We start from the raw sequence: 57671 nt of genomic DNA, 5'->3' as shown, positions 1-57671 counted from the left end.
CAATAATTCGACTTGCTCCAGCCATTTTTGCGCCAATAATTGCAGAGAGTCCAATTCCCCCTAAACCAAAAATAGCCACGGTATCGCCTTGTTCGACTTTTGCGGTATTAAGAACGGCGCCCATTCCTGTTGTAACACCGCAGCCAAGTAAGCAGACTTCTTCTAGCGGGGCTTCTTTATTCACTTTTGCCAATGAAATTTCAGGCAATACGGTGTATTCAGAGAAAGTCGAACACCCCATATAATGATAAATAGGCTGACCATCTTTATAAAAACGGGTGGTACCATCAGGCATCAATCCTTTACCTTGTGTTTCTCGCACTGCTTGACATAGGTTCGTTTTCCCTGAAAGGCAGAACTTACATTTGCCACATTCTGCCGTGTATAAAGGAATGACATGATCACCGACGGCAACACTTGTTACCCCTTCACCTACCATTTCAACAACACCGCCACCCTCATGACCCAAAATTGAAGGAAATATTCCCTCTGGATCTTCACCTGATAGTGTAAATGCATCGGTGTGGCAGACTCCTGTTGCAATGATTTTAACTAAAACTTCGCCCTGGCGTGGCAGCATAACATCGACTTCTTCCAGGCTGAGAGGTTGATTTGGTCCCCAAGCTATCGCGGCTTTTGATTTAATAAATTGATCAGTCATGAGCGTTCCTCTGCTTTTATCATAAAAATGAGGTGTAATTGAGATAAGCTTAGTATGATTTTTTCAGTTAGATGATGAATCGTGCAGATCTGAAACTGGTTGTAGTCGGTATCGCGTCAATTAGGTACTTACTTATATTGATTGATATACTATGTCGAGTGATGCCGTTTTATTTAAGAGATTTTTATGCACAACCAACCAACTGCTACCGAGAGCAATGAATTTTCATTATTACCCGATACTTTTTCTGAGCAAGATCATCAATTCATGCGTCGAGCGATAGAGTTAGCTCATCAAGCTGAGTTAAATGGTGAAGTGCCTGTTGGGGCAGTTTTAGTCAAAGGTGGCGTTATTATTGCTGAAGGTTGGAATGCGGCGATTGGCGATCATGATGCAACAGCTCATGCTGAAATTAGTATTATTCGTAAAGCTGGACAGGTACTGGAAAACTATCGATTACTCGATACAACGTTATATGTGACTTTAGAGCCATGTCCTATGTGCGCAGGTGCTTTATTGCATAGCCGAGTTCAAAGGGTTGTGTATGGTGCATCTGATCTCAAGGCTGGGGCTGCAGGTTCGGTGCTAAATCTATTTGATAGCCAAGCGTCCTACCATTATGCACAAGTGCAGGGAGGGCTATTAGCCGATGAGTGTCGTGAACAGTTACAAGCTTTTTTTAAACGTAGAAGAAAAGAGAAGAAAGCATTAAGGCAAGCAGAGAAGCTCGCTCAAAAAGGGCAATAAGCAAACATCATTAATAATACGATGACAGATGTTCGCTATGTTTGTTGTCATCTTTTAGCTATTCATACCATAAATATAAATAGTGCTTTTGTGGTCTTTACGTGGTGTAGCAAGTTTACTCTACGGCTTATGCATCAAGAAGCTGCATGAAAGCACGGTTTCTCCAGATGATCTTTTTCTTATTGTTTGCCAGCATACGCTTACGGCGAGTGGCAATTCCTGATTTTTGTATATTGTGCTTGATACGTTTTTTTTGTGCTCGCATGGTGCCTCCTAGTTAGCAGTGGGTGCGATGACCTAGTTATAGGCTGGGATTGTTACCGTAAGATGAAGCTTAGTTTACGGTAACAATATAGGAGGGTTTATTTAACGAGTTGCTTCTTGTGTCTTGGTTTCTTGTTCGCTTGTTTCTTGCGTAGCCTCTTCATCGTCAGAAGGTGTTGCTGATGAAATGGTGCTTTCTGCTGCTGATACTGGCTCTGGAGCTGGGATCACCGTTAAGTTATCAATATCATCTTCTTGTTGCTGCAAGGTTTGCTTATCAATATGACCGATAATACTTTGGTAATAGCGGCGTATGTTCTCTACATAGTTTCTTGCTTCATCACCACGAGCGTAGCCATAGCGTGTTGTACTGTAGTATTGTTTTTGACGCAGTAATGGCAAACGGTCTTTAACTTCAGCCCAAGCATTATCATCACCTCCTTGTTTTTTAGTAAGGCGGCGAGCGTCCATTACGTGACCATAGCCAACATTATAAGAAGCTAGGGCAAACCAAATTTTTTCATGTTCAGAAATAGAATCTGGAATTCGTTTCACAATTTGGCGCAAGTATTTAACGCCACCTTCTACTGATTGCTGAGGATCGAGACGGTTAGTCACTCCAACCATTTTTGCCGTTGGTAGGGTTAGCATCATCATCCCCCTTACACCAGTTGGAGATTTTGCCACTGGGTTCCAGTGAGACTCTTGATAAGCTAGAGCGGCAATTAAGCGCCAATCAAATTCTTTAGAGTACTCTTGAAATAGGGGAGACCACTTAGGGAGTTTACTATCGAGAGCACGGATGAAAGCTCGCGTATCAACATAATCGAAGCTACCGACGTGACCAATATACTTTTCTTCAAGGTTGGCTAATTGATCTGACTGCTTTAAGTTGCCAAAAAACTCAATGATGAGTCCATATAAGCTTTCATCATCGCTTTGGCGTACGTACCATGAAATAGGCTGATCTTCCGTTACCTCAAAAGCCAGAGCAAGATCGGGATATAAACGTTGAGTTAATGACAGCTCTACAGAATCGGCAAGCGTAAACTGTAGCGTTCCTTCTGATACTTGACGTAGTAGGTCATTAACATCCGCATCATCTCTTAGCTGAAACGCTAAGTTAGGCTCAACACTTTTAATTGTGTTCAACGTCGTTTCAAAGTGAGAACCTTTTATCGTCGCTAAAGATGCTACGTTTGCGCTGTCATCCCCTTTGGAGAATTTCAACTTTTCTTGCTCTTGGAACTCAACCAATTGCTCTAAGCTTCTTGGACGCCACGTTCCCGTTTTATAGACCACCTGCTGGCTGACATAGTAATAAGCGGGACCTGGTCTAAATTTCTGTACTCGTTCGCTGGTTTGGCTAAGGCCTGCTGCCACGAGATCAATTTCGCCATTTTCAAGTGCAGGGAAAAGGCTAGAAGTGCGATAAGCGGGTTTGATTTCTAACTGTACCCCTAATTGATCGGCAAATATTCTCGCTAATTCATAATCAAGCCCAGCTGGACCGTCGGGACCGATATAGTATGAGAGTTGGTTATTTAAAGTGCCCACGCGTAATACGCCACGTTCGCGAATTTTTTCTAGTTCACTTTTGGGAGTGGATTCAATTTGACACCCTGCGATCCCAAGAAGGCTAAGAGAAAGGAGTATGTATTTTAAAACGCTTGGAAAAAAGTTCTTGGTCATTTATAGCGGTTCTCGTTCGACAATTAGTGCCTTTATATCAAACGCAGCGGTGAGTACAAAGCTCGATCTTATAAGCAAGTGTAAAATTGAGGAATTAAGCATCAATTAGGCTAAAAAAGCAAGATAATGGAAAAAGTTGCGCAAACGGTTGCTTTTTTTGTTACTTCGGGAAAAAAATCCTTTATAATATGCTCGCAAAGCAGAGATGAGATTGGCATGAACACACATCGTTCTATATAAGTTGTTGAATTTATACCAATATTATCTTAATCAATTGCATAAGAGACCTAAGCACATGAGAATTTTGCGTGGCTCCCCAGCTCTATCTGAGTTTCGTGTTAACAAGCTTCTAGAGCTTTGTCGTGAATTAAGCTTACCTGTTACAGGTATTTACGCTGAGTTTGCTCACTTCGCTGACTTAACAGCTGATTTAAATGCGTCTGACGTTGATAAATTAGAGAAGTTATTAACTTATGGTCCAACGATTGAAGAGCATGAACCTCAAGGTTTGCTGCTTCTTACTACACCTCGCCCTGGCACAATCTCGCCTTGGTCATCAAAATCAACCGATATTGCTCATAACTGTGGTTTAAGTAACGTTGCGCGTCTTGAGCGTGGTACGGCTTATTACGTTGAGACATCCGCTGATCTTTCCGAGCTTCAATTAGTTGAACTTAAAGCCATCTTGCATGATCGTATGATGGAAGTGGTTTTTACTGATTTTGATTCTGCTCAAGCACTTTTTAATGTTGCAGAGCCAGCTCCTTACGCTGAAGTTGATCTTCTTACTGGTGGTCGTAAAGCACTTGAAGAAGCAAATATTACTTTAGGTCTTGCGCTTGCAGAAGATGAAATTGATTACCTGCTAGAAAGTTTTACAGAGAAATTAGGTCGCAACCCGACTGACATCGAACTGATGATGTTTGCCCAAGCGAACTCTGAGCACTGTCGTCATAAGATCTTTAACGCTGATTGGACAATCGATGGCGTTAAACAAGAAAAATCATTATTTAAGATGATTAAAAATACTTATGAGACAACCCCTGAGCACGTTCTATCTGCTTATAAAGATAATGCTGCGGTCATGACTGGTTCAACGGTTGGTCGTTTCTTCCCAGATCCTGAAACACGTGAATACAACTACCATCAAGAGAAGACACACATCTTGATGAAAGTGGAAACGCATAACCACCCAACGGCAATCTCTCCATGGCCGGGCGCATCAACAGGTTCTGGCGGTGAAATCCGTGATGAAGGCGCAACCGGTATTGGTGGTAAGCCAAAAGCAGGTCTTGTCGCGTTCTCTGTATCTAACCTTAAGATCCCTAACTTTGTTCAACCTTGGGAAACGGATTTTGGTAAACCAAGCCGTATCGTTACTGCGTTGGATATCATGCTTGAAGGTCCTCTTGGCGGCGCTGCATTCAACAACGAATTTGGTCGTCCAAACCTATTAGGCTACTTCCGTACTTACGAAGAAAAAGTGAACTCTCACGCTGGTGAAGAAGTTCGTGGTTACCACAAACCAATCATGCTAGCGGGTGGTTTAGGCAACATCCGTGATGATCATGTTCAAAAGAAAGAGATCCCAGTAGGAGCAAGCTTAATTGTTCTTGGTGGTCCAGCGATGAACATCGGTCTTGGTGGTGGTGCAGCTTCTTCAATGGCATCGGGTCAATCGGCTGAAGATCTTGATTTTGCTTCGGTACAACGTGAAAACCCAGAAATGGAACGTCGTTGTCAGGAAGTTATCGACCGTTGTTGGCAACTAGGTGATGCAAACCCAATCGCCTTTATTCATGATGTGGGTGCTGGTGGTATTTCGAATGCCTTGCCTGAACTTGTCGATGATGGTGAGCGTGGCGGTATCTTTAATCTGCGTGACGTACCAAATGATGAGCCTGGAATGAGCCCACTTGAGATCTGGTGTAATGAATCTCAAGAGCGTTACGTGATGGCCGTTGCTGATAAAGATATGGCAGCATTTGATGCAATTTGTAAGCGTGAACGAGCACCATACGCCGTGGTTGGTAAAGCAACGGAAGAGCGTGATCTTAAATTAGAAGATTCACATTTCGACAATACGCCAATCGATATGCCAATGGACATCCTATTAGGTAAAACACCTAAGATGCACCGTGATGCAGAAACATTAAAAGTGAATAACCCAGCGATTGATCGCAGTGGTATTGAGTTAAACGAAGCTGTGGATCGTGTTCTTCGTCTACCAACAGTGGCAGAGAAAACATTCCTTATCACTATCGGTGACCGCTCGGTAACTGGTCTTGTAGCTCGTGATCAAATGGTTGGTCCTTGGCAAGTACCGGTTGCAAACTGTGCTGTAACAGCGGCGAGCTACGATACTTACCATGGTGAGGCAATGTCGCTTGGTGAGCGTACTCCGGTTGCACTTCTAGACTTTGGCGCATCGGCTCGTTTAGCCGTAGGTGAAGCGATCACCAACATTGCAGCGACAAATATCGGCGATATTAAACACATTAAACTGTCGGCTAACTGGATGTCTCCAGCAGGTCATCCAGGTGAAGATGCCGGTCTTTATGAAGCGGTTAAAGCGGTGGGTGAAGAGCTTTGTCCAGCATTGGGTCTAACGATTCCTGTTGGTAAAGATTCCATGTCGATGAAAACCAAATGGGAAGAGAATGGCGAGCAGAAAGAAGTAACGTCTCCGCTATCTCTTGTTATTACTGCGTTTGCTCGTGTTGAAGATGTACGTAAGACGATTACTCCTCAGCTTCGCACGGCTGAAAACCTTGCCGGGCTAGGGGACACATCGTTAGTTCTTATTGACCTTGGTAATGGTAAGAACCGTTTAGGTGCTACCGCACTGGCGCAAGTGTATAAGCAGCTAGGTGACAAACCCGCTGATGTCGATAATGCAGCGCAGTTAAAAGGTTTCTATGAAGCAGTACAAACACTGGTTGCTAATGACCATATTGTGGCTTACCACGATAAAGGTGATGGTGGTTTGTTTGTTACGCTGGCTGAAATGGCGTTTGCAGGTCACTGTGGTATTGATGCTAATATTACCGAACTAGGTGACGATGTCTTGGCTGCATTGTTTAATGAGGAACTTGGTGCGGTTATTCAAGTACGTAATAGCGACTTAGATGTGGTTCTTTCTACTTTAGCTGCCAACCTACTTGGTGAATCTTCGCATGTCATTGGCTCTGTAGTGAGCAATGGTGAAGCGGCAAACCAAATTGTCATCACTTCTGAAGATTCCGTTGTGATTCAGCGTAACCGTACAGAGCTACGTACTATTTGGGCTGAGACAACGCATAAGATGCAAGGTTTACGTGATAACCCAGCATGTGCAGACCAAGAGCACGCCGCAAAGCAAGATAACTTAGATCCAGGTTTAAACGTTAAATTAAGCTTTGATGTGAATGAAGATATTGCGGCACCGTACATCAATAAGGGTGCTAAACCTAAGATGGCGATTCTGCGTGAGCAGGGTGTTAACTCTCATGTGGAAATGGCAGCAGCATTTGACCGTGCAGGCTTTGAAGCGACTGATATCCATATGAGTGACATTTTGACAGGTTCTGCTGTGCTTGAAGAGTACAACGGTCTAGTTGCTTGTGGTGGTTTCTCTTACGGTGATGTATTAGGCGCAGGTGAAGGTTGGGCTAAGTCAGTGTTATTTAACGAGCAGACTCGCACTCAATTTGAAAGCTTCTTTAAACGTGACGATACTTTCTCTCTTGGCGTATGTAACGGCTGTCAAATGCTGTCTAACCTACGTGAGTTGATTCCTGGTGCTGAATACTGGCCTCGCTTCGTACGTAATGAATCAGAGCGTTTTGAAGCACGCTTTAGCTTAGTTGAAGTACAGAAATCAGATTCTGTATTCTTTAACGGCATGGAAGGGTCTCGTATGCCAATCGCAGTCTCTCACGGTGAAGGTCGTGTAGAAGTACGTGATAACGAGCACCTAAATGCGATTGAAAACTCAGGAACCGTTGCACTTCGTTATGTTGATAACCAAGGTAATGCGACGCAGCAATACCCGAATAACCCGAATGGTTCGCCAAATGCTATCACAGGTCTAACAACGACAGATGGCCGCGTGACGATCATGATGCCTCACCCTGAGCGTGTATTCCGTACGGTTGCAAACTCATGGGCTCCAGAAGGTTGGGGTGAAAATGGTGCTTGGATGCGTATGTTCCAAAATGCACGTAAAAACATTGGTTAATCTTAACTAATAGTTATAAAAAAAGAGCTCATTTGAGCTCTTTTTTTGTCCGCAATATAATCATAAAGATAAGCGGTATTATTTTGCTAGGTAAGCGACAATTGAAGCCTCAATACCTTGTGCATCTAAACCAAGTTCATGATGCAACTCTTCCTGTGTGCCTTGAGCTATAAACTTATCTGGCAGGCCTAGAGTTAATACTGGCTTTAGAATTTTTTCTTGCATTAAGAACTCAATAACACCGGCACCCGCACCGCCAGCAATAGCATTCTCTTCTAACGTCACCAGCACATCGTGGCTAGCAGCTAACGTTTTAATGAGTGTTTCATCCAGTGGCTTAACAAAACGCATATCAGCAACGGTTGCGTCAAGTTTGTCAGCAACGTCTAATGCTTCAGCTAGGAAAGTACCAAAGCTCAAAATCGCCACTTTTTGACCATCTTGATCTGCTGAGCTTTGCTTCAATAGGCGACCTTTACCAATTTCTAGTGCAGTAAACTCAGATTCAATTGCTGTACCCATACCTTGCCCACGAGGGTAGCGAACGGCACTTGGTCCAGTGTGCTGATGACCAGTATAAAGCATTTGGCGACACTCATTTTCATCGCTTGGTGCCATTATCACCATGTTTGGAATACAACGCATGAAGCTTAGATCAAAAGCGCCTTGGTGAGTTTGCCCGTCAGCCCCAACAAGACCAGCTCGATCAATGGCGAACATCACAGGTAAATCCATAATAGCAACATCATGAATTAATTGGTCATAGCCACGTTGCAAGAAGGTAGAGTAGATAGCCACAATGGGTTTATCACCGCCAATCGCCATACCTGTTGCTAGCGTTACTGCGTGCTGCTCTGCAATCGCAACATCAAAATATTGTCCAGGATACTCTTTAGAGAAACGTACCATACCAGAGCCTTCACGCATCGCTGGTGTAATCGCCATTAGCTTAGGGTCTTGAGCGGCCATATCACACAAAAAGTCGCCAAAAATCTTGGAATAGGTAGGCTGAGTGTTAGTACTTTTTGGCAGCTTAGTATTGTTCGGGTCGAACTTAGGCACGCCATGGTAACCAATTGGATCTTTTTCAGCGGGCTCGTAACCTTTGCCTTTTTTGGTCATGATATGCAGAAATTGAGGACCTTTAAGCTCACGCATATTTTTTAGCGTTTTCGCCAACTCATTAACATCATGACCATCAACAGGACCGATATAATTAAAGCCCAGCTCTTCAAACATAGTGCCAGGAATAACCATACCTTTAAGATGCTCTTCAGCGCGACGTGCTAATTCCTTAATTGGCGGGACGCCAGATAGAACCTTTTTACCACTTTCACGAATGGAAGTGTAAAGGCGACCAGAGAGGATTTGAGCAAGATGGTTATTGAGAGCGCCAACATTTTCAGAGATCGACATTTCATTATCGTTAAGGATAACGAGCATATCTTGATGAATACCACCGGCATGGTTCATCGCCTCAAATGCCATACCTGCAGTAATGGCACCATCACCAATAATACTGACGACCTTTCTGTTTTTCCCTTCTTTTTCAGCACTGATAGACATGCCCAATGCAGCACTGATAGAGGTTGAGGAGTGACCAACTGATAATGTGTCATACTCACTCTCATCGCGCCACGGGAATGGGTGTAATCCACCTTTTTGACGGATGGTAGCGAGTTTGTCACGACGACCCGTCAGAATTTTATGCGGATATGCTTGATGACCAACATCCCACACCACTTGATCAAACGGCGTATTATAAACACGGTGCAACGCTACCGTGAGTTCAACCGTACCAAGCCCTGAAGCAAGGTGACCACTTGATTGACTAACCGAGTTTAATAAATAGGTGCGTAATTCATCACACAGCGTCGGAAGCGCCTCTTTTGGGAGAAGGCGCAACTCATCAGGTGTGTTTGCTAAAGCCAATGTTGGGTACTTGGATATATCAAGAGTCATAAAAAATAGGCGCTTATAATGTTAGTTCTTGCGTTCGATGACGTATCGAGCGAACTCTTCGAGTAATTGAGTATTGTATGGTATTGCGTCGAGAGCATGAAGCGCTTCGGTAAGCAGCATCTGAGCCTTTTGCATCGCACCCTCTAATCCAAGCAGTGATGGATAGGTGCTTTTATTCAATGCCTGATCGGAACCTTGAGGTTTACCTAAGGTTTCAGTATCACAGATAACATCAAGGATATCATCTTGAACCTGAAACGCGAGACCAATCGCATCTGCGTAACGATCAAGCTGAGGTAGAATAGCAACGCCTTTCTCACCTGCCGCTAATGCACCTAAACGAATGGCACATTTAATTAGAGCACCCGTTTTATTACGATGAATTCGCTTTAATTGATCAATAGATACAGATTGATTCTCAGCCTCTAAGTCGAGTGCTTGACCCATGCACATACCTTGCGCACCAGAAGCTTGAGCAAGATTTTGAATCATCTTCACTCGATTACACTCACCTTCTAAAGATAGCGAACCTTCAGCCAAAATGCTAAAAGCTAGAGTTTGCAATGCATCTCCAGTTAGGATTGCTGTCGCTTCATCAAACTCGATATGGCAAGTCGGCTTTCCACGGCGTAATGCATCGTCGTCCATTGCAGGTAGATCATCGTGGATCAACGAGTAGGCGTGAATACATTCAATCGCTGATGCCGGTGTATCTAGCTTATTAAGCGGTACGTTGAGCATTTCACCTGTCGCATAAACCAAAAATGGTCGAGCGCGTTTACCGCCAAGTAATAAACCATAGCGCATTGCTTGAATTAATGCCTGCTCTTGGTACGGAAGCTCGTCTAGCCACAGATTCAACTGAGAAATATTTCGTTGTTGATAAGACATTAACGTCTCAAGCATAAGAGATCTCATCTAATATTCGTTATTCGGACGGATGGTCAAATGGGCTAAGCTCGGCATCATCATCGTTGTGCAGTAGTATGCTTACACGTTGTTCAGCATCATTTAATTTACTCTGTCCAGAACGCGCTAGCGCAATGCCACGCTCAAATTTCTTCAGCGCTTCGTCGAGTGCTAAATCGCCATTTTCTAGTTGATCGACCACACTATCGAGCTCTTCGATTGCAGCTTCGAAGGACATATTTTCAGGTTTTTTCGTCGCCATAATTATTCTGCCTTATAAAGGATGCACGAAAGTTACCTTAGGGTACTAAAATGGTCAAATTTAACGAAGAAAAAAGCGCAGAAAAAGAGAAGTTATATGAAAAAATCGCTAAGACATCATTTTTAATTAAAGATCGACTTAATTGGTCGATAACAAGATAATCGATATTATTTATACATAGACTTTAATAGCATGAGGAGTGCTTTGTGGATTTAGCTACGCTCATAGGGATCATAGGTGCCTTTGCTTTCGTTATCATGGCGATGGTGATTAGTGGCAGTATTGCCATGTATATCGATACGATTTCTATTTTAATTGTTATCGGTGGTTCAACATTTGTTGTTTTAATGAAATTCACCGTCGGGCAGTTTTTTGGCGCTGCCAAAATTGCCGGTAAAGCCTTCATGTTTAAAGCTGACGATCCTGAAGAGTTGATTGCTAAAATTGTTGAAATGGCCGATGCTGCTCGTAAAGGGGGATTCCTTGCTCTAGAAGAGATGGAGATCACCAATAGCTTTATGCAAAAAGGTATCGATCTTTTAGTGGATGGTCACGATGCTGAAGTGGTTCGTGCCGCATTAAGAAAAGATATCACTCTTACAGAAGAGCGTCATGAGCAGGGAGCTAGGGTTTTTAGTGCTTATGCCGATGTGGCACCCGCAATGGGGATGATTGGTACTCTCGTTGGCCTTGTTGCTATGTTATCCAACATGGATGACCCTAAATCTATCGGCCCTGCAATGGCGGTTGCATTATTAACGACTCTCTATGGCGCAATTTTATCTAATATGGTTTTCTTCCCAATTGCTGATAAATTAGCGCTACGTCGTGATCAAGAAACGCTGAACCGCCGCCTAATTATGGATGGTGTACTTGCTATTCAAGATGGTCAGAATCCACGTGTCATCGATAGTTATTTGAAGAACTACATCAATGAAAGTAAGCGAGCATTGGATATTGATGGCTAACCTTTGGCCTCTTAACAAAGAGTAGGAACGGATAATGATGGATGATGAAAGTAAGTGTAAATGTCCGCCTCCAGGTCTACCTGCATGGATGGGAACCTTTGCCGATTTAATGTCACTGCTGATGTGCTTTTTTGTTCTTCTGCTCTCTTTTTCAGAAATGGATGTTTTGAAATTTAAGCAGATAGCAGGCTCCATGAAGTTTGCTTTTGGGGTGCAAAATCAATTAGAAGTCAGTGATATACCGAAAGGAACGAGTATTATTGCTCAAGAGTTTCGACCTGGACGCCCTGAACCAACGCCGATAGATGTCATTATGCAGCAGACAATCGATATTACTCAGCAAACCTTAGAGTTTCATGACGGTGAATCTGACCGAGCTGGTGGTGCCAAGCGTGAGGAGGGGAAGCTAAATGGTGGCGAATCAATTGAAACATCAAAACAGAGTAACCCTCATTCAGATGATCACAGTCAGTCATCTCAATCTTCTCAAGATATGTCACAAGAGATGGAGATGTTAGCAGAAGTCATTAAGCAGGCTTTAGAGCGAGAGATTGATCAAAATGCCCTAGAGGTTGATAACTTAGGTCAGCAGCTTGTCATTCGAATTCGTGAGCGTGGTGCCTTTCCTTCAGGCTCGGCATTTTTACAGCCAAAGTTTCGCCCATTAGTACGTCAAATTGCTGAGTTAGTAAAAGATGTGCCAGGTATTGTTCGCATTTCTGGTCACACTGATAACCGACCTCTTGAGTCAGAGCTGTATCGTTCTAATTGGGACATATCCTCTCAGCGAGCGGTTTCAGTTGCTCAGGAGATGGAGAAGGTCGAAGGATTTTCGCATCAAAGGCTACAGGTACGAGGAATGGCAGATACTCGACCGATAGGCTCTAATATGACCGAAGCGGGTCGCAGTTTGAATCGACGTGTTGAAATTAGCATCATGCAAGGTGAGCCAATATACAGCGAAGAAGTCCCTTTTGCAGAGTGATTCAGCCTACTGATTAAAAAGCGAACATAAAGTGTTCGCTTTTTGTTTTTCTCTCGCTCTAAAACTCGTGTATAATCTTGCGCCCTTAGGGTCTTAGAGTCTTATGTACTAAGATTAAGGTAGCTGTTTCTAGCGAATAAGAGTTATTTGGCCTTTATTTGCACCGAAATTCGAACTACATAACGTTGATGCCCCCCTTATTATTGTGAAGATATTATGAAATTTATTGTTAAACCTCATCCGGAAATTTATGTTAAAAGCGATTCGGTGCGTAAGCGCTTCATTAAGATTTTAGAATCGAACATTCGTATCATTATTAAACGTCGCACTGAATCAGTTGCGGTATTTAACCGTCGTGATCATATTGAAGTGACGAGTGAGAGTGATAAATATTACAACGAAGTTCTAGAAATCCTGACTCACACTTCTGGTATTCATCATTCACTAGAAGTTCAGCAATCTAGCTTTAAAGATCTTCATGACATCTACGAGCAAGTACTTGAGCGTAGTGGTAGCTTGATCGTTGATAAGACCTTCGTTGTTCGCGCTAAGCGCCGTGGTAAGCACGACTTTAGCTCAATTGAACTTGAGCGTTATGTCGGTGGTGGCTTAAACCAAGCGGTTGAAAGTGCGAAAGTTAAGCTGAAAAAACCAGATGTGACCATTAATGTTGAAGTGGCGAATGAGCACTTAAACCAAGTGATTGCACGTCATAAAGGTTTAGGTGGCTTCCCTCTAGGTACACAAGAAGATGTGCTTAGTTTGATTTCTGGTGGCTTTGATTCAGGTGTATCAAGTTACTTACACATCAAACGTGGTTCTAAGACGCATTTCTGCTTCTTTAACCTAGGTGGTCCAGCTCATGAGATTGGTGTGAAGCAAGTTTCTCACTTCTTATGGAACAAATATGGTTCATCAGCGAAAGTAAAATTCATTGCGATTGACTTCGAACCCGTGGTTGCAGAAATTTTAGAAAAAGTTGATGACGGCCAAATGGGCGTGATCCTAAAACGTATGTTTATGCGTGCTGGTGGTATGGTCGCTGAGCGCTTTGGTATTGAAGCACTAGTGACGGGTGAAGCATTAGGTCAAGTATCGAGTCAGACACTGACGAACTTACGTCATATTGATAACGTAACGGATACTTTGATCCTACGTCCTCTTATCAACTGGGACAAAGAAGACATCATCGATCTATCACGTAAAATCGGTACGGAAGATTTTGCGAAAGTGATGCCTGAGTATTGTGGTGTTATCTCTAAGAAGCCAACAGTTAAAGCGATTAAAGCAAAACTAGAAGCAGAAGAAGAGCACTTTGATTTTTCTATTCTTGATCAAGTTGTTTCCAATGCACGCGTGATGGATATCCGTGATATTGAGAAGCAAAGCCAAGAGCAAGTTCCTGATGTTGAACAGGTGACGGCTATTGAAGAACATGCCGTTGTACTGGATATTCGTAGCCCAGATGAAGAAGATGAGAGCCCACTAGAGCTAGATGGTGTTGAGGTTAAACATTTACCTTTCTACCGTTTAGCAACACAGTTTGGTGATTTAGATCAGTCTAAAACTTACCTATTATACTGTGATCGTGGTGTGATGAGTCGTCTTCAAGCACTTTACTTGCAAGATCAAGGCTTCAATAACGTTAAGGTTTATCGCCCTTAGGCATAAAGTCATTAAGACGACAGTGCCAATTTAACGATAACAAGAAGTGGAGTGCCGATAAGGTGCTCCACTTTTTTTATAGGCATGTTTATATAAGTATGAGCTTTATTGGTACAGCGCAATTGAATTGAATTGAAGTGATGGGGTAGACATCCATGGATATCGATAGCGTTTTCTAAGCGACAGATAAAAAAATACCGCCTAAAGTAGACGGTATAAAAAAATTGACAGACAGGTCAACTATCAGAATTTGATGCCTCGTCATTAAAATTAATAAACGAAACAGGTGGTAGAATCTACCGAACTCGAATTGCGAGTTTGCAAACACAACATCGCAACTACCAAGCCTATTGATTCTACAGAGAATCAATCCGTTCAGGCTTGCGCTGCGGGACGAAATATAGAATTTATCTGGCTGCGAAGCAATGGACAATTTATAATGTTTCGGATAAAAAAAACTAATGCTTAATTTTGAGTGAATGTATGTCTAGAAGATTGCCCCCATTAAACTCGCTGAAAGTGTTTGAAGCTGCGGCTCGACACCTAAGTTTTACTCGTGCTGCTGAAGAGCTATTTGTAACCCAAGCTGCTGTTAGTCATCAAATAAAAGCACTAGAAGAGTTTTTAGCGCTAAAATTATTTCGTCGCCGTAATCGTTCTTTATTGCTCACCGAAGAAGGGCAAAGTTACTTTCTCGATATCAAAGATATTTTTTCTTCACTGGCTGAGGCGACCGATAAAGTTTTAGAGCGCAGTGAAAAAGGGGCATTAACGATTAGTTTGCCGCCGAGTTTTGCCATTCAGTGGTTGGTGCCTCGCTTAGCTGACTTTAATCAGCAGCAGCCCGATATTGATGTGCGTATTAAAGCGGTTGATATGGATGAGGGGTCACTGACCGATGATGTCGATGTGGCTATCTATTATGGGCGCGGTAATTGGTCGGGTTTACGCGCTGATAAATTATACCAAGAGTACTTAATTCCACTTTGTTCACCATCGCTACTGCTAGGAATAAAACCGCTGGAGTCATTAGGTGATCTTTCTCAGCATACTTTATTGCATGATACGTCGAGAAAAGATTGGAAGCAGTTTGTTAAGCAAAATGAGATAGAGAGCGTTAATGTTAACCATGGTCCTATTTTTAGCCACTCTACCATGGTGCTACAGGCGGCTACGCACGGACAAGGCATCGCACTGGGAAATAATGTCCTCGCACAGCCAGAGCTTGAAGCCGGACGCTTAATTGCTCCTTTTGATGAAGTATTGGTAAGTAAAAATGCCTTTTATGTGGTTTGTTACGATAAACAAGCGGATATGGGTAGAATTGCAACCTTCAGAGATTGGATGTTAGCGAAAGCACGGAGTGAGCAAGAGGATATTCGCTGTGAGTAGGTGGTTACTAACATTTTCAGGCTTGTCTGCTATGGCTAGTGTCGTGCTGGGCGCTTTTGCCGCGCATGGTTTAAAAGGGCAGTTATCCGCAGAATTATTCGCCGCTTTTGAAACGGGTATTTTTTATCAGTTTATCCATACGCTCGCTATAATGGTGTGTGGACTATTGTTATTCATGAATCTGTCAGTTAAATCGCAAAAATATTTTTTGATCGCGGCAATTTGCTTTATCATCGGCATCCTTTGTTTTAGTGGTAGTCTTTATGCACTAGCGCTGACAGGAATAAAATGGTTTGGACCGATCACTCCGTTGGGGGGTCTGCTATTTATTATCGGCTGGGGGCTTTTTTCCTTCGCCGCATTCAATATTAATGAGGTAACTAAGTGAAGCACGTATTACTCTACTGTCGTTCTGGTTTTGAAAAAGAATGTGCAGGTGAAATTCAGGATAAAGCAACGCAACTTGAGGTGTTTGGTTTTCCTCGTGTAAAAAATAATACTGGTTATGTTCTATTTGAATGTTATCAAAATGGTGATGCAGAAAAATTCATTCAGAGCGTTGATTTCCAGTCATTGATTTTTGCTCGTCAAATGTTTGCTGTTGCTGCTGAATTTAAAGACTTACCATCAGAAGATCGTATCTCACCAATTTTGTCAGAATTAGCGGAAATTGAAGCGTTCCCTCGTTGTGGTGATCTGCGCATTGAAACACCAGATACCAATGAAGCAAAAGAGCTACTAAAGTTCTGTCGTAAGTTTACGGTACCACTACGCCAAGCACTGCGTGGCAAAGGACTACTGTACAATAAAGACAATGCAAAGAAGCCCGTTCTACATGTCTGCTTTGTTGCTCCAGGTCACTGTTTTGTGGGTTACTCAATCACATCGAATAACTCACAATTTTTTATGGGTATTCCTCGTCTTAAGTTCCCATCAGATGCGCCAAGTCGTTCAACCTTGAAACTAGAGGAAGCGTTCCACGTATTTATTCCTCGTGATGAGTGGGATACACGTTTAGCATCTGGTATGTGGGGTGTTGATTTAGGCGCTTGTCCAGGTGGTTGGACTTACCAATTAGTAAAACGCTCTATGTTCGTTCATGCAATTGATAATGGCATGATGGCTGACAGTCTAATGAACACTGGTCAAGTTAAGCATCACATGGTCGATGGTTTTAAATTTGAACCTGATCGTAAGAACGTGACTTGGATTGTTTGTGACATGATTGAAAAGCCAGCACGAGTAGCGCACCTAATGGGCGAGTGGCTGATCAAAGGTTGGGCAAAAGAAGCTATCTTCAACTTAAAGCTGCCAATGAAAGGTCGCTATGATGAAGTATTGCAAGATATTGAGAACTTAAAAGTATTCTTGATTGATAACAAAGTGAAATTTAACCTACAGGCTAAACACTTATACCATGATCGCGAAGAGATCACGGTGCACATTCAAGTGCTATCTAACATTTCACCATACTAATTCTAATCAGACGACTCTGTTCGTTATATGATTAAAAAGAGAAAAGGCTATCGATAATGTCGATAGCCTTTTTATTTTCTTATTCTAGGACGAGCTATCCCAACACTTACTTTATTGATATTACTGGTTTGATGAGGGTTTATCATACCTAAGATCTTGTAAGTTAAAACCAAGTTCTATATCGGTTTTTAACGCTGAAATTTGTTTGCACGTCACTGCTGATTCAAAATGGGCATCAAACTTCTTGCGATACTTAGTTGCAAGTTCATCACTGCTATTGGCTTCTTCAATATTATCAAACTGAGTTAAAATTTCTTTGGCGGCTTTTGGTCCAACCCCAGGAATGCCAGGGACTTGACTTGAGCTGACGCCTGTTAGCCCCCAATAATCGGCTAATTGATGAGGTTTGACCCCAAACTCTTTTTCAATGAAAGGGGCATCTAACCAACGGTGCTGAAAGTAGTCGCGAATTTGCAAGGTCGGAGAAAGTAACTGACAATAACCTTTATCAGTTGAGACAATCGTGACTGTCGCACCATGATTGGCGACCTTAGTTGCCAGTGTTGCGATTAAATCATCCGCCTCATCACCATCGGATAGCAGAGAATCGATACCTTTCTCCCACCACGCCTGTTGAATGCGATCTAATCCAGCCATAAGCGCTTCAGGCATAGGTTTACGCTTTTCTTTATAGCTAGGCAGCAACTCTGCTCTCCACCCCCTATTTTGCTCATGGTGGTCAAATACCGCTATTATATGGCTAGGCTGGGATTCGGTGAGAATACGATTTAAGGTTTGATTTGCCGTAGCAATGGTTCTTGTTATATCTGCCGCATCAGGTTGAGCAGAATGAACACGGCGAATCAAATTTAAAGCATCGATAATCACAAGGTGGATAGACATAAAATTCCAAAAAACTAATAAATGACGCAAACAGCGAATAAAGTAAGGGCATATCTCAGCCCTTAGTTTAGCGAATTAATGATGGATATTCATTACTTTGCAATTTTATAGCATGGAGTGTATTTGGAACCGGGTAATTTCATTCTTTGCTGTTTCACAAAATCAGTTAATAGGGTGTCCATTTTTTTCATTAACTGTGCGTCACCATCAATAATGAAGGGACCATTTTTTTCTATTTCACCGATCCCTTCAGCTTTGACATTGCCAGCGACAATACCTGAAAAAGCTTTGCGTAAGTTAGCGGCTAATTTTTCTGGTGGTTGCTCTAAATGTAGGTCCAATGCAGCCATGCTTTTATGGGTTGGCTCAAATGGCATTTGAAAATCAGGGTCGATAGTTAACGACCAATTATAGCTGTAAGCATCGTCTTTTTTTCTGCGGTGATCGCGCACCTTTGGCATACTTTGTTTCATTATTCTAGCGACTTGCGCAGGGTCATCGATGATAATTTGATAATGCTTTTGTGCCACACGACCCAGAGTCGCACCAATAAACTCATCAATTGATCGGAAGTAGTCTTCACTCTCTTGAGGTCCTGTTAATACGATAGGGATAGGTTGATCAGCGTTATCGGGATGCATCATGATACCGAGAATATAGAGTAACTCTTCAGCCGTTCCTGGACCGCCAGGGAAAATGATAATACCGTGACCAATACGCACAAAGGCTTCTAAGCGTTTTTCGATATCTGGCATGATAACCAGTTCATTAACAATGGGGTTTGGTGGCTCTGCTGCAATAATAGAAGGTTCGGTTAAACCCAGATAGCGAGAATGAGCATAACGCTGCTTAGCATGACCAATTGTTGCGCCTTTCATTGGTCCTTCCATCGCCCCAGGACCACACCCTGTACAGATATTCAACTCCCTTAGACCTAACTCATTGCCCACTTCACGCGTGTATTGGTATTCAGCGGCATTGATTGAGTGACCACCCCAGCAAATAATAAGATCTGGCTCTAAACCAACAGTAAGTGTGCCGGTATTACGCAGTAAGCGAAAAACAAGGTTGGTAATATGAGTTGGATCGGTGAGGTTGAGTTGCTGGCTGTCAGCAAGGTGCATGTTGACATAAACAATATCGCGTAATACTGCGAATAAGTGTTCTTGGATACCTTTAATGATTTCACCATCGACAAAGGCATGTTCAGGTGGGTTGATAAGTTCCAACTTAATGCCGCGCTCACGGCGGATCACTTCAACATCAAAAGATTGATATTTATCCAGTAGCTCTTTCGAATTGTCGGTGTGGCTGCCTGAGTTTAATACAGCGAGCGTGCAGTTTCTGTAGAGTTGGTATAAGTCACTTGATGCGGTTTTCTTTAAGCGCTCAACTTCAAGCTGAGAGAGTAAATCCATGCTTCCTGCTGGGCTTATCGTATGAACATTCATAAAGCCTCCTTACTTTGGGCTAGATAAATAAGCCTAGCAAAGTAAGGAAAATTATTCTGTGAAATAAGAGGCTAACTGACGTTTATTTCCAGGTCAGTTGGTTAGGTCCGAATGATCGTGCTTCTCTGAGGTCTTTATAAAGTCGCTCTAATACAATCTCGGTGGTATCAGCATTGTTAAAAACGGTACTGGCTGCACTGACGGAGATCGACAGCAGTTGTTCTCGAAACTTGAAAGGTAATGAATAAATTTGCTCTTGTATACGTGAGATAAGTTGATAGCAATAGTCATCATTGTGCTCAGGTAAGATAATAATAAACTCTTCACCTGAAAAACGAGCGAGCATATCAGTATCGGCAACTTCTTTGCTTAACATACGAGCAATAATTTTAAGTGCTTTATCACCAGCAACATAGCCAAAGCTATCGTTAATCATTTTAAAGTTATCAATGTCTAATAAAATAACACGCAGTGAGTGTTGCGAGCGAACCCAGCGGCGATATTCCAGTTCAAGCCTATCCATTAAAGCGGTGCGATTATAGATCTTAGTTAAAGGATCTTGCAGTGCTCTTTTCGCTTGGTCATCGATGTTTTTAGAGTAGTCCTGTGTGGTTTCAAAGGTAGATTGAAGCTGGTTAAGGCTATGTTGCATGCGATCTTGCAACGTGGCTTCGCGCTTTTCTGCATGGACAAGACGCTCAGAAAGGGCTGCGATCTGAGCTAATAGTGGTGAAACCGTCTGTTTGATTTGTTCTACATCATCACAGTGTCGAATAGCTGTCTGGCTTTTTAAGGTCAGTTGCTCTAGTTGTGCATTTAGCTCACGACGATGTTGAAAGTAATTCATATTTTGATCTAAATGCAACTCAGAAGACTCTAACGAAGAAGAGATCGACTGGCTTAAGTGCTCTAGAAAGTGCTGAGAGGCTTTCCTTTCACACTGCATACCTTCAATCACGAGCCTTAGTGTTTGTAAGGTCAGGTCATATAAAGCACTAGAAGAGACGCCCATTAATAACTTGGAACGAATATCAAGGAGCTGTTCCCCATACTCTGCTTGAAAGTCGAGAGTATTGATCAGGCTCTGTAGCTCTTCACTTAAGTCTGATAATAGATCTTTATCGGGAAATTGAGCGCTAGAGAATGCTTTGTTTGTGCTGTTGGATGCCAATATTTTAACACAACGTTCGTAAATACTAAGTAGCTTACTCGCATGCTCAATTTGTAAAGGAGACTGTGCATTTGATGAAGAGAGTAAATGTCTTAACTCACGCTTTAATTGGGCAGGTAAGCCAGCCAAGCGTTGTAATGCTTGACCACTATATTGAATCCGCTCATTTAATTCAGAATGTTTTTTTTGTGCTTTTAAAGTGTGATTTTTGAGTTTTCTTTCTAGAACGGCAAGTTTAGGAACTAATTTACTGATGTCTTTTTGTTGTTCTAAATCTTGACTTAGTGCAACCAGGTGTTCACTTAAAGGGTCGTTTTCGCATGCCTTAGATTCGCATAAAGAGTGGATCAGCCGGATAAGCGTTTTCTTTTCCCGTTGACTACGCAATGAGTTATCGCGTTGACTCAAGCGATACTGCTCTAGTTGCGTTGTCAGTAGCTCTATTTGAGAGTGAAAGTCGTTATTGAGAATACCCATTTGGTTATTAATACATCACTATCTAGTTAGAGGGAAAGATTAATCGATGATAGCAAAAAAAAAGGGTAAGTCATCGAAAGATATAGGCATTTACTCATCTTTTAGCATTTTTTTGACACTCTCCTCATTAAATGTTGAAGATTGTATTTTTATTAGCCCTTGAGTGATGGCTTGCTTGCAGGCTTCGCGAATATTTTCCTTCGCTAGGCTTGCCGCCGGTGCATTGTCGATGGCTCTAAAGTAGACCCATTGGCTATTTTTGTCTTTCATGCTGACATCACGAGCAAGGTGAGTTGCCATTAATAGTATATCGAGCAGTTCTTTATCATTAATTGCAGTATAAGCTCTTGGCAGGAATGGGTAATCAGCCATGCCCATTCTGATTGTTTTATTGAGCTGCTTGGTCGGTTCAAAATCATTGATCCAACCTTGGACTTTATTAAACATCACTTCCGGCGACTCATCACGATCAGCGTTTCTTTCGATATAGAGCAAGTTGGTATCAGAAAAATGATATAGACGATCAGGCTCATCAATCTTATTGGCAAGGTGAGAACCAAACGCTTCTTCTAATTCTAGCCCTGCTTTATAGCCATAACGCATGTACATATTACGTAGGAAAGGCAGATCAATCATAACAAAACGCAGTCTGTCATTGAGCGGCTCGTGAATTAAGTCTCCCGTTTGCCACTGCTCAAAGGTATGGTTTGTTTTTTGTAATGAGTTAGATAATTTCGCATTAAGCATGCGTAAGTTGCGCATTTTAGAGCGAGAATGAGTATACAGGTCATCAGTTAGCTTTTGGATAAAGCTCGCTTGATTTTGTAAAATATGCCCACGTCTTAAAAGGATAAAAAAGGTGATGGTAAAAATTAAAAATAATGCAAAAAAGACCTTTCTCACTTTATTATATTCAAGCGTTATTTTTTGCAGCTGCTCTTCTTGTCCAAGATAGTGCAGGGTTTGTTCGGCAAACTCTTTTTGCTGACGAAAAGCATCCTCACTAATTTGGTTCAGCTCTTTTTGCTCTAAACTAATTAACTGATCGTATTGCTTCATGCTCTCCAGAGCTCGTGGGAAGTTATCATCTTGCTCGTAACCAGAAGAGAGTAATCTATAGGCGTCAATTTTCATTGCACGATCATTTAGATCCTCAGCAATCGTAAGCGCAGAATGTGCGTAGTTTATAACGTTGTGGCTATCTGCGGTGTGATAAGCTAAGCCGGCACTAAGTAGGTCAGCTTTTCCCTTTAAGCGTGGAATATAGCTATATTGGAGTAACTCTAAGGAATACTTGAGGTACTGCTCTGCCAGTTTGTAGTTATAAAGGTGCAAGTAAGTCGCTGCGAGATTAAGACGAATATTAATAATGCTCGCCGTATTGTGATTAGTGCTGTCATTGTCGAGCGCATTAAAGTAGTGCACTAAGGCTAAGTTATATTTATGCTGGGCAAAGTAGGTATCCCCCATACTTTTCAACACGAGAGCAGAGAGCGGTGAGTTTTCATATTGGTCATAAAAATCGGCAGCTTGCGACCAGTGCTCAAGCGCTTTATCAAACACGCGGCGCTCAAAAAAGAGTTGAGCAAGCAGGCGGTTAGCTTTAGCAAGACGAGATCCTAAATTGTGTTCGATGGACTGCCAATAACCAAAGAGTAAATCTGTTAATGCATGATGATACTGTTGATGAGTAAGGTAAAATTCACCCACTTCCAGGTGATAGTCAATCATCATATTTTGCGAGAAAAGAGTATTAATGTAGTCCTTTGCTTGAGCGTAATACTCGTTCGCTTGCTCTATGTTGTTTTGGCTAGACGCTATTTCACCTTGCAGCATAATCAGCTCGTAGGTGATATCACGGGTAAGTTGTGGCTTAGTTTCAATATTGGCTAGCTCGACCGAAAGGGCTTCTAACTTGCGCTTTGCAGCCTCGGCATCTTTATTTTTACGCCAAGTTAATTCAGCACGGAGTATTTTAATTTGTATATGCTCATGAGGCAGTTGATAAGTATTTGCCAACGTTGAAGCGATATTTAATTGGTTAATCGCAGTATGGGTATTACCTAAGAAAAATTCAGCCTGCGCAAGGGTCATGTAAGCATCAATACTCGCACTTGGCGTACGAATATTACTGACTGAATCATCACGAGCAGTGGCTGATGGGTTCTTTTCATTATAAGAAGATAACTTTCTTTGCCTAATGAAATTTTGCGCTAGGTCACGTGCTTGGGTAGGGTTTATTTCGACTAAATTATTTGCGTCATTAAGCAGCGTTGATGAGTAAGTCGCTGCATTAATAGCAAATGCCATACACCATAGACATAAAACAGTCAGGATTTTATCCCAGCGCATTATTAAATTCCCTTGAGTACCTAAACGGTAATTATTGGCGAGCCATACGTTGATTATGAGCAGGCTTGGTAGTGTGAGTAGAGCGGAATGGGTTGATATCAAGTCCACCACGACGAGTATAACGAGCATAAACCGTCAGTTCAGTCGGTTTACAGTATTGCATGATATCAGTAAATATACGTTCAACACACTGTTCGTGGAACTCATTGTGCTCACGGAATGAAACGATGTAACGCAATAATACTTCACGATTAATTTGCGCACCGTTGTAAATAATTTCTACACTTCCCCAGTCAGGCTGGTTGGTGATTAAACAGTTCGATTTTAGCAGGTGGCTATGCAGAGATTCACTCACAATAGGCGAGCCTGTCGGAACGGCTTGCTCCAGAATGGTCGCATCGAAATCATAGTTGCTGATTTCAATATCTTGATGGTCAATACATTCACCTTGCATTGTCACGATAGGTTGCTCTGTGTAGCTGGTTACTGGATGAATACGAACCGTAACCGTCTCACCAGCGCAAGCCGATAAATCATGCATCAAGCGGTTTTCTACACTGCTCCAGTCATTGAATCGAGTTTGATTGTAGCTATTTAAGTACAACTTGAAAGATTTTGATTCAATCAAGTTAGCGCTGGTTGCAGGAATAAAAACATCACCGATGGCAACTTGAGGTAAGCCCTTGTCATTAAGCCAAGATAACTCATACATTGTCCAGATATCGGTACCTTTAAAAGGCAACGCTTCGCCAAGTTGTAAATCATCACGATTTAAACTGCGGGGTACAGGCTGAAGGAGGCTTGGATCATATTGATTTGAATACTCAGTCGTTTGACCAAGCGTAAGTCCTGCTAGTTCTTTCGCGTTAGAATATTTACTCATACTTTCATTTCAAATTCGATTAGAATAGTGCCAATTTTACTTAATCCCCCTTTCGCTGTCATTAGATGCGGGCAGATAAGTGTTCGAAAGATGGGGTATTCATGATTATCTGTATCATTAGGAGCTGTACATGGCGAATTTTGCCGAAAAGTCCAACCTCACAACCAACGCTTTGCTTGCTTTTAGTCAGAAATATTTACAGGCTTGGCAAGATAAGTACAACTCTTTGCCGATAAGTGAAGAATTGATGGACTTTGTTTCTCCATGCGTTGAGAAAAAAAGTGATGAAGGCGTGTTTTGGCAGCCTTATCACCTAGATAAAGAGGCGGACTTTTCGAATGTTGAGCAGGGTATTGAACTGACTCTGCATGATGATATTAAAGCATTCTACGGCTCACAATACAGCGCTGATATGGAAGCTAAATGGCAAGGCAATGCGTTGACGTTACTGCAGGTATGGAGTGAGGAAGATTTTGTACGCTTACAAGAAAACATCTTAGGTCACCTTGTTACGCAACGTCGTTTAAAGCTTAAGCCAACCGTCTTTATTGGCGCAACGGATGCCGATTTGGACGTTATTTCAATCTGTAATCTAAGCGGTAATGTTATTTTAGAGCGCTTAGGTACGTCAAAGCGCGATGTGTTAGCGGATAATGTGGCAGACTTTCTTAACCGTTTAGAGGCAGAGGTATAACATGTATATTGTTGAACTTCAGTTTGAATGTTTTGATAACACCACTATTTCCGCGGTAGATAAAGCCATCAATGGTTTAATGGATGCTTGGCGTCTTAATGGTCAAGTACTCGGGCGAGAGTTCCCTATCGCAATGGGCGAAGGTGAGTTCTTTGTGCGCGTGGTATGCCCAGAAGAGGATAGTTTACACCCAAGGTATCATTCTGATTTTGTTAAGGTATGTTTAGACCATTTATCGCAAGCGAGCTTATTAGCGCCGAAAATGCGTTTATTAGGTCGTGACTTAAATTCAGAACAAGTTGCAGAAGAAGAAGTACCAAGCTGGCAAGTTCTTTACACAACATACGTACATACTTGTTCGCCATTACGCAGTGGTGAGTCACTTCTACCAATCCCACTTTATCGCTACCCTGCGGTTTCCAATGGTGACCATAAAGCCGTTGTAAAATGGCAAACGGAATGGCAAGCGTGTGATGAAGTGCAAATGGCGGGCGGTTGTCGAGCTGAGCATGCAACGTTAGCGGAAATCAGTGATGAGAAAAGTGTTCTATTTCGTCGTGGCTGGGATTTACGCGGTCGCATTGAGTTTCTATCGAAAGTACCAACCTACTACTACCAGTATCGAGTTGGTGGCACTAGCTTAGCGGCGGAGAAGGCGCGTAAGTGTCCTAAGTGTGGTGGTGAGTGGCTATTAGATGAACCTTTGCATGATATCTTTTACTTCAAATGTGATGATTGCCGTTTAGTCTCGAATATCTCTTGGGATCATCTTAAGTAATACTTAAATATAATCCCTCGCATCATTGCTGAAAGGCTAAAACTATTATGACAAAAAAGGCGCGGTTCTTACTCCTCTAAATAATCAAGAGGGAAGAATCCGCGCCTTTTTGTTATCTATGTTTTACCTAAGCTCTATAGTCGCTAAGGTAAGCGCATTGATTACCAACCTTTAATTACACCATCTTTAAAGATATCTAATGCTGCGTTGTACACTTCTTCCGTTTGGTATGATTTAATGAAGTTTTGCACATTTTCGTCATTAACGTTATCTTCACGCGCTACGATTAGGTTTACGTATGGAGACTCTTTATCTTCAACAAAAATACCATCTTTTTGTGGTGTTAAACCTAGGCTACTTGCGTAAGTGGTATTGATGATAGATAGAGCAACATCATCCAGAGAACGCGGCAGTTGAGCTGCGTCTAGTTCAATAATGGCTAGGTTTTTTGGGTTAGCAACAATGTCACGAACGGTTGCTTGTAGACCAGAACCTTCACGCAGTGTAATTAAACCTTGTTGCTCAAGTAGGATCAGTGAACGACCTAGGTTCGTTGGATCGTTTGGTACGGCAATACGATCACGATCTTGTAGTTCATCAACCGATTTTACTTGCTTAGAGTAGCCTGCAATTGGGTAAACAAATGAGTTACCTGCGATAGTTAGCTTATAGCCACGGTCGCTTACTTGCTGATCTAAATATGGTTTATGTTGGAATGCATTGACATCAACAGAGCCATCATCAAGTGCAGCATTTGGCGTTACGTAATCGGTAAAAGTCACCAACTGAACATCAAGGTCGTATTTCTCTTTTGCTACTTTAGCTGCAACTTCAGCCACTTGTGCTTCAGCACCTGCAATTACACCGACTTTGATGGTTGAGTTATCGGTTTCTTTGTCACCACAGCCTGATAATAAAAGGGTAGATGTAGCGACAATAATAGCGACTAAGCTTTTAAATTTCATACGTATTTTCCTTTTCATATTTGAATCTAACTTATTAATATTTTTTATAACATTATTGTTGTTATGGTTATCGATGATCGACGCGAGAGACGATGCGGTCACCAATAGATTGAATGATTTGCACTAAAATAATCAGCATAACCACGGTAACACTCATGATAGTGACATCATAGCGATGGAAGCCGTAACGAATGGCAACATCACCTAGACCGCCGCCGCCAACCGTTCCTGCCATTGCTGAGTAACTCACCAGCGTAACCAGTGTAATTGTCACTGAGTTAATAATCGTTGGTAGCGCTTCTGGCAGCAGTACTTTAGTAATAATTTGCGTTGGAGTCGCACCCATTGATTGAGCGGCTTCAACAAGTCCAGTGGGTACTTCTAGTAGAGCGCTTTCAATTAATCGTGCTACAAAAGGAATCGCACCGATGGTCAGAGGAACGATCGCTGCACTGGTGCCGATAAAGGTGCCAATCAGTAACTTAGTTAGCGGAATAATCGCTACCATAAGCACTAAAAATGGAACAGAACGACCCACATTGACGATAGCGCCTAAAATTTGGTTAAAGCGGATATTTTCAGATAACCCGCCTTTTTTAGTGATATGTAAAATAACACCAAGAGGAATACCAACAGCAAAGCCAACAATACCGGCAACCGCTACCATGTATAAGGTTTCACCAGTAGCGCCAAGTAATAAGCTGCTATTGAAGTTCAACCAGTCAATAATTGCATTGAGTGAGAAAGAATTAAAGGACATAGCCAAGCACCTCTACTTTTACATTGTTGTCGCGTAGGAATTGAATTGCAGCATTATCGTTTGCTTCATCACCAAAGAATTCGGCAACCATCATGCCAAACTTAACGCCGCCAGCGTAATCCAGATCGGAGCTTAAAATACTCACGTCGATAGTGAACTGACGAGCAATTTGAGTAATCAGAGGCGCGTTAACCGTTGCACCAGTAAACTCTAAACGTACTAGTGGATGACTTCCTTCGACACGTGTCGCTTGCAAACGGGCTTGATAATCTTCTGGAATTGATAGATCTAAAGTTGAACGAATAAACTGATGGGCAAGTTCTGTTTTCGGGTGAGCAAAAATGTCACCAACCGTGCCTTTTTCAACCAATTCACCGCCACCAATGATAGCCACTTCATGGCAGATACTTTTTACTACATCCATTTCATGGGTGATCAGCAAAATAGTAATATTTAATTGGCGGTTGATGTCACGTAGTAGCTCTAAAATAGATTGCGTTGTCGCAGGATCAAGCGCACTGGTTGCTTCATCACAAAGCAGTACTTTTGGATCTGAAGCAAGAGCTCGAGCAATTGCCACACGCTGCTTTTGACCGCCACTAAGATTTGCAGGGTAGGTGTCATGCTTATCCGCTAGACCCACAAGTTCAAGTAAAGGCGTCACTTTACCTTCAATGTATGTGCTGCTTTTTCCTGCCAGCTCAAGTGGCAAAGCAACGTTATTAAATACAGTGCGTGAAGAGAGTAAATTGAAATGTTGGAAAATCATACCAATGTTACGACGCGCTTCGCAAAGTTCTGATTGATTTAATGTCGTTAGATCAACACCATCAACAATAACCGATCCATCGGTAGGAGCTTCTAACATATTGACACAACGAATTAGTGTGCTTTTCCCTGCACCCGATGACCCGATAACACCAAAGATGTGGCCTTGAGGAATATGAAGGTTAATATTTTTTAAGGCATGAATTTCTTTTGTGCCTTGATAAAAGACCTTGTTAACTTGATTAATTTCAATCATGTAAAAAACCTGTGCAGGTGAGCGATATAAAATGTTGAGTGTTCTCTCAATTCGTAGGTGATGCTATGGCTTTCCTTGATTTAAGTCAATAGATATTTTGACGTCTAGACGGCTAAAAGGCAATTAGGTCGTGCTGTAGTAAATAAAGCATGCGATAATTAGAGGCATAAGTTAGCTAGATAGAGAACTCAATTTTGGCAAAACCAGCAGTTTTTTTAGATCGTGATGGGGTGATCAATGTTGATCACGGTTATGTACATGATGAACATGACTTTGAGTACATCGATGGTGTGTTTGAAGCCGCTCAAGCATTCAAGAAGATGGGGTATTTATTAGTTCTTGTGACTAACCAATCTGGTATTGCGCGTGGTAAGTTTAGTGAAGATCGCTTCTTATCTTTAACGCAATGGATGGATTGGAATTTTGTTGATAACGGTGTTGAATTAGATGGGATTTATTACTGCCCACATCACCCTGAGCATGGCATCGGCGAATATAAACAAGATTGTGAGTGTCGCAAGCCTAAACCGGGTATGTTTATCTCAGCGCGTGATTTCCTAAAGATTGATATGCAAAACTCAGTCATGATTGGTGATAAAGCAGAAGATATGATGGCTGCCGAGGCTGCTGGTGTTGGTACTCGTATTTTGGTTCGCACAGGTAAACCGGTAACGGAACAAGGTCAGGCGTTAGCAAGTGTTGTTGTTGATAGTATTAAAGATGTGCCTAACTACTTGAGTTCATAGTTTTGTTTGCTACTGTTAAATGGAAGAGTTCATTTAATGGAAGCAAATATGAAAATGAATCTGGCAACATGTAGTCTATCGGTCATCGCACTGGTCGGTTGCTCTCAACCTAAAATGGATGGTGACGGCTCAAATAAAAGTCATCTAGTTCGCTACCTATGTGGTGATGATGGCTTTTCAGTACTTTATTTGCCAGATAAGAAGGCGTTGCTTGAGTTTAGAGATGAAACTTTTCAATTAATTCAAGTACCTTCAGGATCTGGTATTAAATATATCACCGATGATCGTGACTTTACTTTTACTACTGCGGTAACGTTATACAGTAAAGGTGAAGAGGCAATATTTGAGTTTGGTCGTGCAGTTTTTGCGGATTGTCGTATTAAGTTGTAGTTATATTCAATGGGCACCTATGCCCATTGATGTCTGTCCCATCATACCCATATTGCAACATACGTTATATGTTTTCTTATCGGTTAAGAATTAACTAGTTACTCTGGCTGTAATTAACTTGATAACGTGTAGGTTTGTGATTCATGGCTAAAACAATATTGAGTATTAGTGCACCTAAGATAGATACCACAATAGTCCAAACTGGCAAAAAGAATAGCGATGTAAACAGAATGCTGACGTCGATCATCATCTGAGTTTTGCCCACCGAAATACCAAACTTGTCTTGGATAAAGAGGCACAGAACATTAAAGCCCCCCAAACTTGAGCGATGACGAAATAAGATCAGCATACCTAAGCCCATCAACAAGCCGCCAGCCACTGCACAATAGACTTCATTGACACTATCAAGGGTAATAAAAAGATAAAGATGATCCGCCATGATAGAAACTAATGCCCCAGAAATCGCACTGTTGATCGCAAACTGGCGACCAAAACGTTTCCAGGCTAACAAGTAGAAAGGGCTGTTAGCGATAAAATAAAGCGTACCGAATGTTGCAGGTATAAACTGACTTACTAGTAGGGCAAGCCCCGTTGTCCCACCCGTTAATAAGTTGGCAGACTGAAGGAAGAAAACACCCTGAGCAACTAAAAATGTCCCGGTTAAAATAGCGATCCAATCTTCTTTTAATGTATGTTTTTCCATCATTTTATTTTTTAACTGAGTAATAAAGACGTGAATAATAGAGAAAACTTGTTGGTTTCGATAGGTAGAGGTAAAAAATTAATGCAAGCCTCTGTAATCTTCAATTTACGCAGTGTAAAGTAAGATGTTGACAAAGAAGCGTGAATGGATGGTAAGCTATATACCATCATGATATACATCACTTGTCATTATGAATAAACTGCATATGAATTTTTGCAATTAGCCCTTTATGATCGAAATCAAACTATGTAATATATGTCACAAGATACGGTGACGAAAACGTTTGCATTTGGTCGTTGTGTGGTTTTTTTGAAACTTTTAGTACAATCTGAGTCAGGAGATACAGATGCTTAAGCGTGACATGAACATTGCTGATTACGATGCGGATCTATTCGCAGCAATTCAAGAAGAAACTCTTCGTCAAGAAGAACATATTGAACTTATCGCTTCAGAAAACTACACAAGCCCTCGTGTAATGGAAGCGCAAGGCTCGCAACTAACCAATAAGTATGCTGAAGGCTACCCTGGCAAGCGTTACTACGGCGGTTGTGAGTTTGTTGATAAAGTAGAAACATTAGCAATTGAACGTGCTTGTGAGCTTTTCGGTGCAGAGTACGCAAACGTACAGCCTCACTCAGGTTCTCAAGCAAACAATGCCGTTTACATGGCGCTTCTGAATGCGGGTGATACTGTTTTAGGTATGAGCCTAGCACACGGCGGTCACCTTACGCACGGTTCACCAGTGAACTTCTCTGGTAAACTGTACAACATCATTCCTTACGGTATTGATGAGAAAGGTCAAATCGATTACGAAGAGATGGAAGCGCTAGCTGTTGAGCACAAACCAAAAATGATTATTGGTGGCTTCTCTGCTTACTCTCAAATCTGTGATTGGGCTCGCATGCGTGAGATCGCTGACAAAGTAGGTGCTTACTTCTTTGTTGATATGGCGCACGTTGCTGGTCTTATTGCTGCTGGTGTTTACCCTAACCCGGTACCTCATGCGCATGTTGTTACCACAACAACGCACAAAACATTAGCAGGTCCTCGTGGCGGTCTAATTCTTTCTAATGAAGGTGAAGATCTTTACAAGAAACTGAACTCTGCAGTCTTCCCTGGCGGTCAAGGTGGTCCTTTGATGCACGTTATTGCTGGTAAAGCCGTTGCATTTAAAGAAGCATTAGAGCCAGAGTTTAAAGAATACCAAGCTCGCGTAGTCGCTAACGCAAAAGCAATGGTTGCTGAATTCCTAGCTCGTGGCTATAACATCGTTTCAGGTTCAACAGAGAACCACCTGTTCCTAGTTGACCTAATCGATAAAGATATCACAGGTAAAGAAGCCGACGCAGCACTAGGTTCAGCGAACATTACAGTGAATAAGAACTCAGTACCAAATGACCCACGTAGCCCGTTTGTTACGTCTGGTATCCGTATTGGTTCACCTTCTATTACTCGTCGTGGTTTCTCTGAAGCTGATGCGAAAGAGTTAGCAGGTTGGATGTGTGACATTCTAGATAACATGGGCGATGAGTCTGTTATCGAAGCAACAAAAGCGAAAGTATTAGATATCTGTAATCGCTTACCGGTTTACGCTTAATTTTAGCGTTTAACTTTAAAGTGTGAGTCTATCGCATAATGAATACTAAAAACCGCTTCATAATGAAGCGGTTTTTTTATGGCTACTATTTAGGAATACTAAGCAGCGTTCCTGATTTACAGCGGAAAGAGTAGTAGTTACTGCTTTCACTAAATTTACCCAGTCCTTCACCATCGCAGTAATTAATATTAATCTCGCGCATTGTTTCTAAGGTGTCTTCACTCTTTAAAGTAAACTTCGAGTCATCGTCACAAATAATGCGCACTCGCTCATCATCGCTGACGGAATACAGTTTTACTTCGGTATTACAAAGCTCAAATGAAGCTTCCATGTAGTTATCGTGCTTGGTGTTACCACTGCTACAGCCATTTAGTAACATTGCAAAAGTGAATGCTAGCGCTACTGTTTTTAATATCATTATTTATTCCTTTGACTCAATGGTCTTCGATTAATAATACCAATTCCACTTATTAACGGTTTAGAGAAAACACGTTTGGTGTAATGAACCAAAATAGGCGTTGATGGCCTATGTATAAGCGTATTCAACAGTTGCGTTTTGTGCCACTTTGGGTTGTAGCAATATTAATAAAAAAGGCTGATATTGATACCAATCGTAGTAAATAAGGTTCATTTACTTACTTTGATTGGTATTAACCCTTAGCGAGTTATCCTATCAGCCTTTTATGTTGTCGTTTTAGCTGTCTATCAAATAGAGCCGTTTATGGCTTACTTAACTTCGATACCTTGAGCTTGCATGTCAGCGTGGTAAGACGAGCGAACAAAAGGTCCACATGCCGCGTGAGTAAAGCCAAGATCAAGAGCGATCTCTTTTAGCTCATCAAATTCAGCGGGCGGCACGTAACGCTCTACTGGTAAGTGATGACGGCTTGGTGCTAAATATTGTCCAAGAGTCAGCATGGTTACGCCGTGCTCACGTAAGTCTTTTAATACTTGAATGATCTCTTCTTTGGTTTCACCCAGCCCCATCATTACGCCAGACTTGGTGGGAATATCGGGGTGCTGCTGTTTAAATTTCTGTAGCAGTTGTAAAGACCATTTGTAGTTGGCACCAGGGCGCGCTTTACGGTATAAGCGTGGCGCTGTTTCTAGGTTGTGGTTAAAGACATTTGGTGGGTTATCTTTTAATAACTCTAAAGCTTTATCCATACGACCACGAAAATCTGGAACGAGAGTTTCAATTTGAATATTTGGATTCAGAGCTCGAATTTCACGGTTACAGTCAGCAAAATGTTTTGCACCACCATCACGTAGATCATCACGATCAACCGAGGTAATAACCACATATTTTAACTTCATGTCTTTGATAGTTTGTGCCAGCTTCTGTGGCTCATTATCTTCTGGAGCAGTAGGGCGACCATGTGCGACATCGCAAAATGGGCAACGGCGTGTACAAATAGCACCTAAAATCATGAAGGTTGCCGTGCCATGGTTGAAGCATTCTGCCAAGTTAGGGCATGACGCTTCTTCACAAACCGAATGGAGGTTATTTTTACGCATTGCTGATTTGATTTCTTGAATACGATGACTGTCAGATGGCAGTTTAATTCTCATCCATTCAGGCTTACGTAGTATTTCAGCTTTTTCTGCAGGCATATTTTTTACCGGGATCAATGCCATTTTATCAGCGTCGCGATATTTAACGCCTTTTTCCATTTGAATTGGTTTGCTCATGATTGTCTGCTTCTACTATATAGTGTAACTAACTTTAAAGGGGCGAAATCATTATTGTGTCTCTATGACTTTAATTACCTAAATCAGCGTAATAAGTGATGATCTCAAGTTCGAGTTTCTACTTGGTTATAATTAAGTAATTCAATAATTTCTTGTATTAATTTATCTTCTACCAAGGCTAAGTCAGCAGGTCCACCTAACTCATTTACTTGCGTCATTTCCATTCCTTGGTAGCCACATGGGTTAATACGTAAAAAGGGGGTAAGGTCCATATTGACATTTAAAGCGAGCCCATGGAAGGAGCAGCCTTTACGGATCCGTAAACCGAGTGAACAGATTTTTTTGCCATCGACATAAACGCCAGGTGCATCGGGTTTCGCTGCGGAGTTTATATCGTATGAGCTTAGGGTATTGATCACTAGGTTTTCAATATGAGTAACAAGCTCACGTACGCCAAGTTTTTTACGGCGCAGGTTTATTAAGAAATAAGCGACTAACTGTCCGGGACCGTGATAGGTGACTTGCCCACCGCGATCGCTGTGCACAACAGGTATATCTCCAGGGTTGATGATATGCTCAGCTTTTCCAGCTTGTCCTTGAGTAAAGACAGGATTGTGCTCAACTAGCCACACCTCATCAGCACAGTCAGCAGTGCGATTATCGGTGAATTCATGCATGGCTTTCCAGATTGGCTCATAATCTTGACGACCGAGTTTTTTTACAATCAGCTGATTTTGCAAGGCAAACGTCCCTAGTCATTAATAAAGTAAATACATTATAAACTTGTTCGGTTAATGTAACCACCCACAGGTTACAAGGTTTTTTAAAATAATACTAATACCAAGCGTGGCAAATAACAGAGTTACCCAGATAGCAAAACAGCGACCAAATCCATGGTCGCTGTTTTCTATTATTTCGATGAAAGAGTTAACACGTAGCGTGATTAAAGCACCATTCGTACGATGTCAATTTCACCAAGTTCTTTATAAAGTGTTTCCACTTGCTCGATGGATGTTGCCGTAATATTGATCGAAATTGAGTGGTAGTTACCTTTAGCACTCGGCTTGATCGTTGGGCTGTAATCACCTGGAGCGTGGCGTTGAATCACCTCTAGAACTAATTCTGGTAGTTCAGGTTTAGCGTGTCCCATTACTTTGTAAGTGAACGAGCATGGGAACTCTAAAAGGTCTTTTAGTTTTGCATCAGAATTAATATTCATGATTGACTCCAAAATTGGGAAGCGAGTTTCAATATTGATGCAGGATATTACTGCCAATATGGATGGAACTCAAGATAGAAAAAAGCCGCAGCAGGGAAGGTCGCGTTTAAAGTGGCGAACTTCTCTATACGGCTTTGTTTGCTTTGATTAAAAATTAGTACTTAGAACATGCCTTTAATCATTAGAACTAGGTAGTCCCATAAGCGGCTAAATAAGCTACCTTGCTCAACATTTTCCAATGCAAGCAGCGGGTATTCAGCGACGTCTTCACCATCGACTTGGTAGAAGAGTTTACCAACCACATCACCTTTGCTAATTGGTGCTTCTAGCTCTTTTTCTAAAACGAAGCTTGCTTGTAGCTTTTTAGATTGACCACGGGCTAGAGTGACATAAGTATCGCTATCAACACCAAGTGCAACCGTATCTTTGTTACCCATCCAAATTTTTTCTTCGACAAAGGTTTCGTTCGCTTTGTGTGGCGCAACAGTATCAAAGAAGCGGAAGCCGTAGCTCAATAATTTTTTACTTTCTGATTTGCGCGCATTGGCACTTTTGGTGCCCATAACAACAGCCACTAGGCGCATTTTTCCTTCAGTTGCAGAGCTGACTAAGTTGTAGCCAGCATTGCTTGTATGACCGGTTTTAATGCCATCTACATTCATGCTTTTATCCCACAATAAGCCGTTGCGGTTATATTGGGTAATGCCGTTGTAAGTGTATTTTTTCTCAGCGTAAACACGATACTCTTCAGGCACATCACGGATTAGCGCTTTACCAAGCAAGGCTAAATCATAAGGTGTTGAGTAAAGCTCAGCATCATCTAAGCCATGAACATTAGCAAAGTGAGTGTTCGTCATGCCAATTGAATCAGCCCAAGCATTCATGAGATCAACAAAAGCGTCTTCAGAGCCAGCAATATGCTCAGCCATTGCCACACAAGCATCGTTACCTGACTGGATAATAATGCCGCGGTTTAAGTCTGCCACTTTTACGCTAGTGCCAACTTCAATGAACATTTTTGATGAATCAGGGAAGTTTTTAGCCCATGCATTTTCGCTAATAACGACATTATCTTCAGGCGTAATGTTACCTTGCTTTAACTCTTGGCCGATGACATAGCTGGTCATCATTTTGGTTAAACTTGCAGGTGATAGCTTTTCATCCATCGCTTTTTGCGCGAGTATTTTGCCAGAATGATAATCCATTAAGACAAAGCCTTTTGCAGCAATTTGTGGTGAATCAGGTACAACACTAGGTGCCGCGTTTGCTGTAGATGCCCATATTGCTGTTAATGCAATAGAAGAAAGAGCAACAGATTTCAAGGTAGTTTTAATCATTATGAATGCAATTTTGTTAGTGAATTATTAGGATACTAACAGAAAACTTACCGTAGGGTAGAAAGCTAATCTACGGTAAAGTTTCGGTTAATGCTTAGATCTTATTTCCTTCGTTCAACGATGCACTGATCGTTTTAATAAAAGCTGATGGGTAGCCAAGTGCTTTGACTTCTTTAAGAACGGATTGAGTCAATGTATAATCATCAAATGGACCAACCAGCGCTCTATATTGAGAGTCATTTTTATCTAAGTAGGTCTCTTCAGAGAGTGCCTTACTGACTTCTATCGCTACATTTTCAGTACGCTCTTTATGTGCTGATGTTAGAAATTGCACTGCATAGACAGGGTGCAAATTAATTCTATTACCACTGCTGTCTTTTTTAGGCGTATTCAGTACTTCGATTTTAACATTAGCTGTACCGGTTTTGATTACATCAAGTTTATAGGCAGCGGCATAGCTTAAGTCGATAATTCTTTCGTCGTGAAATGGACCGCGATCATTAATACGCACCACTGTACTCGCGTCATTATCGGTATTCGTTACTTTAACATAGCTTGGAATCGGTAATGTCTTATGCGCGGCTGACATGGAATACATGTCATAGACTTCACCATTTGAAGTTAAATGACCATGAAATTTAGCACCATACCAAGAAGCTTTACCGGTTTCAGTGAAATCTGCAGTATCTTGAATAATTTTATAGCGCTGTCCTTTTAAGGTGTAATCACGGTTACCGCTCGTGCTGTAGGGCTCAAATGAAGGGCTTGCTTCCTCAACATGATCAACGGAGATCGGGTTTTCTGGCGCAACATCATCTTCTAGTTTGTAACGCCCTGCATTTGGATCGTTATTTTCAACATCTTCTGCAACGGCAGCTTGTTCATTTTCAGAGGGTTGAGCTTCACTCTCTGTCGGTGGTTTTGTCGAGCATCCTGCTAGAATTAACGTCAATGTCATCAAAAGTGTACGATATTTTATAGTCATTTATTTAAGTAGCCTTTGAGAACGCTTTTCTGTGGGTATGGATGGACATCAACATGCCAAAGCCAGCCATAAGAGTCACCATTGAGGTACCACCATAGCTAATTAATGGTAAAGGAACCCCAACCACAGGTAAGATACCGCTAACCATACCTATGTTAACAAATATGTAAACAAAAAAACTTAACACAATACTGCCTGCCATCATACGACCAAAAGCCGTTTGTGCTTGACTAGCCAGATATAAGCCTCGACCAATAATGAAAAGGTAGAGCGCTAAGAGAAGTAGTACACCGAGCATGCCCCACTCTTCACCAATAACAGCAAAAATAAAATCAGTATGTCTTTCTGGTAAAAACTCCAATTGTGATTGTGTGCCTTGCATCCAGCCTTTGCCCGATAAACCACCAGAACCAATGGCGATTTTACTTTGGATAATATGGTAACCAGCGCCTAATGGATCGGATTCTGGATCAAACAGAGTCCTTACACGTACCTTTTGATACTCACGCATTAAGAAAAACCATAATACGGGAACAAACGCACCTAAACTTAGGGCTGCACCCGCGATGATTTTCCAACTGATGCCAGATAAGAAAATAACAAAGATACCAGAGGCGGCAATCAGTATAGAGGTTCCCAGATCGGGTTGTTTAGCAATAAGGATCGTTGGCACAACCACCATGACTAAAGAGATCATTAATGTTTGAAAGCTTGCTGGAAGGCTATGTTTACCAATAAACCTAGCCACCATTAATGGTACTGCTAGTTTTAGTAGCTCAGAGGGCTGGAATCGAATGAAACCTAGGTTTAACCAGCGCTGAGCACCTTTTGAGGATTCACCAAAAAAAAGTACCCCAAGGAGAAGAATTATACCTACTCCAAATAACGCAGGTGCGAAACTCTCATAAGTTCGCGGTGGAATTTGTGCTAAACCGATCATAACCACGAGAGAGAGTGCCATACGCATAGCTTGGCGATCCATCATCGCTAGGCTTTGACCACTTGCGCTATACATAACCACAAGACCAAAGCCCATTAATACTATAATGCCCAATAATAGTGGCAAATCAATATGCAGACGTTCAAAAAACGCTCGGCTTTGCCCTGTTGATGGATCAAGTTTCATTATTTATCTTCCGGGTTATTACTAGTATCTAAAATGACATGATCAAAAATCTTACGCGCAAGAGGTGCGCCATTTGTTGAACCTCCGCCAGCATTCTCTAATACAAGGGTGACAATTAACTCTGGGTCCTTAACAGGAGCAAAGCCCGTAAATAAAGCGTGATCACGTAAGTGTTCAGCGAGTTCATCGGCATTATATTTTTGGTCTTCTCTTAATCCAAAGACTTGAGCCGTACCTGATTTACCCGCACTGACATAACTACTGTCTTGAAAGTGTCGGCGAGCAGTGCCACGAACACCGTGATTCACTCGACGCATACCATCAATTGCAATATCCCAGTACTTTTCAGGTACGTTTTCTATTGGTGGATAAGTGACGATGTCAGCTTCACTTTGCGTGCTAAACGCTTCACCATTATCGATGGTTGAACGTAATAGGTGAGGTGCAATCACTTGACCATGATTAACTAAAACTGAGGTCGCTTTGGCGATTTGCATTGGTGTTGCTGTCCAATACCCTTGACCAATCCCCACAGGAATCGTGTCACCTTGATACCATGGAGTACGATGTCGAGCACGCTTCCACTCTCGTGTTGGCATATTTGCTTTACTTTCTTCACCAATATCGATGCCAGTGTAGTCACCAAAACCAAACATCATCATCCAACTCGATAAGCGGTCGATGCCTAAGTCATAAGCGATCTGATAAAAGAAAGTATCAACCGACTCTTCAATAGCTTTCGATATATTCACATGACCATGCCCCCAACGTAACCAGTCTCGAAACGGTTTGGTTTTTGAGTTAGGGATTGTCCAGTAACCAGGGTCGTTACGGCTAGTTCTTGGTGTGATAACCCCTTCTTCTAATGCCGCAACCGCAATAAAAGGTTTGACCGTGGAGGCTGGTGGGTAGATGCCTAATGTTGAGCGGTTAACTAAAGGGCGGTCAGGGTTATTGAGTAATTCATTATAGCCCTTAACAGAGATGCCATGAACGAAGGAGTTCGGGTTATAACTCGGGCTGGAAACCATCGCTAAAACACCATTATCCTTCGGATCAAGTACGACACCAGAGCCACGTCGTCCATCGAGCAGCTTATAAACATAAAGTTGCAACTCGATATCAAGGTTTAAGACAATATCTTTACCTGGTACTGGTGGTTGGTATTTTAGGGTACGAATGACACGACCACGACTGTTTACTTCAACTTCTTGATAGCCAGCCGTGCCGTGTAAAAGATCTTCATAATAGCGTTCGATGCCGAGTTTGCCGATATCTCGGGTTGCTTTGTAGTTTGCATCTTTGTCTTCGCGTACTAAGCGTTGAATGTCTCGGTCATTGATGCGCGAGACATAACCAATAACATGCGTAAGAGCACTGCTATAAGGGTAGTAACGCTTTAACGTTGCGGTAATTTCAACGCCAGGGAATTTATGTTGATTAACTGAAAAAAGGGCAACCTGTTGTTCATCTAACTGAGAGAGTAGCGGTACCGATTTGAAACGACGAGTACGACGGCGCTCTTTTTCAAAATGGGCAATCTCTTCAGAGGTAATAAGTAGTATAGATTGAAGGCGTGTAATCGTATCCTCCATATCGGTTACTTTTTCAGGGATGATTTCTAAGTTATAAACAGGGCGGTTTTCAGCCAGTAGAACGCCGTTACGATCGTAAATGAGCCCACGATTTGGTGCGATAGGGACGACTTTAATGCGGTTATCGTTTGAACGGGTTTTATAATCTTGGAATTGATTAACTTGAATATTATAAAGATTAGCGATCAGCAGACCCATCATAAGGATGATGCCGATAAAAGAGGCAATCGCGCGGTTAGTAAATAACCGCGCTTCCGCTTTGTAATCTCGTATTTGGCTACGTTTACGTAACATTAACGTTTATTCTCGATGATACGGATGATTAGTAGTAATGCTCCAGGCGCGATATAGACTTTCAGCCATAATGACGCGAACGAGAGGATGGGGTAGCGTTAGTGCCGATAAGGACCAACTTTGCTCCGCTGCTGCTTTACAAGCTGGCGCTAACCCTTCAGGTCCACCGATCAGGATAGAAACATCACGTGCATCGAGTTTCCAACTTTCTAGCTGTTGGGCTAGCTGCTCGGTATCCCACTTTTTACCAGGGATGTCGAGAGTAACAATTCGATTTCCTTTTGGCACGGCTGCTAACATCGCTTCGCCTTCTTTTTGCAGAATTCTTACAATGTCAGCATTTTTACCGCGTTTTCCTGCTTGGATCTCGATTAACTCCAATGGCATATCATGCGGGAATCGACGACGGTACTCTTGGAAGCCTTCTTCGACCCACTTGGGCATCTTTGTTCCAACAGCAATCAGTTGAATTTTCAAAGCTTAGCCCCAAAGTTTTTCTAGTTGGTATAGCTCACGTTGCTCTTCTTGCATAACGTGTAGCATGCTGGTACCCATATCTAGGATAACCCATTCACCTTGTTCTTCACCGTCCATAGCAAGTGGGTCCATGCCCATTTTCTTTACTTCTTCAGATGCGTGTTCAGCAATAGAAGCAACGTGACGCTTTGATGTACCAGTACAAACGATCATAAAGTCAGTAACGTTTGATTTGCCTTCAACGTTGATGATTTGGATGTTTTCAGCTTTCATATCGTCGGCTTTATCAGCTAAAAAATCTTTCAGTTCTTCGCGTAACACGGCGTGTTCCTCTGGGGTTGAACTCCCACAATTAATAATGATGATGAGAGTGTTCATAAATAAAGGTAATAATCGTTAAACTTAGAAAGGTAGCTCTACGCTGTTAGGCTGGCACATTTCTAGACTTAACTGGCTAAGTAGTGGCCAAGGAGACAGTTCATACTGTGTTTTGGCCAATAATTCAGCTTGTGCTAATAACGACAATAGTCGTTGAATTTTCTTTCTCGGCAAGCGTTGTAGGCTTGCTTGATAAAGAGGGCGCTTAGATTGCCAGATACGGTGCTGATCGTAAACCTGTGATAGTGACATATTCATCAATTGTTGCTGCATAGTGAGCAATAACATCAATTCTTTTTGAATACTGCGCAATAAAATGATGGATTCAATCCCTTCACTATCAAGTTGGCGTAAAATCCGTTGGCTACGATTTCCTTTTCCTGCTAATAAAGCATCAATCCAATGGAAGGTCGTAAAGTGGTTATGACGACTTAATGCCTCTTCTAGGCGAATGAGGGTTAAATGACCATCGGGATAGAGTAGAGTGAGTTTCTCTAGGCTTTGTACTAATGCTAGCAGATTACCTTCATGCCATTGAGCGAGCATTTGCAGCGCTTCAGGCTCCGGTTTTAAGCCCAGTTTATAGCATCGTTGCTGAACAAATTGTGGTAAACGTTGCATATCTGGCGTCAAACAAGTAACAAAACTTCCTTGCGATGAAAGTGCTTTAAACCACTTGGCATTTTCTTGTGCTTTAGTCAGTTTGCTACCAATAACCAGCAATAAAATATCGTTATGCAGTGCTTCGGAAAGTTCAAGTAATGACTTGGCTATGGCGGCATTAATTCCAGACTCTGGAATTTCTAATTCAATAATCTGGCGACTAGAAAACAGACTCAGAGCTTGGCAGCAATCATTGACCTTATTCCAATCAAGATTATTATCGACAACAAAGCGATGTTTCTCTTCAAACCCTTGTTGCAAAGCCTGTTGATTGATCGCTTCTCGGCTTTCTTGAACGAGTAAAGGCTCATTTCCAAAGATAAGATACACATTATTAAGCTGCTTCGTTAAGTGGTCAGCCAGTTTATCAGCATATACTCTCATGCTACTCTCGGTGCTCAATTGAGTTGTTAGCTGGCTCATCTAGAATCATATTGGCATCGTAATCGGCTCTCAGACGAGACATTTGACGAATCATCTGGCTTGCAGCTTGTTCACGCATCTCATCTTCAATCCCATCTCTTTCTACAGATTTAGCTAAAGCCGTTAATGGGTTATCTAAGTAGTTGCGTGTTACTCGGGTACTAAATGTATTACTGCCCAAGTTAGGCACCGTTACTCGATAACTGGCGGTATAGGTCAGTTCTTTTTCAGCTACACGGCTATTTTGGTAAAGAGAGAGTGTACGCTCAGAAATCGTCTCACTAATTAAATGCATGTTGGGTACGTTAGCAGCAGGCGTTACCAGTGAAATATTGATTTGAACGAGCTTTGTTTTGATGTCACGAGTTAGCTGGCTATATTGGTCAAAGCTGGTTAAAGACATGGTTTGTAGCTCTTCTGGAACCGTGTAATCACCACGTAGATGAAACCCGCAACCGGATAGAAGGCTGACGGCTAAAATGAGGGTAGAGAACCGCAACGAAGACAAGGTGATTTTGTGCATAAATAATTTGCTCTCAATTTATTAGATACTTATCTAAAGTCACTTAGTAATCAGCCTAAATACTTTTAGATAAATAATAAGCAGGGCAATCGTGCCCTGCTTATTGGATAGTTCAGTTACGATTAGTTTGCAACGATATTCAGCAGCTTACCAGGTACAAAGATAACTTTGCGAATCGTTAGTCCATCAAGGAACTTCTTCGCATTTTCATCGTTAAGACCAAGTTCACGTACTTGCTCTTCCGTTGCGTCAGCAGCAACCGTTAGTTTTGCACGTAGTTTACCATTGATCATTACAACGATTGTTTTCTCATCTTCAACTAGCGCTTTCTCATCGAAAGTTGGCCAAGTTGCAGAATCGACATCTGATTCACCTAATGCTTCCCACATTTCGTAAGAGATATGAGGAGTCATTGGGTACAGCATACGAACAACCGCTTTTAATGCTTCATCAAGGATCGCACGATCCTGAACCGATTCTTGCGGTGCTTTCGCTAACTTGTTCATCAGTTCCATGATAGCAGCGATCGCTGTATTGAACGTTTGGCGACGGTCAATATCATCGGTTACTTTAGAAATCGTTTTGTGAACATCACGACGAAGTGCTTTTTGATTGCCAGAAAGTGCTGCAGCATCGACAGCTTCAGCAGCGCCTTTTGCTGAGTGAGTTTGAACTAGCTTCCATACACGCTTAAGGAAACGGTTCGCCCCTTCAACGCCAGACTCTTGCCATTCCAAAGTCATGTCAGCGGGTGATGCAAACATCATGAACAGACGTACTGTATCAGCACCGTACTTGTTCACCATCTCTTGTGGGTCAATACCGTTGTTTTTTGACTTAGACATTTTGATCATGCCTGAGTGCTCAACGTTACGACCTTGGTCATCAATCGCTTTTTCAATGCGACCTTTACCATCACGCTCAACGGTTACATCTGTTGGTGCGATCCACTCTTTTGTGCCTTTCTCGTTTGTGTGAGAGAAAGCATCCGCTAGTACCATGCCTTGACACAGTAATTTTTTGAATGGTTCGTCAGAGGTTACATAACCTGCATCACGTAGCAATTTGTGGAAGAAGCGAGAGTACAGTAGGTGCATACAAGCGTGCTCAATACCACCAATGTATTGGTCAACTGGCAGCCAGTAGTTCGCTTTCTCTGGGTCTAGGATGTCATCTGCTTGAGGTGAGCAGTAACGAGCGTAGTACCAAGAGGATTCCATGAAGGTATCGAACGTGTCCGTTTCACGTAGAGCTGGTTCACCGTTGAAGGTTGTTTCAGCCCAAGCTTTGTCAGCTTTGATTGGGCTCGTTACGCCATCCATTACCACATCTTCAGGAAGAATCACTGGCAGTTGATCTGCTGGTACTGGGTGAACTTCACCATCTTCAGTGGTTACCATTGGGATTGGAGCACCCCAGTAACGCTGACGAGATACACCCCAGTCACGTAGACGGAAGTTTACGGTTTTCTTACCTTTGCCTTCAGCTTCTAGTTTCGCAGCAATTGCATCGAACGCAGCTTGGAAAGTTAGACCGTCGAATTCACCTGAATCGAATAGAACGCCTTTTTCAGTGTAAGCCGCTTCAGATACGTCTAGTTCAGAGCCATCTTCAGGTTTGATTACTGGAATGATGTCGATGCCGTACTTAGTCGCGAACTCGTAATCACGTTGATCGTGAGCTGGAACCGCCATTACTGCACCAGTACCGTAATCCATTAGTACGAAGTTAGCGACGTAAACAGGAACAACACGACCGTTAAGAGGGTGAACAACCGTTAGACCGGTATCCATGCCTTTCTTTTCCATTGTTGCTAGTTCTGCTTCAGCAACTTTGGTGTTACGGCACTCTTCAACGAAAGCAGCAAGCTCAGGGTTGTTCAGAGACGCTTTCTCAGCAAGAGGGTGACCTGCTGCGATACCAACGTAAGAAACACCCATTAGCGTGTCAGGACGCGTTGTGTACACTTCTAGCGGTGCTTCTTCGCCGTTAACAGCGAAAGAAAGCTCAACACCTTCAGAGCGACCAATCCAGTTACGCTGCATAGTCTTAACCATTTCAGGCCAGCCATCTAGATTGTCTAGGTCATCAAGTAGTTCTTGTGCGTACTCGGTGATCTTAATGAACCACTGTGGAATCTTCTTTTGTTCTACAGGGGTATCACAACGCCAGCAGCAACCGTCTTCTACTTGCTCGTTAGCAAGAACCGTTTGGTCGTTAGGACACCAGTTTACTGAAGATGTCTTTTTGTAAACTAAACCTTTTTCGTACAGTTTAGTGAAGAACTCTTGTTCCCAACGGTAGTACTCAGGCGTACAGGTTGCGAACTCACGGCTCCAATCATAACCAAAGCCTAATAATTTAAGCTGGTTTTTCATGTATTCAATATTTTCGTAAGTCCAAGGCGCTGGAGCGGTCTTGTTTTTTACGGCTGCGTTCTCTGCTGGAAGGCCAAATGCATCCCAACCAATTGGTTGCATAACATTTTTGCCTTGTAAGCGTTGGAAGCGAGAGACTACATCACCGATGGTATAGTTACGTACGTGACCCATGTGCAGTCGACCACTTGGGTACGGGAACATTGAAAGACAGTAGAATTTTTCTTTATTTGGGTCTTCACTTACAACAAAAGTTTTATTGTTGTCCCAGTGTTGTTGAACCTTTTGTTCAATATCTTGCGGGTTATATTGTTCTTGCATCGATGATATCCGGTTATCTTGGAATTTGTGAGTTCGGTTAGAACAGAATCTAAATGATCGTCATAGAATACCTAAAGCGACGAAGTACAACAATAGAAATACTGTATCCGATGGCTATCTATTGATAATGATGGTCAAGTTAGCGCCATAAAGCGAATTAATTCATGGAGGTTTACCATGCCAAACAGTAAAAAGGATTATGAAAAAATGTTAGCAGGGGTTGTTGATACATTAAAACATAGCCCTGAAGAGTTGGATAATGTACTCGATACATCGGCAAAAGTGGTTGATGCAGCCAATGAGATGACCAAAGATGAGCTAGCGTTAATCTCTGCTTATATGAAGTCGGATTTAAAAGAGTTTGCTGAAAATTACGAAGAAAGTAAAAGTGGTCCTTTCTATCTGATGGTTATGGATTCCATTTGGCAGGGGTTACTCGAAATTACTGATAGAACCAAAGTGGAATGGGTCGAGTTATTTCAAGACCTTGAGCATCGAGGCTTGTATAAAACGGGGGATGTCATTGGCTTTGGTGTACTCGTGTGTGAAAATTGCACGCATAAAGTCGAATATAACCACCCAACAAGCATTGTGAGTTGCACTAAGTGTGGGAGCAATGCGTTTAGTCGTCAGGCGTTAAAGCCATAAAGAGTGCTTACGTTAGCTTGGGTGTTGCTGTGTGTTTAAAAAGGCAATAATCCCTCTCTTACTCGATGGTATCGAAGTGGTAAGAGAGGGCTAAGCGTTATTGATTACTTTTCTTGAGCAGACGCTTTTTTACGCTGGAACCAAGCACCAAGCAATAGAGTGAATGCCACCCAAGCATAAATAGGGTAGCTTCCCCATATACGGAAAGGCGTATAACCATCGGTTGGCGTTAACGTGCTGCGTAATACCCCAGTTTCAAATTGCGGTAAGCTTGCGGTTATCTGACCTTTATGATCAGTGACAGCAGTAACACCATTATTGGTCGAACGAATCAAAGGCTTACCCAACTCCAGTGCTCGCATTTGAGCAATTTCCATATGCTGTAGAGGACCAATAGAGTCACCAAACCAAGCATCATTGGATAAGGTTAAAATAAAATCGGTTTCCTCAGTTATATTCTGGCGAACTTGCTCGTTAAAGATGATTTCATAGCATAGCGCCGGTGCCATTGGGTGCCCGTTGGCAACAATATTCGGCTGCACATAATCACCACGCGTAAATGATGACATTGGCAAATTAAAAAATGGCGCTAAAGGGCGTAAGAAATCTTCTAGAGGCACAAACTCACCAAAAGGCAGTAAGTGATGCTTTTGGTAGCGCTCTGTTGGGTCATAGCGATACTCATCACGATTGGTGTTGCCTAAAGTGAGGATACTGTTGTAATACTCGGTTGGACCAACTTGGTTTAATACGCCGGTAATCAATGCACTGTCATTCATCTTGGCAGCAGTATCAAGGTTATGTAAGTATGAGCGCACTTCCGATTCGAAAGCCGGAATCGCGGCTTCAGGCCAGATAATAATATCTGCATCCCAATTCTCTCGGGTTAAATCTGCATACTTCATAATGGTTGGCCAGCGTTCGCTTGGTAACCACTTTAAATCTTGATCAACGTTACCTTGGATCAAGGCTAATGAGGTGGTTTTCTCTGTATTCGGTGTTACCCAGTTTACAGAGTGAATACCAACGCCTGTCGCGAGGATCACCATAGGGATCAGCGTGACTTGCCATTGCCTGTGAATAGCTGCATATGCAAGTGATGATGCCGATAAGATAATGAGCAAAGTGACAAGCTCGACACCGCCTATAGGAGCAAATGGTGCCAGTGGGCCATCAATTTGACTATAGCCTAACCATAACCAAGGGAAGCCAGTCATTACCCAGCCTCGTAACCAATCGCAGATTAGCCATAGGGCAGGGGCAGCTAAGAAAAAGCGTGTTAAGTTTGCTTGTGGGACAAAACGATTTAATGCCCAAGCGAATAAACCTGTATAAACCGCAAGGTAGGCAACTAAGAGCCCCATCAATAGCAAATTAATACCGAGAGGCATGCCTCCAAACCCAGCAATGCTGACATATACCCAGCTGATCCCAGTAGCAAATTGACCAAACCCCCAAGCATAGCCAATCGCTAACGCTTGTTTTCTGGTTTGGTTATGAATCAGCCACAATAGGATCGCAGGGCTTAAGATTGCGACTATCCAGTATTGATAAGGAGCAAAAGCTAGTGTCGTACAAGCGCCAACAAAAACGGCCGCAAGCGGCCGTAGTAGGCGATGAGTAAAGGTTCTATTCATCGTTTTCTTTTTCAGTAATCCCTATATAGAGAGGGAGTTATTCTTCGGTATCAGGAAGAGGTTCATCATCAGGTACAGTAACTTGCAGTTGAACCACGCGGCGATTATCCGCAGCAGTGACTTTAAATGAATAATTTTCAATTTCAATCACTTCACCACGAGACGGAAGATGACCAAATGTTGTCATCACCATACCCCCGACAGTGTCTATTTCTTCATTACTAAATTGAGTACCAAAGGTATCATTAAAGTCTTCAATCGTCGTTAAAGCTTTGACAGCAAAGGTATGCTTGCTTAATTTTCGGATGTCGACTTCTTCTTCGTCGTCAAATTCATCTTCAATCTCGCCAACAATCTCTTCTAAAATATCTTCAATGGTCACCAAGCCAGATACACCACCAAACTCATCGACAACAATGGCCATGTGGTAGCGCTCTTCTTGGAACTCTTTTAAAAGGCGATCAACGCGTTTGCTTTCAGGTACGACAACAATAGGGCGTATTACCTCTTCGATGTCGAACTCTTCGCTGCCTGAGCCTAAGTACTTAAGTAGGTCCTTCGCTAATAGAATGCCTTCAACATGGTCTTTGTCTTCACTAATCACTGGGTAGCGAGAGTGTTGAGCGTCCGTAATGAGTGCAATCAATGTATCTAAGTCATCGGTGCGCTCAATCGTTACCATTTGAGAACGAGGCAGCATAATATCGCGCACTCGCATCTCTGAAATTTCCATAACACCTTCAAGCATATCGCGGGTGTCGTGGTCAATTAGGTCATTAACTTCTGAGTCGCGGATAACATCCACAAGCTCTTGGCGGTCTTTTAACTCACCTTGAAATAATTGCACTAGGCGTTCAAAGAAGGACTTTCTACTCGGACCTTCAGATTTTTTACTTCCCTCAGAAGTGGGGGGGGTACCTTCGTTCATGATCACTCAAAAAATAACGCTATCAGATGTGTGATAGCTCACATGTAATAGCGAAGAGTGGTTAATAACAGACTCTTCGCTATGGTCTTAACATCAATAGTTAAAGTTCAATCTTTTCACTAATGTAAGGATCGTCATAACCCATTTCAAGCATGATTTCCGTTTCTAGAGACTCCATCTCTTCCGCTTCTTCATCCTCAATATGATCATAACCTAGCAGATGTAAGCTGCCATGTACAACCATATGCGCCCAGTGTGCTAGCAAAGGCTTATTTTGCTCTTTTGCCTCAGCTTCAACCACTTGGCGACAAATAATTAAATCGCCTAATAAATCAATATCAAAACCTGGTGGCGCTTCAAAGGGAAAAGACAACACGTTAGTTGGTTTATCTTTACCACGGTAATCGAGGTTTAGCTGGTGGCTTTCTTGCTCATCAACAATACGAATCGTTAACTCAGCTTGTGCTTGAAAAGGAATGATCGCCTTATCTAACCATTGCTGAATGTCTTGACCGGTTGGTAACCCAGACTCATCATCGACAGCCAGTTGTAAATCGAGTTCAATCGACATTTATTTTCCTTCTTCAGAATTTGATGCATTGGTGTGTGCATCTAAATGAGTTTGAACTTGTTGCGTCACGGCAGCAGTATTAACCAGTACTTGATTTTCTCTTTCTTGGCGGCGGCGCTGCTCAATCTCTTTACGTTGCTTGAGATCTTTCGCTTCCCACTTTTCATAGGCATTAACAATACGAGCAACCACTGGGTGGCGCACGACATCATCGGCTAAGAAAAAGTTAAAGCTAATTTCATCGACGTCACTCAATACTTCAGTGGCATGGCGTAAACCAGATTTTGCGCCACGAGGTAAATCAATTTGAGTAATATCACCAGTAATGACAGCGCGAGAATTGAAGCCAATACGGGTTAAGAACATCTTCATTTGTTCAACCGTGGTGTTTTGGCTTTCATCAAGAATAATAAACGCATCATTTAACGTACGACCACGCATGTAAGCCAAAGGTGCGACTTCAATAACATTACGTTCAATCAGCTTTTCAACACGCTCAAAGCCGAGCATTTCAAATAAAGCGTCATATAAAGGGCGCAGGTAAGGATCGACTTTCTGGCTTAAGTCACCAGGTAAGAAACCGAGCTTTTCACCCGCTTCTACTGCTGGGCGAGTAAGTAGAATGCGGCTGATCTCTTGACGCTCTAAAGCATCAACAGCAGCGGCAACAGCAAGATAGGTTTTACCAGTACCAGCAGGACCCACGCCAAAGGTAATATCATGAGTAACGATATTCACCAGATATTCAGCTTGGTTTGGCGTACGTGGTTTGATGACGCCTTTTTTGGTTTTGATAAAGACTTCTTTACCATAGCCAATTTCGGACTCTGTTGTTTGCTCTAAAACACCAGATTCTTTAATCGCTAAATGCACTTGATCAGGTTCAATGTCGGGTGTATTACCACGCACAGGCGCCGTATCCACATAGAGTGATTTTAAGATGTCCAATGCAGCAGAGGCGGAATAAGCTTTACCGACAATGCTAAAGTAGTTATTTCGATGGTTGATCTCAACGCCTAAACGACGTTCTAAATGCTTAATATTGTCATCGAAGGGACCGCACAGGCTAGATAAACGGCGGTTATCAGAAGGTTCTAGGTCAATTTCTAGAGTTACAATTTTATTACTCAAGGCTGCCTCTCTTGTCGACTAATAAAATAAAAGCCCGAGAATATCGGGCTTCTTTTCATTTAATCTTATAGCACTTTTATGACGATTAATACGTTGGCTTAACGTCTAATCACAATCGAAGTGATTTTTTGAGACTAAGGCGTATAAGTACCCACACCTAGCTCGTCCTCTTTACGCATTTTTTCCATCATTTCTGCTGGTGTCATTGCAATACGTAAATCCATCTCTTTTTCAGTACGCACTAATACACCACGTAGTGAGTTAGCAAATACGTCGACGATTTTAACATCAACGAATTGACCGATAAGATCAGCAGAACCTTCAAAGTTAACAACACGGCTGTTCTCTGTACGGCCACGTAGCTCCATTAGGTTACGCTTTGATGGACCTTCAACAAGGATACGTTGCTCAGTCTCTAACATGTAGCGTGAGTAGCGCATTGCTTGCGAGTTGATAGTCTGTTGTAGTTCGTATAGACGATCTTTCTTCTCTTGCTCTGGAACATCACACGGGTAATCTGCCGCTGGTGTACCTGGACGAGGAGAGAAGACGAAGCTGAAACTCATATCAAAATTAACATCTTTGATCAGTTTCATCGTGTCTTGGAAATCTTTGTCGGTTTCACCAGGGAAGCCAACAATGAAGTCAGAACTGATTTGAATACCTGGGCGCGCTTTACGTAGCTTACGAATAATTGATTTGTATTCGATAGCAGTGTGTGGACGCTTCATCATGGTTAGAATGCGATCAGAACCACTTTGTACTGGTAAGTGTAAGAAGCTTACCAGTTCAGGAGTATCTTCGTATACCGCAACGATATCGTCAGTGAACTCTAGCGGGTGGCTAGTTGTAAAGCGGATACGGTCAATGCCATCAATAGAAGCAACAAGGCGCAGTAAATCAGCGAATGAACAGATATCACCATCGTAGGTTGGACCACGGTAAGCATTTACGTTTTGACCTAGTAGGTTAACTTCACGCACACCTTGAGCGGCAAGCTGAGCAACTTCATATAGAACGTCATCCATTGGGCGGCTTACTTCTTCACCGCGCGTGTAAGGTACAACGCAGTAAGTACAGTACTTTGAACAGCCTTCCATAATTGAAACGAACGCAGTTGCACCTTCAGCACGAGGCTCTGGCAAGTTATCGAACTTTTCAATTTCAGGGAAAGAAATGTCCATCACTGGCTTTTCATTTGAAAGTGATGATTTGATCATTTCAGGGAGACGGTGCAGTGTTTGTGGGCCAAAAATAACGTCAACAAACGGTGCACGTTGACGAATATGGTCGCCTTCTTGAGTCGCAACACAACCACCAACGCCGATAACAACGCCTTCTTTTTTATCTTTTAGCGTTTTCCATCGGCCAAGCTGGTGGAAAACTTTTTCTTGTGCTTTTTCACGGATCGAACAGGTGTTCAGTAGTAGTACATCTGCTTCCTCTGGTATTTCTGTTAATTCATAACCATTAGCGGCATTAAGCAGGTCGGCCATTTTAGATGAATCATATTCATTCATCTGACAACCCCAGGTTTTAATTAGCAGTTTCTTACTCATCTTGTTTCGCTCGATCGTTAGTTTAAATTAAGGGAGCAAATGCCCTGTGAATCTTTGTGCCATCACGGCAAGCGGCGTATTGTACTGGTTTCGATCTCAACTGACTAGTGATCAACCGAAATCTCTTGCCTAGTGTCTTGACTTTAACACTATCGATAAAGGGAAGTTAATGATCAGAAGGAAATCATTTCTCAATTGCTGATGCAAAACGTACAATAAAAAACAAGTAAAAATCAAGATGATGAAGTTGGTGCGATGAAACAGTTTGATGTAGCGGTAATTGGTGGTGGTATGGTCGGTGCAGCCATAGCGATCGGTTTTGCAAAACAGGGAAAAACCGTCGCACTAGTTGAAGGCGCTGCACCAAAAGCGTTTGAAGCTGAGCAGGCGATGGATATTCGAGTTTCAGCGATCTCTCAAACCTCAGTTAGTTTACTAGAGGAATTAGGGGCATGGTCGGCGATAGAAGCAATGAGAGTATGCCCATATAAGCGTTTGGAAACCTGGGATCACCCTGATTGTCGAACGCGATTTAATGCCGATGATATTCAACTTGCTCAGTTAGGCTATATTGTTGAAAACCGAGTCATTCAACTGGGTTTATGGCAACAAATGACAAGCTATGACAACCTGACATTATTTTGTCCAGATCAGCTAGAAAGCACGATGCATGGCATTGAAAGTAATCAAATCACGTTAACGTCGGGTGAGCAATTTAATGCGCTTTGGGTGGTTGGCGCTGATGGTGCCAATTCGAAGGTTAGAGCTGAAGCGGGGATTGGGATCACGGCATGGGATTATCGTCAGCATTGTATGTTGATTCATGTGGAAACTGAATGTCAGCAGCAAGATATTACCTGGCAGCAATTTACGCCAAGTGGTCCACGCTCATTTCTTCCTTTGTGTGGTCAGCAGGCTTCTTTGGTGTGGTATGACTCACCAAAGAGAATAAAACAGTTAAGTTTGATGTCAGCTCAGCAGCTACGCGAAGAAATCCTTGCTCATTTTCCGCCTGAATTGGGTGATATTAAAGTGCTTAACCATGGTTCTTTTCCTTTAACACGCCGTCATGCTCAGCAATATTATCGTTCTCGATGTGTTTTGGTTGGTGATTCTGCGCATACTATCAACCCGTTAGCAGGGCAGGGTGTCAATTTAGGCTTTAAAGATGTCGCGGCACTATTAGCTGTATCCTCAGCGCAAGGTCAATTAGAAGAAGAGCAAGTTGCACAATATCAAAAGCTAAGACGCGCAGATAACTTATTGATGCAAAGCGGAATGGACTTGTTTTATAAAACCTTTAGTAACAATATCTTGCCGATGAAGCTAGCTCGTAATATCGCGCTAAAGTTGGCTGAAAATTCAGGACCAATTAAAAAACAAGTGCTTAAGTATGCGTTAGGTTTGAAATAACGATACACTTAAAATAGGTTTGATTTACTAGCCGTTGAAGGTGTTTATAAATAGGCTTCCCTACCTATTTATAAACATATCGCGAAAAGGATTATATACAGCGGATATTCATTGCTACTTAGAGCGAATAAAAATCAACATAGGCATCATAATAATAAACATGACACCAACGAATTGGAAGGTATGAACATAGGCGACCATTTGAGATTGTTGATGTAACATTTGTTGGTATTGCTCTAGCGCTAAAGGGTCAGTAATCGATAACCCTTGGTTGGCAGCCCAATCTCTTAGTACAGGATTGTACGTGTTGATCCCTTCACTTAAAGCATGCCACTGTTGTTGTCCATCTCGATACTGAAATGTGGTTGCAATAGAGATCCCAAATGAACTACCAATAGTACGAAAGAGATTATAAATACTCGCTGCGGCAACAGATTGCTCTTTAGGTACCGTTAAATAAGCTAAGGTCGATAAGGTGGAAAAGGTTAATCCTAGCCCAACCCCTTGAAGCATGCTTGGCATAATGATCCAAAATGCATCAATATTTAGCGAATACTGGGTCATAAAGTAGCTACCAATCCCAATACAACTTAGCCCAAATACAATTTTGAGTCTTGGATCGAACTGAGGGTTGAGCTTAATCACTAATAATAGCATAGCCGCTGATGCAAGCCCGCGCGGTGCCATGAATAGTCCAGTCGTGGATACTGGGTAGTTGAGTAAACTCTCCAATAGCATCGGTTGTTGAGTCGTTAGCCCAAACATTGCCATTGAAACAACTGCCATTAAGATCGATGATACCATCAAATTTTTATCTTTTAAGAGCCATAATGGTGCGATTGGACTTTTCGTTTTCCAACTACGATAAGCCCACATAATTAATCCAATTGCAGCGAGAAAAATAGCCATTTGGATCATACGAGAATTCAACCAATCCTCTTCATTACCTTTATCTAAGAAAAACTGTAAAGCACCAACCCCAAGGGCCATATAACCAATAATCCACCAATCAAAGCTTGGTTTTGATTTATTATTAATATGGATATAGCGATAAATAAGCGTGGTGCAAATTAAACCAAAAGGTAAGTTTATGTAGAATATCCAACGCCAACTCATATTATCGGTAATTAAACCACCGACCACAGGACCAAGAATAGGACCAAGCAAGATACCGATAGAGAATATTGCCATTGCTTTCCCTTTTTGTTCTCCAGGGTAAAGCTGCACTAATGTTGATTGTGCTAATGGGATAACAGAGGCACCAAAAGCGCCTTGTATAATACGGAATATCACCATTTCGTTGAGAGAGTTAGCTTGTCCACATAAAGCGCTCGCAATAATAAAACCTATCACAGAGACAAGTATGACTTTGCGCACACCAAAGCGTGATACCCAGAAGCTTGTCATTGGAATAAATATCGCTTCGGCCATACTATAGCCAGTTAACACCCATGTGATTTGATCTGCCGTGGCACCAAGTGCCCCCATCATGTGAGAAAGTGACACATTGGCAACGGTTAAATCAATCAAGACCATGATGGCGGACAGCATAACAGCAAAGGTGGCTAACCCTCGTTTGTTGTCTACTATTTTAGAGGTCATTGTGCGTAACTTTGTAGGTCAACAGTAACTTCTGCACTTGCTCCTACACGTAGTTGTGGTGCACCTTCTGGCACTTCTAATGCTAATCGAATAGGGAATCGCTGTTTGATTTTTACCCAGTTACCTGTTGCATTTTCAGATGGCATTAATGAGAAAGAAGTCCCACTTGCTGGAGAAAGCTGCTCTATGGATGCTTGCCAGACAACATCTGGATACATATCGATGACAACTTCAGCCTTCATGCCTGGTTTGATGTGTGTTAAATCAGTTTCTTTAAAATTTGCTCTTATCCAGTAGCTGTCTTTAATAATGACTGGAAATAGAGTCTGTCCAATACTAATAATGGATCCGTTATGCGTATTTATTTCACCTGCAATACCATCAACTGGTGAGGTGATATCGGTATAACTTAGATTTAATTCTGCTTGAGCAAGTTGAGCGGCAGCTTGTTGAACAATCGCGGCTTCTGCTCCTTCTTTACCACGGTTTGCGATCGTTTTCTCTACCGTGGCACGTGATTGCTCTAAGTTAGCTTGTGCATTTGCAAGCTTGTTTCTTGCAGTATCAAGATCTTGTTCTGACGATAACTTACGTTTTACTAGAGAATGAATACGTTTGTACTCTAGTTGAGATTCAGTCAAATTTGAGCGCGCAGCATCTAATCCCGCGACAGCTTCAGTAACTTGCTTATCTGCAACTTCATGTTGTTGGACAGCTAACTGGTAAGCTGCTTCTGCTTGTTTTACCGCTAATAAGTAAGGTCGAGAGTCGATTTTTAGCAGCAAGTCACCTTTGTTGACGACCTGAAAATCTCGGATATCGACAGAAACAACCTGACCTTGAACTTGAGGAGCAACAGAGAGAATTTTAGCTCGTACATAGGCATCTTCTGTACTTGGGTGCCCATCTGCAAACTTCCATGACCAAAGCATGGTCGAAAAAATAGAGATACAGACGAGAAAGAAAAAGAATTTAGTTAGTTTTGATTTAAAAGAAGGGGGGATTATTTTATCGTCGCTCATTATCTTGTCCAAGAGTTCAATTACGTGATCAGTGTAGAACTTTTAAATATTTGAACAATCAAATGATCTGAAAGCTAAAAATCCATTTTTAAGTGTTGCTAATTCCTTCTACGTTAATTGAGTAGAAGGAATGCTATGTTGTGATAAAGCTAGTTCAACACGCTTTATTAACCGCTAATACAAACTGGCGCACCTAAACTTATACTGTTACCGGTGAAGGCTAATTCGCCACTATCAATATTACGTTTAAAACTGGTGAGGTTATTTGAATGCTGATTGGCTGCAATTACCCATTGACCATCGTTGGTAATTAAAAAGTCGCGAGGAAATTCACCTTGTGTAGAGTAAGCCGCGATAAAATCAAGCTGCTGGGTTTGAGGTACAATGGCAAAGCAACTGATTTTTGATTGATGGCGGGATGAGACATAAAGAAATTTTTCATCAGGAGAAAGTTTAATAGCTGCAGTCGCTTCACCTTTTTCCTCATTAGGTAGTGCATCCACTTCTTGAATAATAACCCACTGATCAAACTTTTTAGCTAAGACTAAAATGGTTTCGGACAATTCACACACCACATAAGCCATCGTTTCAAGATGATTAAAGACTAAATGACGAGGTCCTCGACCTGGTGGTACTTGCAGGCGTTGTATTGGCTTGGTTAAAAACTCATCTTGCTCTTCATCAAAACAATAAAAATTTATGCTGTCTGAGCCTAAATCTACCATAACGAACTGTGGCAAAGAGCGAAGGAAGACGCATTGGTGAGCATGTGGTTGCGTTTGGCGAGTTAAATGTGCTCCGCTACCCGCCGATTGGATAGTTATTAATGGTTTATCTATTTGCCCATTTATGTCGAGCGTAAAAATATTGATGTTTCCTGAGCTATATTGCGAAGTGATAATGTACTTTTTATTGTGATCGATAGCGATATGGCAAGGGTGATCACCAGATATTGGCATTGCTTGACACTTTTCCCATTCTTTATTCGCCGCTAAATAAGCAAGCTTTGGTTTAGCCGCTTGAGCAACTTCAGAGATTGCGTATAAGCCTGATGGTGTTGTGATGACAAAAGAAGGGTTTCGGCAAGGCTGTATGAGTGTGAGTTTAGACAATTCACCACGACTCAAGTCAAATTGAACACTGTAGATCCCTTGGCTTGAACTCGGGCTATCGGTATAGCAACCAATCGTTAGAGGAAGATAATTCATAGAACAATACAATTAAGTGAGTGTGGATAGTATTGTCTAATAAAAAAAGAAATGAAGAGAGGGGAGATAAAGGATTAAGCGTGACACTGATACCAAATCCAGAAAAAAGAAAACCCAGCTAAAAAGCTGGGTTTCTAAATGATGGTGCGGTCGGAGAGACTTGAACTCTCACACCTCTCGGCGCCAGAACCTAAATCTGGTGCGTCTACCAATTCCGCCACGACCGCAGCAAAGCTTTTACTCTAGCGAAGAGTATAGTTATATCGATATTGGTATTTCAATATAACGTTGTATAGTGGCTGGGCTACCTGGATTCGAACCAGGGAATGCTGGCATCAAAAGCCAGTGCCTTACCGCTTGGCGATAGCCCAACAGGGATTCTTACGAATCGATTCCATAAAGGAATGATGGTGCGGTCGGAGAGACTTGAACTCTCACACCTCTC

General features: G+C 42.1%; 50 protein-coding genes, 2 tRNA genes and 1 pseudogene (1 of these 53 running past the window's edge). 15 read left to right on the top strand and 38 right to left on the bottom strand.

Features of this window, described 5'->3' with window-relative positions; genetic code table 11:
* A protein-coding gene (locus tag BCU68_RS16125; RefSeq protein ID WP_102565757.1) for an S-(hydroxymethyl)glutathione dehydrogenase/class III alcohol dehydrogenase crosses the window boundary here: on the bottom strand, positions 1 to 661 show its 5' portion. Its footprint begins 470 nt before the window's first position; 661 of the gene's 1131 nt are visible here — the first part of the coding sequence; its start codon is at positions 659 to 661; the stop codon falls past the left edge of the window.
* A 186-nt stretch (positions 662 to 847) separates the two neighbouring features.
* Between BCU68_RS16125 and tadA the strand changes: the two genes are divergently transcribed.
* Positions 848 to 1408, top strand: a complete 561-nt coding sequence (gene tadA, locus BCU68_RS16120; protein ID WP_102565756.1) for a tRNA adenosine(34) deaminase TadA — start codon at positions 848 to 850, stop codon at positions 1406 to 1408.
* A 127-nt stretch (positions 1409 to 1535) separates the two neighbouring features.
* On the opposite strand, the gene BCU68_RS17075 is transcribed toward tadA, so the two are convergent.
* Together BCU68_RS17075 and mltF are read right to left on the bottom strand one after the other, a co-directional pair.
* Positions 1536 to 1673, bottom strand: a complete 138-nt coding sequence (locus BCU68_RS17075; protein WP_198591769.1) for a hypothetical protein — start codon at positions 1671 to 1673, stop codon at positions 1536 to 1538.
* A 101-nt stretch (positions 1674 to 1774) separates the two neighbouring features.
* Complete coding sequence (gene mltF, locus BCU68_RS16115; RefSeq protein WP_102565755.1) at positions 1775 to 3364, bottom strand: membrane-bound lytic murein transglycosylase MltF; 1590 nt, start codon at positions 3362 to 3364, stop codon at positions 1775 to 1777.
* Between the two features lie 295 nt (positions 3365 to 3659).
* Here mltF and purL point away from each other — a divergent pair, with 295 nt between their 5' ends.
* Positions 3660 to 7583, top strand: coding sequence for a phosphoribosylformylglycinamidine synthase (purL, locus tag BCU68_RS16110; protein ID WP_102565754.1), 3924 nt, complete (start codon positions 3660 to 3662; stop codon positions 7581 to 7583).
* 78 nt (positions 7584 to 7661) lie between these two features.
* On the opposite strand, the gene dxs is transcribed toward purL, so the two are convergent.
* The 3 genes from dxs to xseB are packed head-to-tail and all read right to left on the bottom strand — an operon-like array spanning position 7662 to position 10716.
* Positions 7662 to 9545, bottom strand: coding sequence for a 1-deoxy-D-xylulose-5-phosphate synthase (dxs, locus tag BCU68_RS16105; RefSeq protein ID WP_102565753.1), 1884 nt, complete (start codon positions 9543 to 9545; stop codon positions 7662 to 7664).
* A 21-nt stretch (positions 9546 to 9566) separates the two neighbouring features.
* Complete coding sequence (gene ispA, locus BCU68_RS16100; protein ID WP_102565752.1) at positions 9567 to 10451, bottom strand: (2E,6E)-farnesyl diphosphate synthase; 885 nt, start codon at positions 10449 to 10451, stop codon at positions 9567 to 9569.
* 22 nt (positions 10452 to 10473) lie between these two features.
* Complete coding sequence (xseB, locus tag BCU68_RS16095) at positions 10474 to 10716, bottom strand: exodeoxyribonuclease VII small subunit (RefSeq protein WP_102565751.1); 243 nt, start codon at positions 10714 to 10716, stop codon at positions 10474 to 10476.
* A gap of 206 nt (positions 10717 to 10922) precedes the next feature.
* Between xseB and pomA the strand changes: the two genes are divergently transcribed.
* The 6 genes from pomA (at position 10923) to rlmM (ending at position 17202) form a co-directional block, all read left to right on the top strand.
* Positions 10923 to 11684, top strand: a complete 762-nt coding sequence (pomA, locus tag BCU68_RS16090; RefSeq protein ID WP_102565750.1) for a flagellar motor protein PomA — start codon at positions 10923 to 10925, stop codon at positions 11682 to 11684.
* 37 nt (positions 11685 to 11721) lie between these two features.
* The gene (locus tag BCU68_RS16085; RefSeq protein ID WP_198591770.1) at positions 11722 to 12669 is read left to right on the top strand and encodes a flagellar motor protein MotB; all 948 of its coding nucleotides are present in this window, start codon (positions 11722 to 11724) and stop codon (positions 12667 to 12669) included.
* A gap of 216 nt (positions 12670 to 12885) precedes the next feature.
* Positions 12886 to 14334, top strand: a complete 1449-nt coding sequence (gene thiI / locus BCU68_RS16080) for a tRNA uracil 4-sulfurtransferase ThiI (RefSeq protein ID WP_102565748.1) — start codon at positions 12886 to 12888, stop codon at positions 14332 to 14334.
* Between the two features lie 483 nt (positions 14335 to 14817).
* On the top strand, positions 14818 to 15726 hold the full coding sequence (locus BCU68_RS16075; RefSeq protein ID WP_102565747.1) for a transcriptional regulator GcvA: 909 nt from the start codon (positions 14818 to 14820) through the stop codon (positions 15724 to 15726).
* Positions 15727 to 15757: 31 nt separating this feature from the next.
* Positions 15758 to 16114 (top strand): DUF423 domain-containing protein, encoded by a 357-nt coding sequence (locus BCU68_RS16070; RefSeq protein ID WP_102565746.1) that lies wholly within the window; start codon positions 15758 to 15760, stop codon positions 16112 to 16114.
* On the top strand, positions 16111 to 17202 hold the full coding sequence (rlmM, locus tag BCU68_RS16065; RefSeq protein ID WP_102565745.1) for a 23S rRNA (cytidine(2498)-2'-O)-methyltransferase RlmM: 1092 nt from the start codon (positions 16111 to 16113) through the stop codon (positions 17200 to 17202). Before BCU68_RS16070 ends, rlmM begins: the two co-directional genes overlap by 4 nt.
* Positions 17203 to 17322: 120 nt before the next feature.
* Here the strand turns inward: rlmM and xni are convergent, their stop codons facing one another.
* The 5 genes from xni to queF all read right to left on the bottom strand — a co-directional run bounded on the left by xni (position 17323) and on the right by queF (position 24439).
* Positions 17323 to 18105 carry a flap endonuclease Xni gene (gene xni, locus BCU68_RS16060; protein ID WP_102565744.1) on the bottom strand — a complete coding sequence of 261 codons (783 nt, stop codon included), beginning with the start codon at positions 18103 to 18105 and terminating at the stop codon, positions 17323 to 17325.
* Positions 18106 to 18197: 92 nt separating this feature from the next.
* Positions 18198 to 19556 (bottom strand): nucleotide 5'-monophosphate nucleosidase PpnN, encoded by a 1359-nt coding sequence (ppnN, locus tag BCU68_RS16055; protein WP_102565743.1) that lies wholly within the window; start codon positions 19554 to 19556, stop codon positions 18198 to 18200.
* A gap of 82 nt (positions 19557 to 19638) precedes the next feature.
* Positions 19639 to 21204 carry a GGDEF domain-containing protein gene (locus BCU68_RS16050; RefSeq protein WP_102565742.1) on the bottom strand — a complete coding sequence of 522 codons (1566 nt, stop codon included), beginning with the start codon at positions 21202 to 21204 and terminating at the stop codon, positions 19639 to 19641.
* A 90-nt stretch (positions 21205 to 21294) separates the two neighbouring features.
* Positions 21295 to 23556 carry a tetratricopeptide repeat protein gene (locus tag BCU68_RS16045; protein ID WP_102565741.1) on the bottom strand — a complete coding sequence of 754 codons (2262 nt, stop codon included), beginning with the start codon at positions 23554 to 23556 and terminating at the stop codon, positions 21295 to 21297.
* A gap of 31 nt (positions 23557 to 23587) precedes the next feature.
* Positions 23588 to 24439, bottom strand: coding sequence for an NADPH-dependent 7-cyano-7-deazaguanine reductase QueF (queF, locus tag BCU68_RS16040; protein WP_102565740.1), 852 nt, complete (start codon positions 24437 to 24439; stop codon positions 23588 to 23590).
* 130 nt (positions 24440 to 24569) lie between these two features.
* Here queF and syd point away from each other — a divergent pair, with 130 nt between their 5' ends.
* The gene (gene syd, locus BCU68_RS16035) at positions 24570 to 25133 is read left to right on the top strand and encodes a SecY-interacting protein (RefSeq protein ID WP_102565739.1); all 564 of its coding nucleotides are present in this window, start codon (positions 24570 to 24572) and stop codon (positions 25131 to 25133) included.
* 1 nt (position 25134) lies between these two features.
* Entirely contained in the window at positions 25135 to 25911 is a 777-nt protein-coding gene (locus BCU68_RS16030; RefSeq protein WP_102565738.1) for a Zn-ribbon-containing protein, read from the top strand.
* A 161-nt stretch (positions 25912 to 26072) separates the two neighbouring features.
* Here the strand turns inward: BCU68_RS16030 and BCU68_RS16025 are convergent, their stop codons facing one another.
* From BCU68_RS16025 to metN, 3 genes are all read right to left on the bottom strand, one after another.
* Positions 26073 to 26876 carry a MetQ/NlpA family lipoprotein gene (locus BCU68_RS16025; RefSeq protein WP_102565737.1) on the bottom strand — a complete coding sequence of 268 codons (804 nt, stop codon included), beginning with the start codon at positions 26874 to 26876 and terminating at the stop codon, positions 26073 to 26075.
* 67 nt (positions 26877 to 26943) lie between these two features.
* Positions 26944 to 27636 carry a methionine ABC transporter permease gene (locus BCU68_RS16020; protein WP_102565736.1) on the bottom strand — a complete coding sequence of 231 codons (693 nt, stop codon included), beginning with the start codon at positions 27634 to 27636 and terminating at the stop codon, positions 26944 to 26946.
* The gene (gene metN, locus BCU68_RS16015) at positions 27626 to 28660 is read right to left on the bottom strand and encodes a methionine ABC transporter ATP-binding protein MetN (protein WP_102565735.1); all 1035 of its coding nucleotides are present in this window, start codon (positions 28658 to 28660) and stop codon (positions 27626 to 27628) included. Before metN ends, BCU68_RS16020 begins: the two co-directional genes overlap by 11 nt.
* Before the next feature lie 194 nt (positions 28661 to 28854).
* Between metN and gmhB the strand changes: the two genes are divergently transcribed.
* Both gmhB and BCU68_RS16005 read left to right on the top strand, forming a co-directional pair.
* On the top strand, positions 28855 to 29406 hold the full coding sequence (gene gmhB / locus BCU68_RS16010; protein ID WP_102565734.1) for a D-glycero-beta-D-manno-heptose 1,7-bisphosphate 7-phosphatase: 552 nt from the start codon (positions 28855 to 28857) through the stop codon (positions 29404 to 29406).
* A gap of 48 nt (positions 29407 to 29454) precedes the next feature.
* Positions 29455 to 29796, top strand: a complete 342-nt coding sequence (locus tag BCU68_RS16005; RefSeq protein ID WP_157935206.1) for an MliC family protein — start codon at positions 29455 to 29457, stop codon at positions 29794 to 29796.
* Between the two features lie 94 nt (positions 29797 to 29890).
* Here BCU68_RS16005 and BCU68_RS16000 read toward each other — a convergent pair whose 3' ends face one another.
* Positions 29891 to 30499, bottom strand: a complete 609-nt coding sequence (locus tag BCU68_RS16000) for a YitT family protein (protein WP_102565827.1) — start codon at positions 30497 to 30499, stop codon at positions 29891 to 29893.
* Between the two features lie 346 nt (positions 30500 to 30845).
* On the opposite strand from BCU68_RS16000, the gene glyA reads away from it, so the two are divergent.
* Positions 30846 to 32096, top strand: coding sequence for a serine hydroxymethyltransferase (glyA, locus tag BCU68_RS15995; protein WP_102565732.1), 1251 nt, complete (start codon positions 30846 to 30848; stop codon positions 32094 to 32096).
* An 85-nt stretch (positions 32097 to 32181) separates the two neighbouring features.
* Here glyA and BCU68_RS15990 read toward each other — a convergent pair whose 3' ends face one another.
* The 13 genes and pseudogenes from BCU68_RS15990 to leuS form a co-directional block, all read right to left on the bottom strand.
* Positions 32182 to 32514 (bottom strand): hypothetical protein, encoded by a 333-nt coding sequence (locus BCU68_RS15990; protein WP_102565731.1) that lies wholly within the window; start codon positions 32512 to 32514, stop codon positions 32182 to 32184.
* Between the two features lie 308 nt (positions 32515 to 32822).
* The gene (gene lipA, locus BCU68_RS15985) at positions 32823 to 33788 is read right to left on the bottom strand and encodes a lipoyl synthase (protein ID WP_102565730.1); all 966 of its coding nucleotides are present in this window, start codon (positions 33786 to 33788) and stop codon (positions 32823 to 32825) included.
* A gap of 104 nt (positions 33789 to 33892) precedes the next feature.
* Positions 33893 to 34528 (bottom strand): lipoyl(octanoyl) transferase LipB, encoded by a 636-nt coding sequence (lipB, locus tag BCU68_RS15980; RefSeq protein WP_102565729.1) that lies wholly within the window; start codon positions 34526 to 34528, stop codon positions 33893 to 33895.
* Positions 34529 to 34731: 203 nt separating this feature from the next.
* Positions 34732 to 35010 (bottom strand): DUF493 family protein YbeD, encoded by a 279-nt coding sequence (gene ybeD / locus BCU68_RS15975; RefSeq protein ID WP_102565826.1) that lies wholly within the window; start codon positions 35008 to 35010, stop codon positions 34732 to 34734.
* A 158-nt stretch (positions 35011 to 35168) separates the two neighbouring features.
* Positions 35169 to 36344, bottom strand: a complete 1176-nt coding sequence (locus tag BCU68_RS15970; RefSeq protein WP_102565728.1) for a serine hydrolase — start codon at positions 36342 to 36344, stop codon at positions 35169 to 35171.
* Between the two features lie 94 nt (positions 36345 to 36438).
* Positions 36439 to 37329: a septal ring lytic transglycosylase RlpA family protein gene (locus BCU68_RS15965; protein ID WP_241901394.1), complete on the bottom strand. Its 891-nt coding sequence runs from the start codon at positions 37327 to 37329 to the stop codon at positions 36439 to 36441.
* Positions 37330 to 37333: 4 nt separating this feature from the next.
* A complete protein-coding gene (gene rodA / locus BCU68_RS15960) occupies positions 37334 to 38455 on the bottom strand; it encodes a rod shape-determining protein RodA (protein ID WP_102565727.1) in 1122 nt (373 codons plus the stop codon).
* Positions 38455 to 40344, bottom strand: coding sequence for a penicillin-binding protein 2 (gene mrdA, locus BCU68_RS15955; protein WP_102565726.1), 1890 nt, complete (start codon positions 40342 to 40344; stop codon positions 38455 to 38457). Before mrdA ends, rodA begins: the two co-directional genes overlap by 1 nt.
* A gap of 6 nt (positions 40345 to 40350) precedes the next feature.
* Complete coding sequence (rlmH, locus tag BCU68_RS15950) at positions 40351 to 40821, bottom strand: 23S rRNA (pseudouridine(1915)-N(3))-methyltransferase RlmH (protein ID WP_102565725.1); 471 nt, start codon at positions 40819 to 40821, stop codon at positions 40351 to 40353.
* A 3-nt stretch (positions 40822 to 40824) separates the two neighbouring features.
* The gene (rsfS, locus tag BCU68_RS15945) at positions 40825 to 41142 is read right to left on the bottom strand and encodes a ribosome silencing factor (protein WP_102565724.1); all 318 of its coding nucleotides are present in this window, start codon (positions 41140 to 41142) and stop codon (positions 40825 to 40827) included.
* Between the two features lie 81 nt (positions 41143 to 41223).
* Complete coding sequence (gene holA, locus BCU68_RS15940; RefSeq protein WP_102565723.1) at positions 41224 to 42246, bottom strand: DNA polymerase III subunit delta; 1023 nt, start codon at positions 42244 to 42246, stop codon at positions 41224 to 41226.
* Positions 42247 to 42310: 64 nt separating this feature from the next.
* A pseudogene (lptE, locus tag BCU68_RS15935) lies at positions 42311 to 42808 on the bottom strand (LPS assembly lipoprotein LptE); the annotation flags it as partial.
* A 122-nt stretch (positions 42809 to 42930) separates the two neighbouring features.
* Positions 42931 to 45507 carry a leucine--tRNA ligase gene (leuS, locus tag BCU68_RS15930; RefSeq protein WP_102565721.1) on the bottom strand — a complete coding sequence of 859 codons (2577 nt, stop codon included), beginning with the start codon at positions 45505 to 45507 and terminating at the stop codon, positions 42931 to 42933.
* Between the two features lie 177 nt (positions 45508 to 45684).
* On the opposite strand from leuS, the gene BCU68_RS15925 reads away from it, so the two are divergent.
* Positions 45685 to 46155, top strand: coding sequence for a zinc ribbon-containing protein (locus BCU68_RS15925; protein WP_102565720.1), 471 nt, complete (start codon positions 45685 to 45687; stop codon positions 46153 to 46155).
* Positions 46156 to 46259: 104 nt separating this feature from the next.
* On the opposite strand, the gene lnt is transcribed toward BCU68_RS15925, so the two are convergent.
* The 5 genes from lnt to miaB form a co-directional block, all read right to left on the bottom strand.
* Positions 46260 to 47792 (bottom strand): apolipoprotein N-acyltransferase, encoded by a 1533-nt coding sequence (lnt, locus tag BCU68_RS15920; protein WP_102565719.1) that lies wholly within the window; start codon positions 47790 to 47792, stop codon positions 46260 to 46262.
* A 37-nt stretch (positions 47793 to 47829) separates the two neighbouring features.
* Positions 47830 to 48720 (bottom strand): CNNM family magnesium/cobalt transport protein CorC, encoded by an 891-nt coding sequence (gene corC / locus BCU68_RS15915; RefSeq protein WP_102565718.1) that lies wholly within the window; start codon positions 48718 to 48720, stop codon positions 47830 to 47832.
* A gap of 100 nt (positions 48721 to 48820) precedes the next feature.
* Complete coding sequence (gene ybeY, locus BCU68_RS15910; protein WP_102565717.1) at positions 48821 to 49291, bottom strand: rRNA maturation RNase YbeY; 471 nt, start codon at positions 49289 to 49291, stop codon at positions 48821 to 48823.
* Positions 49292 to 50422 carry a PhoH family protein gene (locus tag BCU68_RS15905; protein ID WP_102565716.1) on the bottom strand — a complete coding sequence of 377 codons (1131 nt, stop codon included), beginning with the start codon at positions 50420 to 50422 and terminating at the stop codon, positions 49292 to 49294.
* A gap of 134 nt (positions 50423 to 50556) precedes the next feature.
* Positions 50557 to 51981 (bottom strand): tRNA (N6-isopentenyl adenosine(37)-C2)-methylthiotransferase MiaB, encoded by a 1425-nt coding sequence (gene miaB, locus BCU68_RS15900; RefSeq protein ID WP_102565715.1) that lies wholly within the window; start codon positions 51979 to 51981, stop codon positions 50557 to 50559.
* 255 nt (positions 51982 to 52236) lie between these two features.
* Between miaB and BCU68_RS15895 the strand changes: the two genes are divergently transcribed.
* Positions 52237 to 53394 (top strand): 2-octaprenyl-3-methyl-6-methoxy-1,4-benzoquinol hydroxylase, encoded by a 1158-nt coding sequence (locus tag BCU68_RS15895; RefSeq protein WP_102565714.1) that lies wholly within the window; start codon positions 52237 to 52239, stop codon positions 53392 to 53394.
* Positions 53395 to 53508: 114 nt separating this feature from the next.
* Here BCU68_RS15895 and BCU68_RS15890 read toward each other — a convergent pair whose 3' ends face one another.
* From BCU68_RS15890 to BCU68_RS15870, 5 genes are all read right to left on the bottom strand, one after another.
* Positions 53509 to 54996 (bottom strand): MDR family MFS transporter, encoded by a 1488-nt coding sequence (locus tag BCU68_RS15890; RefSeq protein WP_102565713.1) that lies wholly within the window; start codon positions 54994 to 54996, stop codon positions 53509 to 53511.
* Positions 54993 to 56018: an HlyD family secretion protein gene (locus BCU68_RS15885; RefSeq protein ID WP_102565712.1), complete on the bottom strand. Its 1026-nt coding sequence runs from the start codon at positions 56016 to 56018 to the stop codon at positions 54993 to 54995. Before BCU68_RS15885 ends, BCU68_RS15890 begins: the two co-directional genes overlap by 4 nt.
* A gap of 167 nt (positions 56019 to 56185) precedes the next feature.
* Positions 56186 to 57226, bottom strand: a complete 1041-nt coding sequence (locus BCU68_RS15880) for a lactonase family protein (RefSeq protein ID WP_102565711.1) — start codon at positions 57224 to 57226, stop codon at positions 56186 to 56188.
* A gap of 142 nt (positions 57227 to 57368) precedes the next feature.
* A tRNA-Leu gene (locus BCU68_RS15875) sits at positions 57369 to 57453 on the bottom strand.
* Between the two features lie 69 nt (positions 57454 to 57522).
* Positions 57523 to 57597 (bottom strand) — tRNA-Gln (locus BCU68_RS15870).
* Positions 57598 to 57671: the final 74 nt, after the last annotated feature.

This window comes from Vibrio sp. 10N.286.49.B3, assembly GCF_002873395.1.
Classification (GTDB): Bacteria; Pseudomonadota; Gammaproteobacteria; order Enterobacterales; family Vibrionaceae; genus Vibrio.
This window is presented reverse-complemented; position numbering and strand designations above follow the sequence as displayed.

Excerpts from the sequence above, each read along its gene's own strand:
- tadA (WP_102565756.1), top strand. The coding sequence starts at position 848 with ATGCACAACCAACCAACTGCTACCGAGAGCAATGAATTTTCATTATTA.
- BCU68_RS17075 (WP_198591769.1), bottom strand. The coding sequence starts at position 1,673 with ATGCGAGCACAAAAAAAACGTATCAAGCACAATATACAAAAATCAGGA.
- mltF (WP_102565755.1), bottom strand. The coding sequence starts at position 3,364 with ATGACCAAGAACTTTTTTCCAAGCGTTTTAAAATACATACTCCTTTCT.
- purL (WP_102565754.1), top strand. The coding sequence starts at position 3,660 with ATGAGAATTTTGCGTGGCTCCCCAGCTCTATCTGAGTTTCGTGTTAAC.
- dxs (WP_102565753.1), bottom strand. The coding sequence starts at position 9,545 with ATGACTCTTGATATATCCAAGTACCCAACATTGGCTTTAGCAAACACA.
- ispA (WP_102565752.1), bottom strand. The coding sequence starts at position 10,451 with ATGCTTGAGACGTTAATGTCTTATCAACAACGAAATATTTCTCAGTTG.
- xseB (WP_102565751.1), bottom strand. The coding sequence starts at position 10,716 with ATGGCGACGAAAAAACCTGAAAATATGTCCTTCGAAGCTGCAATCGAA.
- BCU68_RS16085 (WP_198591770.1), top strand. The coding sequence starts at position 11,722 with ATGGATGATGAAAGTAAGTGTAAATGTCCGCCTCCAGGTCTACCTGCA.
- thiI (WP_102565748.1), top strand. The coding sequence starts at position 12,886 with ATGAAATTTATTGTTAAACCTCATCCGGAAATTTATGTTAAAAGCGAT.
- BCU68_RS16075 (WP_102565747.1), top strand. The coding sequence starts at position 14,818 with ATGTCTAGAAGATTGCCCCCATTAAACTCGCTGAAAGTGTTTGAAGCT.
- BCU68_RS16070 (WP_102565746.1), top strand. The coding sequence starts at position 15,758 with ATGGCTAGTGTCGTGCTGGGCGCTTTTGCCGCGCATGGTTTAAAAGGG.
- xni (WP_102565744.1), bottom strand. The coding sequence starts at position 18,105 with ATGTCTATCCACCTTGTGATTATCGATGCTTTAAATTTGATTCGCCGT.
- ppnN (WP_102565743.1), bottom strand. The coding sequence starts at position 19,556 with ATGAATGTTCATACGATAAGCCCAGCAGGAAGCATGGATTTACTCTCT.
- BCU68_RS16050 (WP_102565742.1), bottom strand. The coding sequence starts at position 21,204 with ATGGGTATTCTCAATAACGACTTTCACTCTCAAATAGAGCTACTGACA.
- BCU68_RS16045 (WP_102565741.1), bottom strand. The coding sequence starts at position 23,556 with ATGCGCTGGGATAAAATCCTGACTGTTTTATGTCTATGGTGTATGGCA.
- queF (WP_102565740.1), bottom strand. The coding sequence starts at position 24,439 with ATGAGTAAATATTCTAACGCGAAAGAACTAGCAGGACTTACGCTTGGT.
- syd (WP_102565739.1), top strand. The coding sequence starts at position 24,570 with ATGGCGAATTTTGCCGAAAAGTCCAACCTCACAACCAACGCTTTGCTT.
- BCU68_RS16030 (WP_102565738.1), top strand. The coding sequence starts at position 25,135 with ATGTATATTGTTGAACTTCAGTTTGAATGTTTTGATAACACCACTATT.
- BCU68_RS16025 (WP_102565737.1), bottom strand. The coding sequence starts at position 26,876 with ATGAAATTTAAAAGCTTAGTCGCTATTATTGTCGCTACATCTACCCTT.
- BCU68_RS16020 (WP_102565736.1), bottom strand. The coding sequence starts at position 27,636 with ATGTCCTTTAATTCTTTCTCACTCAATGCAATTATTGACTGGTTGAAC.
- metN (WP_102565735.1), bottom strand. The coding sequence starts at position 28,660 with ATGATTGAAATTAATCAAGTTAACAAGGTCTTTTATCAAGGCACAAAA.
- BCU68_RS16005 (WP_157935206.1), top strand. The coding sequence starts at position 29,455 with ATGAAAATGAATCTGGCAACATGTAGTCTATCGGTCATCGCACTGGTC.
- BCU68_RS16000 (WP_102565827.1), bottom strand. The coding sequence starts at position 30,499 with ATGGAAAAACATACATTAAAAGAAGATTGGATCGCTATTTTAACCGGG.
- glyA (WP_102565732.1), top strand. The coding sequence starts at position 30,846 with ATGCTTAAGCGTGACATGAACATTGCTGATTACGATGCGGATCTATTC.
- BCU68_RS15990 (WP_102565731.1), bottom strand. The coding sequence starts at position 32,514 with ATGATATTAAAAACAGTAGCGCTAGCATTCACTTTTGCAATGTTACTA.
- lipA (WP_102565730.1), bottom strand. The coding sequence starts at position 33,788 with ATGAGCAAACCAATTCAAATGGAAAAAGGCGTTAAATATCGCGACGCT.
- BCU68_RS15970 (WP_102565728.1), bottom strand. The coding sequence starts at position 36,344 with ATGATTAAAACTACCTTGAAATCTGTTGCTCTTTCTTCTATTGCATTA.
- BCU68_RS15965 (WP_241901394.1), bottom strand. The coding sequence starts at position 37,329 with ATGACTATAAAATATCGTACACTTTTGATGACATTGACGTTAATTCTA.
- rodA (WP_102565727.1), bottom strand. The coding sequence starts at position 38,455 with ATGAAACTTGATCCATCAACAGGGCAAAGCCGAGCGTTTTTTGAACGT.
- mrdA (WP_102565726.1), bottom strand. The coding sequence starts at position 40,344 with ATGTTACGTAAACGTAGCCAAATACGAGATTACAAAGCGGAAGCGCGG.
- holA (WP_102565723.1), bottom strand. The coding sequence starts at position 42,246 with ATGAGAGTATATGCTGATAAACTGGCTGACCACTTAACGAAGCAGCTT.
- leuS (WP_102565721.1), bottom strand. The coding sequence starts at position 45,507 with ATGCAAGAACAATATAACCCGCAAGATATTGAACAAAAGGTTCAACAA.
- BCU68_RS15925 (WP_102565720.1), top strand. The coding sequence starts at position 45,685 with ATGCCAAACAGTAAAAAGGATTATGAAAAAATGTTAGCAGGGGTTGTT.
- lnt (WP_102565719.1), bottom strand. The coding sequence starts at position 47,792 with ATGAATAGAACCTTTACTCATCGCCTACTACGGCCGCTTGCGGCCGTT.
- corC (WP_102565718.1), bottom strand. The coding sequence starts at position 48,720 with ATGAACGAAGGTACCCCCCCCACTTCTGAGGGAAGTAAAAAATCTGAA.
- ybeY (WP_102565717.1), bottom strand. The coding sequence starts at position 49,291 with ATGTCGATTGAACTCGATTTACAACTGGCTGTCGATGATGAGTCTGGG.
- miaB (WP_102565715.1), bottom strand. The coding sequence starts at position 51,981 with ATGAGTAAGAAACTGCTAATTAAAACCTGGGGTTGTCAGATGAATGAA.
- BCU68_RS15895 (WP_102565714.1), top strand. The coding sequence starts at position 52,237 with ATGAAACAGTTTGATGTAGCGGTAATTGGTGGTGGTATGGTCGGTGCA.
- BCU68_RS15890 (WP_102565713.1), bottom strand. The coding sequence starts at position 54,996 with ATGACCTCTAAAATAGTAGACAACAAACGAGGGTTAGCCACCTTTGCT.
- BCU68_RS15885 (WP_102565712.1), bottom strand. The coding sequence starts at position 56,018 with ATGAGCGACGATAAAATAATCCCCCCTTCTTTTAAATCAAAACTAACT.
- BCU68_RS15880 (WP_102565711.1), bottom strand. The coding sequence starts at position 57,226 with ATGAATTATCTTCCTCTAACGATTGGTTGCTATACCGATAGCCCGAGT.